General features: G+C 47.4%; 56 protein-coding genes and 2 pseudogenes (2 of these 58 only partly in view). 47 read left to right on the top strand and 11 right to left on the bottom strand.

The genetic code is table 11. The annotated features are described in order from the left end of the window. Both NSU01_RS21345 and NSU01_RS21340 read left to right on the top strand, forming a co-directional pair. Positions 1-867, top strand: the 3' portion of a protein-coding gene (locus tag NSU01_RS21345) for a hypothetical protein (protein WP_042138275.1). The gene continues 51 nt to the left of window position 1, outside the view; the window shows 867 of its 918 coding nt (coding positions 52-918); its start codon lies beyond the left edge, outside the window; it ends in the stop codon at positions 865-867. A gap of 229 nt (positions 868-1,096) precedes the next feature. Continuing rightward, entirely contained in the window at positions 1,097-1,456 is a 360-nt protein-coding gene (locus NSU01_RS21340; RefSeq protein WP_042138272.1) for a hypothetical protein, read from the top strand. Positions 1,457-1,543: 87 nt separating this feature from the next. On the opposite strand, the gene NSU01_RS21335 is transcribed toward NSU01_RS21340, so the two are convergent. Next, complete coding sequence (locus tag NSU01_RS21335; protein WP_042138270.1) at positions 1,544-1,930, bottom strand: helix-turn-helix domain-containing protein; 387 nt, start codon at positions 1,928-1,930, stop codon at positions 1,544-1,546. 128 nt (positions 1,931-2,058) lie between these two features. Here NSU01_RS21335 and NSU01_RS21330 point away from each other — a divergent pair, with 128 nt between their 5' ends. The 7 genes from NSU01_RS21330 to NSU01_RS21300 all read left to right on the top strand — a co-directional run bounded on the left by NSU01_RS21330 (position 2,059) and on the right by NSU01_RS21300 (position 11,928). Beyond that, a complete protein-coding gene (locus NSU01_RS21330; protein ID WP_052421924.1) occupies positions 2,059-3,168 on the top strand; it encodes a Gfo/Idh/MocA family oxidoreductase in 1,110 nt (369 codons plus the stop codon). A 127-nt stretch (positions 3,169-3,295) separates the two neighbouring features. Next, the gene (locus tag NSU01_RS21325; protein ID WP_042138268.1) at positions 3,296-4,453 is read left to right on the top strand and encodes a copper amine oxidase N-terminal domain-containing protein; all 1,158 of its coding nucleotides are present in this window, start codon (positions 3,296-3,298) and stop codon (positions 4,451-4,453) included. A gap of 374 nt (positions 4,454-4,827) precedes the next feature. After that, complete coding sequence (murQ, locus tag NSU01_RS21320; RefSeq protein ID WP_042138263.1) at positions 4,828-5,715, top strand: N-acetylmuramic acid 6-phosphate etherase; 888 nt, start codon at positions 4,828-4,830, stop codon at positions 5,713-5,715. Between the two features lie 26 nt (positions 5,716-5,741). After that, complete coding sequence (locus NSU01_RS21315) at positions 5,742-7,160, top strand: PTS transporter subunit EIIC (RefSeq protein ID WP_042138260.1); 1,419 nt, start codon at positions 5,742-5,744, stop codon at positions 7,158-7,160. A 28-nt stretch (positions 7,161-7,188) separates the two neighbouring features. Continuing rightward, on the top strand, positions 7,189-8,241 hold the full coding sequence (locus NSU01_RS21310) for a MupG family TIM beta-alpha barrel fold protein (RefSeq protein WP_076243219.1): 1,053 nt from the start codon (positions 7,189-7,191) through the stop codon (positions 8,239-8,241). 61 nt (positions 8,242-8,302) lie between these two features. Beyond that, the gene (locus NSU01_RS21305) at positions 8,303-9,154 is read left to right on the top strand and encodes a MurR/RpiR family transcriptional regulator (RefSeq protein ID WP_083705411.1); all 852 of its coding nucleotides are present in this window, start codon (positions 8,303-8,305) and stop codon (positions 9,152-9,154) included. Between the two features lie 197 nt (positions 9,155-9,351). Continuing rightward, the gene (locus tag NSU01_RS21300) at positions 9,352-11,928 is read left to right on the top strand and encodes a glycosyl hydrolase (protein WP_076243218.1); all 2,577 of its coding nucleotides are present in this window, start codon (positions 9,352-9,354) and stop codon (positions 11,926-11,928) included. A 1,175-nt stretch (positions 11,929-13,103) separates the two neighbouring features. Here NSU01_RS21300 and NSU01_RS21295 read toward each other — a convergent pair. Beyond that, a complete protein-coding gene (locus tag NSU01_RS21295; RefSeq protein WP_144026024.1) occupies positions 13,104-14,372 on the bottom strand; it encodes a hypothetical protein in 1,269 nt (422 codons plus the stop codon). Between the two features lie 488 nt (positions 14,373-14,860). Between NSU01_RS21295 and NSU01_RS21290 the strand changes: the two genes are divergently transcribed. From NSU01_RS21290 to NSU01_RS21170, 25 genes and pseudogenes are all read left to right on the top strand, one after another. Further along, on the top strand, positions 14,861-15,097 hold the full coding sequence (locus tag NSU01_RS21290) for a hypothetical protein (protein WP_144026023.1): 237 nt from the start codon (positions 14,861-14,863) through the stop codon (positions 15,095-15,097). A gap of 240 nt (positions 15,098-15,337) precedes the next feature. After that, positions 15,338-16,387: a MerR family transcriptional regulator gene (locus NSU01_RS21285; RefSeq protein WP_339302335.1), complete on the top strand. Its 1,050-nt coding sequence runs from the start codon at positions 15,338-15,340 to the stop codon at positions 16,385-16,387. A 279-nt stretch (positions 16,388-16,666) separates the two neighbouring features. Further along, positions 16,667-17,194, top strand: a complete 528-nt coding sequence (locus NSU01_RS21280) for a hypothetical protein (protein ID WP_076243214.1) — start codon at positions 16,667-16,669, stop codon at positions 17,192-17,194. A gap of 68 nt (positions 17,195-17,262) precedes the next feature. Further along, complete coding sequence (locus tag NSU01_RS21275) at positions 17,263-17,622, top strand: NUDIX hydrolase (RefSeq protein WP_083705408.1); 360 nt, start codon at positions 17,263-17,265, stop codon at positions 17,620-17,622. Then, positions 17,604-17,820, top strand: a pseudogene (locus NSU01_RS21270) (IS5/IS1182 family transposase); the annotation flags it as partial. The gene NSU01_RS21275 and the pseudogene NSU01_RS21270, both read left to right, overlap by 19 nt. A gap of 799 nt (positions 17,821-18,619) precedes the next feature. Continuing rightward, on the top strand, positions 18,620-19,111 hold the full coding sequence (locus tag NSU01_RS21265) for a hypothetical protein (RefSeq protein WP_144026022.1): 492 nt from the start codon (positions 18,620-18,622) through the stop codon (positions 19,109-19,111). 972 nt (positions 19,112-20,083) lie between these two features. Next, positions 20,084-20,428 carry a serine hydrolase domain-containing protein gene (locus NSU01_RS21260; RefSeq protein WP_042138245.1) on the top strand — a complete coding sequence of 115 codons (345 nt, stop codon included), beginning with the start codon at positions 20,084-20,086 and terminating at the stop codon, positions 20,426-20,428. Then, positions 20,362-20,916 (top strand): serine hydrolase domain-containing protein, encoded by a 555-nt coding sequence (locus NSU01_RS21255; RefSeq protein ID WP_083705405.1) that lies wholly within the window; start codon positions 20,362-20,364, stop codon positions 20,914-20,916. The genes NSU01_RS21260 and NSU01_RS21255 overlap by 67 nt, the downstream gene beginning before the upstream one ends. Before the next feature lie 557 nt (positions 20,917-21,473). Further along, the gene (locus NSU01_RS21250; RefSeq protein ID WP_042138241.1) at positions 21,474-22,211 is read left to right on the top strand and encodes a metallophosphoesterase family protein; all 738 of its coding nucleotides are present in this window, start codon (positions 21,474-21,476) and stop codon (positions 22,209-22,211) included. A 443-nt stretch (positions 22,212-22,654) separates the two neighbouring features. Then, on the top strand, positions 22,655-22,936 hold the full coding sequence (locus NSU01_RS21245; RefSeq protein WP_076243210.1) for a hypothetical protein: 282 nt from the start codon (positions 22,655-22,657) through the stop codon (positions 22,934-22,936). A gap of 13 nt (positions 22,937-22,949) precedes the next feature. Further along, positions 22,950-23,210 (top strand): helix-turn-helix domain-containing protein, encoded by a 261-nt coding sequence (locus NSU01_RS21240; protein ID WP_042138238.1) that lies wholly within the window; start codon positions 22,950-22,952, stop codon positions 23,208-23,210. A 29-nt stretch (positions 23,211-23,239) separates the two neighbouring features. After that, on the top strand, positions 23,240-23,929 hold the full coding sequence (locus NSU01_RS21235; protein ID WP_144026021.1) for a hypothetical protein: 690 nt from the start codon (positions 23,240-23,242) through the stop codon (positions 23,927-23,929). Positions 23,930-23,955: 26 nt separating this feature from the next. After that, complete coding sequence (locus NSU01_RS21230) at positions 23,956-25,017, top strand: DUF5808 domain-containing protein (protein ID WP_076243209.1); 1,062 nt, start codon at positions 23,956-23,958, stop codon at positions 25,015-25,017. Between the two features lie 399 nt (positions 25,018-25,416). Then, a complete protein-coding gene (locus NSU01_RS21225) occupies positions 25,417-27,225 on the top strand; it encodes a sensor histidine kinase (protein ID WP_042138233.1) in 1,809 nt (602 codons plus the stop codon). Then, positions 27,226-28,860, top strand: a complete 1,635-nt coding sequence (locus NSU01_RS21220; protein ID WP_231575160.1) for a response regulator — start codon at positions 27,226-27,228, stop codon at positions 28,858-28,860. It begins immediately after the preceding gene. Between the two features lie 201 nt (positions 28,861-29,061). Next, positions 29,062-30,450 carry a sugar ABC transporter substrate-binding protein gene (locus tag NSU01_RS21215; protein ID WP_042138230.1) on the top strand — a complete coding sequence of 463 codons (1,389 nt, stop codon included), beginning with the start codon at positions 29,062-29,064 and terminating at the stop codon, positions 30,448-30,450. Positions 30,451-30,555: 105 nt separating this feature from the next. Next, the gene (locus NSU01_RS21210; protein WP_042138227.1) at positions 30,556-31,458 is read left to right on the top strand and encodes a sugar ABC transporter permease; all 903 of its coding nucleotides are present in this window, start codon (positions 30,556-30,558) and stop codon (positions 31,456-31,458) included. Between the two features lie 13 nt (positions 31,459-31,471). Beyond that, positions 31,472-32,308, top strand: coding sequence for a carbohydrate ABC transporter permease (locus NSU01_RS21205; protein ID WP_052421923.1), 837 nt, complete (start codon positions 31,472-31,474; stop codon positions 32,306-32,308). Between the two features lie 56 nt (positions 32,309-32,364). Next, entirely contained in the window at positions 32,365-33,375 is a 1,011-nt protein-coding gene (locus NSU01_RS21200; protein WP_144026020.1) for a glycoside hydrolase family 130 protein, read from the top strand. 37 nt (positions 33,376-33,412) lie between these two features. Next, positions 33,413-35,371, top strand: coding sequence for a carbohydrate-binding protein (locus tag NSU01_RS21195; RefSeq protein WP_083705402.1), 1,959 nt, complete (start codon positions 33,413-33,415; stop codon positions 35,369-35,371). Positions 35,372-35,917: 546 nt separating this feature from the next. Further along, the gene (locus tag NSU01_RS21190) at positions 35,918-36,208 is read left to right on the top strand and encodes a DUF255 domain-containing protein (RefSeq protein ID WP_083705400.1); all 291 of its coding nucleotides are present in this window, start codon (positions 35,918-35,920) and stop codon (positions 36,206-36,208) included. Between the two features lie 897 nt (positions 36,209-37,105). Further along, positions 37,106-37,285, top strand: a pseudogene (locus tag NSU01_RS21185) (DUF255 domain-containing protein); the annotation flags it as partial. Positions 37,286-37,869: 584 nt separating this feature from the next. Beyond that, entirely contained in the window at positions 37,870-38,277 is a 408-nt protein-coding gene (locus NSU01_RS21180) for a hypothetical protein (protein WP_042138223.1), read from the top strand. A 58-nt stretch (positions 38,278-38,335) separates the two neighbouring features. Next, the gene (locus NSU01_RS21175) at positions 38,336-38,749 is read left to right on the top strand and encodes a hypothetical protein (protein ID WP_042138221.1); all 414 of its coding nucleotides are present in this window, start codon (positions 38,336-38,338) and stop codon (positions 38,747-38,749) included. A gap of 200 nt (positions 38,750-38,949) precedes the next feature. Continuing rightward, positions 38,950-41,055: a thioredoxin domain-containing protein gene (locus tag NSU01_RS21170; protein ID WP_076243205.1), complete on the top strand. Its 2,106-nt coding sequence runs from the start codon at positions 38,950-38,952 to the stop codon at positions 41,053-41,055. A 67-nt stretch (positions 41,056-41,122) separates the two neighbouring features. On the opposite strand, the gene NSU01_RS21165 is transcribed toward NSU01_RS21170, so the two are convergent. Then, positions 41,123-41,911, bottom strand: a complete 789-nt coding sequence (locus tag NSU01_RS21165; RefSeq protein ID WP_042138217.1) for a PaaX family transcriptional regulator C-terminal domain-containing protein — start codon at positions 41,909-41,911, stop codon at positions 41,123-41,125. A 206-nt stretch (positions 41,912-42,117) separates the two neighbouring features. On the opposite strand from NSU01_RS21165, the gene NSU01_RS21160 reads away from it, so the two are divergent. Continuing rightward, complete coding sequence (locus tag NSU01_RS21160) at positions 42,118-42,804, top strand: metal-dependent hydrolase (RefSeq protein WP_076243204.1); 687 nt, start codon at positions 42,118-42,120, stop codon at positions 42,802-42,804. A 118-nt stretch (positions 42,805-42,922) separates the two neighbouring features. On the opposite strand, the gene NSU01_RS21155 is transcribed toward NSU01_RS21160, so the two are convergent. Then, the gene (locus tag NSU01_RS21155; protein ID WP_076243203.1) at positions 42,923-43,732 is read right to left on the bottom strand and encodes an alpha/beta hydrolase; all 810 of its coding nucleotides are present in this window, start codon (positions 43,730-43,732) and stop codon (positions 42,923-42,925) included. 153 nt (positions 43,733-43,885) lie between these two features. Between NSU01_RS21155 and NSU01_RS21150 the strand changes: the two genes are divergently transcribed. Continuing rightward, the gene (locus tag NSU01_RS21150) at positions 43,886-44,746 is read left to right on the top strand and encodes an aminoglycoside phosphotransferase family protein (protein WP_083705397.1); all 861 of its coding nucleotides are present in this window, start codon (positions 43,886-43,888) and stop codon (positions 44,744-44,746) included. 86 nt (positions 44,747-44,832) lie between these two features. Continuing rightward, positions 44,833-45,816, top strand: a complete 984-nt coding sequence (locus tag NSU01_RS21145) for an aldo/keto reductase (RefSeq protein ID WP_076243201.1) — start codon at positions 44,833-44,835, stop codon at positions 45,814-45,816. Between the two features lie 121 nt (positions 45,817-45,937). Here the strand turns inward: NSU01_RS21145 and NSU01_RS21140 are convergent, their stop codons facing one another. After that, complete coding sequence (locus NSU01_RS21140; RefSeq protein WP_042138207.1) at positions 45,938-46,168, bottom strand: hypothetical protein; 231 nt, start codon at positions 46,166-46,168, stop codon at positions 45,938-45,940. A 240-nt stretch (positions 46,169-46,408) separates the two neighbouring features. On the opposite strand from NSU01_RS21140, the gene NSU01_RS21135 reads away from it, so the two are divergent. Further along, positions 46,409-47,248: a DegV family protein gene (locus NSU01_RS21135; RefSeq protein WP_042138205.1), complete on the top strand. Its 840-nt coding sequence runs from the start codon at positions 46,409-46,411 to the stop codon at positions 47,246-47,248. Between the two features lie 200 nt (positions 47,249-47,448). After that, positions 47,449-47,802, top strand: coding sequence for a hypothetical protein (locus tag NSU01_RS21130; protein ID WP_042138203.1), 354 nt, complete (start codon positions 47,449-47,451; stop codon positions 47,800-47,802). Between the two features lie 278 nt (positions 47,803-48,080). Here the strand turns inward: NSU01_RS21130 and NSU01_RS21125 are convergent, their stop codons facing one another. From NSU01_RS21125 to NSU01_RS21100, 6 genes are all read right to left on the bottom strand, one after another. Beyond that, positions 48,081-48,383, bottom strand: coding sequence for a hypothetical protein (locus tag NSU01_RS21125; RefSeq protein WP_042138202.1), 303 nt, complete (start codon positions 48,381-48,383; stop codon positions 48,081-48,083). Further along, complete coding sequence (locus tag NSU01_RS21120) at positions 48,373-49,014, bottom strand: hypothetical protein (protein ID WP_076243200.1); 642 nt, start codon at positions 49,012-49,014, stop codon at positions 48,373-48,375. Before NSU01_RS21120 ends, NSU01_RS21125 begins: the two co-directional genes overlap by 11 nt. Positions 49,015-49,233: 219 nt before the next feature. Continuing rightward, positions 49,234-49,452 carry a hypothetical protein gene (locus tag NSU01_RS21115; protein ID WP_042138200.1) on the bottom strand — a complete coding sequence of 73 codons (219 nt, stop codon included), beginning with the start codon at positions 49,450-49,452 and terminating at the stop codon, positions 49,234-49,236. A gap of 660 nt (positions 49,453-50,112) precedes the next feature. Next, positions 50,113-50,400 carry a YxcD family protein gene (locus NSU01_RS21110; RefSeq protein ID WP_042138197.1) on the bottom strand — a complete coding sequence of 96 codons (288 nt, stop codon included), beginning with the start codon at positions 50,398-50,400 and terminating at the stop codon, positions 50,113-50,115. Then, complete coding sequence (locus NSU01_RS21105) at positions 50,400-50,825, bottom strand: membrane protein (RefSeq protein WP_039309423.1); 426 nt, start codon at positions 50,823-50,825, stop codon at positions 50,400-50,402. Before NSU01_RS21105 ends, NSU01_RS21110 begins: the two co-directional genes overlap by 1 nt. Positions 50,826-51,082: 257 nt before the next feature. Further along, entirely contained in the window at positions 51,083-51,661 is a 579-nt protein-coding gene (locus NSU01_RS21100; RefSeq protein ID WP_039309384.1) for a carbonic anhydrase, read from the bottom strand. 276 nt (positions 51,662-51,937) lie between these two features. On the opposite strand from NSU01_RS21100, the gene NSU01_RS21095 reads away from it, so the two are divergent. The 8 genes from NSU01_RS21095 to trmD all read left to right on the top strand — a co-directional run. After that, positions 51,938-53,455: a carboxypeptidase M32 gene (locus NSU01_RS21095; RefSeq protein ID WP_076246974.1), complete on the top strand. Its 1,518-nt coding sequence runs from the start codon at positions 51,938-51,940 to the stop codon at positions 53,453-53,455. Positions 53,456-53,548: 93 nt separating this feature from the next. Continuing rightward, a complete protein-coding gene (locus NSU01_RS21090; protein ID WP_039309379.1) occupies positions 53,549-54,196 on the top strand; it encodes a hemolysin III family protein in 648 nt (215 codons plus the stop codon). A gap of 148 nt (positions 54,197-54,344) precedes the next feature. Next, positions 54,345-54,701: a putative DNA-binding protein gene (locus NSU01_RS21085; protein WP_039309377.1), complete on the top strand. Its 357-nt coding sequence runs from the start codon at positions 54,345-54,347 to the stop codon at positions 54,699-54,701. Positions 54,702-54,722: 21 nt separating this feature from the next. Beyond that, the gene (gene ffh, locus NSU01_RS21080; protein WP_042138192.1) at positions 54,723-56,111 is read left to right on the top strand and encodes a signal recognition particle protein; all 1,389 of its coding nucleotides are present in this window, start codon (positions 54,723-54,725) and stop codon (positions 56,109-56,111) included. Positions 56,112-56,511: 400 nt separating this feature from the next. Continuing rightward, on the top strand, positions 56,512-56,784 hold the full coding sequence (gene rpsP, locus NSU01_RS21075) for a 30S ribosomal protein S16 (protein WP_039309374.1): 273 nt from the start codon (positions 56,512-56,514) through the stop codon (positions 56,782-56,784). Between the two features lie 22 nt (positions 56,785-56,806). Beyond that, positions 56,807-57,037: a KH domain-containing protein gene (locus NSU01_RS21070; protein WP_019910364.1), complete on the top strand. Its 231-nt coding sequence runs from the start codon at positions 56,807-56,809 to the stop codon at positions 57,035-57,037. A 93-nt stretch (positions 57,038-57,130) separates the two neighbouring features. Continuing rightward, entirely contained in the window at positions 57,131-57,655 is a 525-nt protein-coding gene (rimM, locus tag NSU01_RS21065; protein ID WP_076246971.1) for a ribosome maturation factor RimM, read from the top strand. Then, positions 57,655-57,671 carry the 5' portion of a tRNA (guanosine(37)-N1)-methyltransferase TrmD gene (gene trmD / locus NSU01_RS21060; protein ID WP_076246989.1) on the top strand. 772 nt of this gene lie beyond the right edge of the window, so 17 of the gene's 789 nt are visible here — the first part of the coding sequence; it begins with the start codon at positions 57,655-57,657; its stop codon lies off the right edge, out of view. The genes rimM and trmD overlap by 1 nt, the downstream gene beginning before the upstream one ends.

Below are 57,671 nucleotides of genomic sequence, written 5' to 3'. Positions count from 1 at the left end.
ATGCTATTGACGGGTGCCGGTATTACCGTCTTTGGTGCCTTCCCTCAATATACAGAGGCAGCGGCGGTGAAGCCTACGGAAGCCTTCAGCTTATTTGAGCAAAGAGTGAAGAATCCTTCCACGCTCAGTCTGGCCCAGGCGACCTTAGTTAACCGTATTAGTCAAATGACGCAGGCAGAGGCCAATCTGGCCGTTTTGTATCTGGAAAATGCTTTGAAAGCTTATCTGCCCACAGCCACCAAACGCATGAATACACCTGCCATTCAAAAAGATATCAAAAGCATATACACCTACGGCATGACCATGGTGCTGGCGCGCTCCAAGGTGAAGCAGTACGATTCCCGCGTGGTACTGCAGGACTTGACGGCCATGGACTATAAGCTGGGAACGGACGGCGGCCGGTTTATTCCGCTCATTCAGTACAAGAGCTTCAAAGTATTCAAGCCGTACATCAGCAAAGATCTGCAGGCTTACATTGATCTGATGGCAGCAGAGTCGGAGCAGCCGTCTGTGATTAACGGGACTTTACAGGTGGACTGGTACCAAGTCGTGGAACGGGCAGTGCAATATGAAGCCTTTGTACAGACTTACAAGAACTCTAACCGTAATGCGGCGATGAAAAAAGCTTTTGAAGTATCCAAAAGGTATGTGTTCTACGGAACCCCCAATACCCCGTTGTTCGACCAGAAGACACAGGTCATCAAGGAAGAAGCAGTTATCGCTTATGAGAATACACTTTCCGAAGCCGGTCCAGAGCAGACCGATGGCAGCAGGCTGCTGACACAGCTTGGTGATTTCCTGTTGCTACTTGAGAAGAACGGCGATAAGAAAACGCAGGCGGTGATTGATTTTCTGGAAGCTATGTGAAGTGAGCGGTAAAATAATCATGATCAATTTACGGATTTATAGAAAAACCGGGCTGTTACCGTCGCAGCTCCGGTTTTTTTGTATGTATTTTTGGCTGATAAGACCCACAATGCATAGTATCCAATAGGCCGGAAGCGTCATTAATCACAGAAAAGGAAAACGATTACAATTATAATGTAAGCGTTATCTAAATGCTGTTTACATTATTACGCAAAGGGAGGAAGAAGACTTGAGTTTGCACAAGGTTTCCTTTAACATGCTTGTAATTATGGGTTTTAGCATTCAGTACGCATTAATGCATCTTTTTTCTGCAGGCGAGGTCATTGCGATATCATCGGCTGAGCTTATTATTTATATGGTGTTCACTTTTGCCGGGCTGGGCCGGTTCTTTCAACGCAGAAGACAGGTGCTGAACGAGCATGGCTGCGGGTCTGCCGGACTTTTTTTCAGCGTGTTATGGACCGTTTCGCTCTGTTCTCAGTTCCGGAAAGAGAACTACCCGGACGCACTGACAATCATTAATTCACTGGGCGTGTCTGCTGCCGGGCTAATTCTGATTACCGAAATTGTTATCTTATTTAAGGCTTGAGATACATAAAGTTATTTGTACTGGAGCAGTGCGGTCTGCCGGATGAAGGAGCTTCTGTCATTTTAGATGACAGAGGCTTTTTTTGATTTATTCAATCCCCGTGCGGGTGTCCCGGTTTACTGTATTAACAAACCGTTTGCCCCATTCACAAAGCGGATCAAGAACCATCCTAATTGACCGTCCGCTATCCGTCAGCTCATACACCACTTTAGGAGGCACTTCCGAGAATACGGTCCGGAGAATAAGCCCGTCTGCTTCAAGCTCCTTTAACTGCTGGGTAAGCATTTTTTGGGTGACGGGTGACAGCGTGCGAAGCATCTCTCCATTGCGCATGCTTCCTTGCTCGGCCAGCAGGCAGAGAATCGCTGTCTTCCACTTGCCGCCGATCCGCTCCAGGGTGGCTTCGGTAGGGTTCTGGTACTTTGTATTGCCGGGTATAGCGTTAGCATTCCCCTCGTTCGGCTCATATGTCATAATCATCGATCTCCTTCAACGTACCCGATTGGTAACTATATTACGAATAAGTGCGTACTTTTTTGTTTTGATTATAACGGTTATATTCAATCGTGTCAGTACAACGCTAAATGTGGAGGTAACAATATATGGCTATGGGGACAAGAGAATCATGGGGAGCAGGAATCGTCGGAGCAGGCGGATGGGGTGGATTGGCTCACATTCCCGCACTTGCAGCGCTTGAGAATTATGAGGTGAAGGCAGTGACCGGCACGCGTGCAGAAAGCGCACAGGCGGCAGCTGAGCTCCACGGCATTGGCTCTTATTATACAAGTACATCAGAGATGGCAGGGCAGCCTGGAATTGATGTTGTAGTGGTAGCTGTGAAAGTGCCCGAACATGATTTGCTGCTCCGCGAAGCCTTGGATGCCGGTAAGCATGTATACAGTGAGTGGCCGCTGGCCCGGACTACTGCGGAGGCGGAAGCGCTGCTGGAACTTGCGGAAGAACGGGGAGTGAAGCATGTGACGGGCCTACAGGCCCGGGCCAATCCAACTGTCTGCTATATCAGGGACTTGCTCGCTGAAGGTGCTGTTGGCCGAATATTGGCTGTGAATACAATAGTTACCCTGCCTGTATTTCCAACCTCGAACGGAACAGTGGACCAGGCGCATGTCTATCTGCTGGATGAAGCTAACGGGGCAGATCAACTGACGATCGGGGCAGCGCATGTGCTTGATGCGATTGAATATATGGTCGCACCGTTTGTAGAGGTGTCCGGTAGGCTGGATACGCAATACCCTGAAGTTCACGTAGTGGAGACTGGTGCATCAGTGGCCGCAACTGCACCGGATCACGTGCTTGTTAACGGCAAGCTGGCACAGAATGCACTAATTTCGGCCCAAGTCGTTAATGGCGGTGCCCCCGGATTTACGCTGCGGATCATCGGAACCGGGGGTGAACTGGTCATCACCCCACGGGATCAGCTGATGTTTCAGATGGACCGGCTGAAGCTTCAGCTCGTCCGAACTTCCGGTGAGACAGAGATACTGGAAACACCAGAAATGTATACCTCACTGGTACGGCATCTGCCTCCCGGTCCCGGGTACAATGTGGCTCATCTCTATGCCCGACTGGCGCAGCGGCTTGACGGGGAAGAGGTGGAATTGCCCGATTTCACCCAGGCGGTCCGCGTGCATCGTCTGATGGATGCGATCCGTAAGGCAAGCGCTTCGGGTGTCCGTCAAGAAGTGAGATAACTAATACTTACTGCCCGTCCCGCTTTCCTGACTTTTCTCAATTCACCATTTAATTTTTGTATTCTATCCGCTATATGCTATGATTTGAGATATGGTATTTTCTGAGAAAGGAAGGGGCGGGCTCTTTATGATTACTTTCAAAAAAATTCTGCAGATCATTGGTCTTAGTGTTCTTGTAACAGGTGTTGTTCATCCCCCCGTTATGGAAGCAGCAGCTACTAGTACAGCACAGACCGCGAAATTACCGGCTATCCGTATCTATTTGAACAACTCGCAGATCACCTCTTCAGCAGGAGGAGCCACCCTAATGAATGGAACGGTAATGCTCTCGCTGGACATGCTCTATGTCAGGGGGGCAACGGTCAGTTATGATGAACATTCCAAAATGATCACCATCGGGAATCTGTTCACGAAGGGCAGTATGAAGATCGGGAGCCGTATTGCAACGGTGAACGGGAAGCAAAACACGTATTCCGCAGCCTTCCAGCAGGTGAATAAGCAGCTCTACATCCCTCTGCGGTTCGTGAATGATGCTATTGGCGGCTCGCTGAAATGGAATGCGGACAGCCGTGAAGCGCTCATTAGCTATCCTGAATTTGTCGGCGACGGCCAGGCCAGTAAAGACGCGTATTTCTTAAACGGGGTGGACGGCACTTTATATAAGCGGGATGCAGCCGGAGTGGTTCACTCTATGGGCGCCTCTACAGCCAAGCTTGAACCTTATTATATTGCGGGAACACAGCTGACATCGGTGAAGATTTCAGAAGATGCGGATTTGGTGACCATTCAGAATTCCAGCGGTGAACCTTCGGTCAACCTGACGGTATACAATCTGTTTGTCAAAAAAGGGGCCATCCTGCGCCAGTCTACAGCGCATTATTGGCAGTTCTCTCCTGAGGACTTGAAGACGTATGCCGGGAACGCCGTTATGAATGACGGTCATATTGTCCGGTTAATTGCCCCGGATGCAACGGTCCTGCAAACCTGGAACGTTTCGAAGCTGGCAGGTACCCCGGATCAAACCTACGCCATTGAAGCCATAGGCGAGAATTATCTGGTTGCCCGCTCTTCACAAGAAGGCCTGCTGACGTTAATTGATACCGGAGCTAACCGGGCGATCCTTCTCTACAAAGAGTTCGGAATTAACCCTATGGATATGCCGGGATTCAAATATGATGGGATTAAATTCATTGACAGTGGCGATGATAAATCAGAATTGCGATTTGAATTTACGAGCAGCAAGAAAGACAGCAAGACTTATACGTACCGGTTGGGTGGTTTGTAATTGGGTTGGTCCATGGTTTGTTGAATGTATAAAAGTAAGAAACTTCTCCTTTGATTTGAAATGGTTGGGTAGTGCCTCCATTTTACACAGGAGCGGTTTCTTTTTTTGTGCTTTTAAAAGATTGAAGATTCGCTTTCCGCTTAAACAGTCCGTTCGCGGAGCGTCCACTCAAGTGCACACGTTGATCTTACTCAAAAAATGAAGGCCTCCCTGATGCCAATAGTAGCTTTTGGGGCAGGCTCTTTTTTGCGTACCCAATCTCTTTTTGATATTTAATTTCAATTAAACAAAATTAATGTTGAAATAATATTTCAGTAATGCTATTCTTCACTTAGAGAGCGATTTCATAAACAGAAAAGGATGATGAGGAAATCATGTTAGAGCATTTGACAACAGAGACCCGCAATAAGAAAACAATGAACCTGGATGAATTAACTCCTCTTGAACTTCTGGAAGTGATGAATGAAGAAGATCACAAGGTCGCACAAGCGGTTAAACAAGAGATTCCGCAAATTGCCAAAGCAGTAGAAGTGATTACCATGGCGATCAAACAAGGCGGACGCTTAATTTATATGGGGGCTGGAACAAGCGGACGTATCGGCTTACTGGATGCTGTTGAATGTCCGCCAACCTTTGGAACAACGCCAGAGGAGGTCATCGGGCTAATTGCCGGGGGAGAGAGGGCGTTTATCAAGGCGGTCGAAGGTGCAGAGGACAACGAACAATTAGGGGTGCAGGATTTACAGGATATTAAGCTGACAGCCAAAGATGTTGTCGTCGGAATTGCCGCCAGCGGACGCACTCCATATGTTATCGGCGGATTAGAATATGCCAATTCTATAGGTACACCAACTGTAGCCGTAAGCTGCAACAAGGATTCAGCGATTGGTAAAATAGCCAGGATTGCGATAGAAGTCGTAAACGGGCCGGAAGTTTTGACCGGGTCAACACGTTTAAAGGCCGGTAGTTCGCAGAAATTAATCTGCAATATGCTGTCTACAGCTTCGATGATCGGTACGGGCAAAGTGTATGGAAATCTTATGGTGGATGTACAGCTAACCAATGAAAAGCTTGTAGAACGTGCTAAACGGATTGTTATGGATGCGACAGATTGTGATGCTGAAACAGCAGAGAGTTATTTGAAGCAGGCAGATCAGAAACCGAAAATTGCTATTGTGATGATTCTTGCGGGGCTAACTAAAGAGGAAGCTGTGCAACGGCTCGAAGAATCACAAGGCTTCGTCCGTCAGGCGATTCAATAATACGATAAGAAGAAAGGGGCACAAACATGAGTAAATATCATGATTTAGCGGTCAAAATACTAGGGGCGATCGGTGGCCGTTCCAATGTATCCTCATATACCCATTGCATGACCCGTCTTCGTGTAACTGTTGTGGACCGCAGCCGGATCGCTGAAGCAGAGTTGAAGCAAATCGACGGGGTTCTGGGTGTAGTGGATGATGATACGTATCAAGTCATTCTCGGACCTGGGGTCGTGACCAAGGTAGCAGAAGAGTTCGGTATCGTGCTTGAAGAAAGTGCTTCAGCGGGCGAAAGTACAATTTCGGCTGAACAATTACAGGCCAAAGGCGCACAAATGAAGGCGCAGCTTAAAAAGAAGAATGATACTCCATTCAAAAACTTTTTACGGAAGATCGGGAATATTTTCATTCCGCTTATCCCTGCGTTCGTTGGAGCCGGATTAATTGCGGGTATTGGCTCAATTCTAGCTAACAATATTACAGCGGGCAACTTAGACACTGCAACCTGGCAGCAGTATGTAACGATCTTAAATGTTATCAAAAACGCAATTTTCAGTTACCTGGTGATTTATGTCGGTATTAATGCAGCTAAAGAATTTGGAGCTACTCCTGCGCTTGGTGGCGTGATCGGCGGGGTGACGCTCTTAACAGGGGTTACAGCTGACCTGCCCATTTTTAATATATTTACGGGTGCACCCTTAACGGCAGGGCAAGGTGGGGTTATCGGCGTTCTAATCGCCGTATGGATTCTATCCATCGTGGAGAAATATTTGCGTAAAGTGATTCCGGATGCCGTTGATATTATTGTTACGCCTACAATAGCTTTACTAGTCGTGGGTCTGATTACGATATTTTTCATTATGCCATTCGCCGGATTTATTTCCACCAATTTAATCGGAGCTATCAACTGGACGCTAGAGGTTGGCGGTGCATTCTCAGGCTTCGTATTAGGAGCAGCGTTCCTTCCGCTTGTTATGTTAGGACTGCATCAGGTATTGACGCCGATTCACATTGAGATGATCAATGATTCAGGGATGACGCTGTTGCTTCCGATGCTGGCTATGGCTGGTGCGGGTCAGGTTGGGGCTTCCATTGCATTATGGATTCGCTGCAAGAAGAATAAATCATTAACGAACATGATTAAAGGCGCACTTCCGGTAGGTATTCTGGGAATCGGCGAGCCCTTAATTTACGGGGTTACCTTACCACTGGGCCGGCCGTTTATTACAGCTTGTATTGGCGGAGGGATTGGCGGTGCGGTCATTGGCTTATTCGGCAACGTTGGAGCGATTGCCATTGGGCCTTCCGGGGTTGCGTTAATTCCCTTGATTGCCAATGGATTATGGCTGAAATACGTCATAGGCTTAATTGCAGCTTACGCTGGCGGATTTATTGCCACTTATCTCTTCGGCACACCCAAAGAGGCTATGGCAGAACAGGATTAACTTGAACTGAAATAATGAGGTGATTCCAGTGCTCGGAATTTCAATTTTTGTGGCGGACCGCACGTTAGAAGATAATGTCAAGTATATGGAACAAATGAAGGCTGCAGGCTGTACGGAAATATTCACATCCCTTCATATGCCGGAGGATGACATCGGACAATTGAAGGAGAAATTGCTGGAGATCGCCAACGCTGCCCGGCGGTTAGGAATGGACCTGATGGCGGATATTTCCGGAAAAGCATTGGAGAAATTTTCATTTCCCTTTCTATTAGAAGCTGGTGTTACAGGTTTGCGGATGGATTTTGGTTTTAGCGCCGATGAAATTGCAGCCTACTCACAACATCTGAAAATCGCCTTAAACGCCAGCACCTTAACACCAGAATTTTTAACTGCCTTACAAGAGCATCGTATTTGTCTTGAGAATACCCAGGCCTGGCATAATTATTATCCCCGCCCGGAGACAGGTCTGGATAAAGAAGCATTTATAGCGAAGAACAGATGGCTGCAGGCGGAAGGCATTACGACAATGGCCTTTATTCCGGGAGACGGGCTGAAGCGAAAACCGTTATTTCAAAGCTTGCCTACCTTAGAGAAGCACAGGAATCAATCTTCTTTTCTAGCTTATCTGGAATTAGAGAAGGATTGTGCGGTGGACAAAATTTTCGTTGGCGATTTAACCCTTTCAGAAGGGTCTCAGGTTCAATTTCAGCGGTATGAAGAAGGGATTATTCCTTTGCGGGTAATCAAAGAATTGCCTTATGCCCTATGGGATACGGTTCACCGGAACCGCCTTGACGCTGCCCGTGATGTAGTTCGCTCAGAAACTGCACGGACAGATCAGGAACGTTTTGTAATGACCCGCAGTATTGCGCCTATGCATACGAACAAGCGGCCTAGAGGAACGGTTACCGTCGATAATTATTTGTATGGCCGCTATGAACATGAGCTGCAGATTACATTAACGGACCTGCCGGCACATGAAGGCGTGAATGTGATTGGTCATGTGATAGAAGAGGATCTTCCTCTACTAGATTACGTCAGACAAGGTGGAAGGCGCTTTAGCTTCACAGCTGCTACTTAATGATTAATCCCCTCTATTTTGTTACAATAAGGAGAATAGCCTGAGGAGAGGAGTTTAGAACTTGGCAGCAGGAAGCATGATTTCCCAAATTGAACTGGTATTGAATGAACTGCCGGAATCAGAAAAAAAAGTAGCTGAGTTCATTCTTGCCAATGCAAAAGAAGTGATGCATATGACCATACATGAGTTAGCAGCCAAAGCGGAGGCAAGCAGTGCGGCGGTTGTCCGTTTTTGCCGGTCAGTGGGTATCGAGGGTTTCCCCGCTCTGAAGATCCGTTTATCCGCTGAAGTAGAGAACACGAATTATGTGGGCTACTTTGATGTTGAATCGAATGAAACCGTGCATTCTATCATTGATAAAATGCTGTCAAATACCATATTGACCTTTCAGAATACGGCCAGCCAGCTGGACGCGCAATCCATTGAGCAGGCTGTGCGCCTGTTACAACAGGCAGAGGTTATTTATGTGTATGGGATTGGCGCCTCTTTTATCATTGCAGAGGATGCAGCACAGAAATGGCTTAGGCTCGGCAAAAATGTATATGCGATTTCAGACCGTCATTTATTGGCAGCAGCCATGGCTACGAAATCAGAAAACGCCGTCTTCTGGGGGATTTCGTATAGCGGTGAGACGAGAGAGGTCATTCAATTAACGAAACGGGCCAAGGAGCAGGGGATCAAAACGATCAGTCTCACCCGCCCCGGAAATAACAAGCTTGCCCAGCTCGCGGATGTCTCTTTATTTACATCACGCGCGCCGGAAGCTAAGCTCCGCAGTGCGGCAACTAGCTCGAGATTCGCCCAGTTATTTGTACTCGATATTGTCTTTAGCGTATATGCCTCTGCCCAGCATGATTTAACGGTGGAGCAGCTGGCGAAGACAAGGCAGATGATTGAAGTCTTGTATGATTAATGTTGAACCTCTCTATAGAAACTCCTGCTAATCTATTAGCGGGAGTTTTTTAGTGCGCCTGCAGCAGGGTACATTATTTTCAATATTCAACGATTTACAAAATATGGAATGTATGTTATCTTTGCTATGAAAGCGCATCCAAGACTTGATAGATTGATCAAGTATTTACCATTTTATCATGGGGAGGAAAGGTGGAAATGAAAAATTTGCTCAAGAAGGCAAGCACAATGATCCTGGCATTTACTCTGATGCTTGGAGTGATGACAGCGCCGCCCGTTCATGCAGACAACGCACTTTTCACAATTGAAAGCGAAAATGCTCAGCTCACCTCCGATCTTCAAGTGACGACCCAAATTTACGGACAACCTAAGCCCGGCTACACCGGGAGCGGTTTTGTCTGGATGCAGAATTCAGGCACCATTACCTTCAATGTGACGGTCCCGGAAACAGGCATGTACACGATCTCCACCCGTTATATGCAGGAGCTTAGCGCAGACGGCCGGCTTCAATCGTTGAACGTTAACGGCGTTACGAAAGGTTCGTATATGCTGCCTTACACGACCACATGGTCGGATTTCGATTTTGGCTATCACAAGCTGAATCAGGGCAGTAACACCATCCAGCTGAAGGCGGGCTGGGGCTTCGCTTATTTTGACAGCTTCAGTGTGGATGTTGCCGATCTGGATCCCCTGGATGTGCAGCCTGTTCTCAGTGATGCTCAAGCTACACCGGAAACTCAGCTGCTGATGAATTATCTGACAGAGGTCTACGGCAACCATATGATCTCCGGCCAGCAGGAGATTTACGGGGGAGGCAATGACGGGAATTCCGAGCTGGAGTTCGACTGGATTCACAATTTAACCGGCAAGTATCCGGCCATCCGCGGGTTCGATCTGATGAACTATAATCCGCTATACGGCTGGGAGGACGGTACAACCGCGCGGATGATCGACTGGGTGAACAACCGGGGCGGGATTGCGACTAACAGCTGGCATCTCACTGTTCCCCGGGATTTCACCGCCTATCAGCTGGGGGAATTTGTGGATTGGAAGGAAGCTACCTACAAGCCGACGGAAACTAATTTTAATACAACCAATGCAGTCATTCCCGGGACGAAAGAGTACCAATACGTACAGCTGGCCATAGCCGATTTGGCGGAGCAGCTGCAGATTCTGCAGGATAACAACGTGCCGGTTATTTTCAGACCCTATCACGAGGCCGAAGGTAACGGCGGGTTGAACGGGCAAGGCGCGTGGTTCTGGTGGGCATCAGCAGGCGCAGAGGTATATAAGCAGCTGTGGGATCAGCTATATACCGAACTTACAGAAACCTATGACCTGCACAACCTGATCTGGACGTATAACAGCTATGTTTACAGTACTTCTCCCGCCTGGTATCCCGGTGACGATCAGGTGGATATTGTAGGCTACGATAAATACAATACCGTCTACAACCGCTATGACGGTTTGTCCGGCGTGCCCAATGAGGATGCGATTACCTCGATTTTCTATCAGCTGGTGGATCTAACCGGCGGCAAGAAAATGGTAGCCATGACCGAGAACGATACTGTCCCAAGCGTACAGAATCTGACCGAGGAGAAGTCGGGCTGGCTCTATTTCCTGCCGTGGTATGGCGAGCATCTCATGAGTTCTGCCTTTAATTATCCGGCTACACTGACCACGCTATATCAGAGCAATTATGTGATTACGCTGGATGAGCTGCCCGATTTAACAATTGATGATCCAACTCCAAGCGCGTCCATTACACCTGCAAGTATCGAATTTGACAAGTATGCAACGGGTCAAAGCGACAAAGCCGTAACCGTGAATGCTAACGGTAATACGTTAACTGCCCTCCGGACTGGGGGCAATGCCTTGACCGCGACGCAGGATTATACTGTAAGCGGAAATACGCTGCTGCTGAAAAAGTCATTCCTGGCAACGCTCCCGGTTGGCGAGCATTCGATTGTCTTTGATTTCAATCAGGGACAAGATCCCGTATTGAAAGTTACAATTGTCGATACCACACCGAGTGCATCTATTGCACCTGTGAGCGCGGCCTTTGATAAAGCAACGGCCCAAGCGCAGGATATTTCCGTAGCCCTTACCTTAAACGGACATCAGCTTGCAAACCTGACGAATGGAAGCAACACGCTTGTATCGGGCCAGGATTATACGGCATCAGGCGCAACAGTCGTCCTGAAGAAATCCTATCTCTCCACGCTGCCGCTCGGCCAGAATGCGATCACCTTCCATTTTAACGGAGGAAATAACGCGGTACTTACGGTAAATGTAGCGGATAGCAGTGTTCCGCTACCAACGGGCGGCTTGACGATCCAGGCTTTTAATGGCAACACCAGTGCCTCTACTAACGGAATTTCGGCCAAACTCAAAGTCGTCAATACCGGCAATTCGGCAGTTCAGCTCAGTGATGTAAAGCTCCGGTATTACTACACGATCGACGGCGAGAAAGATCAGAGCTTCTGGATCGACTGGTCCAGTGCCGGAAGCGCGAACGTAACCAGCAAGTTCGTGAAGCTGGCAACCCCGGTTACCGGTGCCGATTATGCGCTGGAAATTGGCTTCACCAGTTCGGCTGGAACGCTAAACCCCGGCCAGAGCGCGGAGATCCAGACCCGCTTCTCCAAAACCGACTGGTCCAATTACAACCAGGCTAACGATTATTCGTTCAAGGCCTCCGCCAGTCAATTTGTTAACAATGAGCAGGTCACCGGATATATGAATGGCCAACTGGTGTGGGGGATTGAGCCTTAACACAGGGTAGGATAAAGGGCTGGATTGGGGGATACCCTGGTCTGGCCCTTTTTGTGCACACGGATGCATATAATATAATCAGGCGGTGAAGTTATGAGACTCAAGCATGAACCGGATAAATGCAAGATACTGATTGAAGACAATATTGATATTGAATTTTTGAGAGCTATTTTCGACCCCGTCCGAAGTGAACTACAGATCTTCCTTGCGGGTAACGGCGAAATGAAGATTGGGGAGATTGCAGAGTATTTTCCTCAGAACCGTTCAGTGAATTCCTGTCATCTGGATTTCAAGAACAGGTTCAAAATTGTGCGGAGAAGGAAGTCGATACCTTCGAAGAGACAGCGAATAATATGAAAGCACTCATGAATTTGCTATAGCAGGGTGCTTTTCATTTTATTATATATGTGCATTTGTGTGCACAAGAACACGAAGGGGATTTTTATTTTGGAACAATCAATTAGAAAATGGTGGGTGATAGTCACAGTTAGTTTAGCCGTATTTGTGCCAAGCTGGATATTACAATTGTGAATGTAGCCTTGAAAAACCAAATGCTGCAAGTTTTCCGTAAAGCGGGAGCTGTTGCCGGCTCGCAGATCTTTGATAGCAAGCTGAAGGATTCAAATAGATGCCGGCTTTTGCAGACATTAAGCATATTGTTTTTGTTCTTGATGGTAAATCGCCAAGCGCGATAACAGCCTGTTTTCTTAACAATTTGTATATAGTTTTCAGATGTTAATTCACTCTTACTTTGGCGGGACGTTGACGGAATTTATTTTTGCTTAATGAGCGAGTAAAAATAAAGCAGTAGTGATATCAATGAGACACTTGCAAAAGTTTTAATTATCACTGAAACACTCGATATTTTAACATCGAATATTCCCAAGTATAAAAAACCTACTACACCGGAGTCATAGGTAGCTGAGATTAATAACAAAATTGCTAATATCAAAGGTAAAATAGTAGTTAACAAAGAAATATTTTTAATTATTTCCTTCCGTTCATCCTTGATAATGAAAATTATCGAAAATAAAAGAAAAATCAAGATGAATAAGAAAAACATTAAACCACCTCTTCAGGATATTGATTTTGAAAGTCTTTGGAAAAATGAGTAATCACTGTAATGAAACAGAGTGAAAAAGAAAAGCTCCACTCTGTTTCTATTTGTAAATATCTTACTTGGAAGTATATGAAAAGTACATGCTTTTAGTTTGTGCTCCAAACGCTAAATAATTTTGTGAATTAAATACATCATATGACCATCTTATGTTTAGATTCTTTGTTGTATTAGTATTATAATGTCCTACTGCAAAAATTGTATCAAAGGTGTTTCCAACATCTTTTAATTGCATACCAGTCGCGTATTCTACATCTGCTATTCTTGCTTTATTGGTACCACTGTTATCAAAGGTTTTTAAGGATTTGCTTGGAAAAGTTTCTGCATTTGTATAACCTGTACTAAATGAAACCCATGTTCCAGGAATCTTATAAGAAACTTTCACTGTGAAATTCAAACTACCACTTTGATAGTAACTTCCATCCCATTGAACATATCTAAAGTAATCTCCCGGTTCTGTATATGCTTCGATTTTGGTGGGTGTAGCAGATCCTATTGTGAAATTTGTTTGACTTGAGTTCGCACTAGGATAGTCTGTTGAATGTGTACTTTCTGATAAAACATAAAATTTTGTAGTGAAAGTTCCACCAGAATTATCAAGTGCAGTTGGACCCTCAATATATGCTCTTAAAGTGATGTCTTCATATATAATTAAACCACCAATATTATAGGAAAGTGTATGAGTGACATCTGAATGACCACTTGCTAAGGCAAGAGTTGAGAAACCTGTAGAGGTTTTTGCAGAAGCAGGTTTAAAAACCTTACCATACCAAAATTCATTTTCATGTTTAGCAAGTTCATAATTCTTGCTATCGTTGAATAAAGCCTCTACATCTATTCTTTGTGTTATGTCCGAATCTTCATATACTGTTAAGTTTTTTGTGCCTTTTTCAAGGAGGTATATTTTTAATGTTGTTTTCCCGTTACTATCATCAAAAAATCCAATATTTTCCTCAGGTCTTTTTTCTATTCCCAAATAAATAACTTCATAGTTATTATCTGTATCAATTAAATCTCCGACCAATTTCCCTGGGTATTCCGATCTTGTTAATTTTCCGGTTAAGTTAAAAGACGACTTAGTAACACCGTTTGAATAAACATCACCTACTACTGAAACGTTGGTTTGAGAAAGTTGAATATTGCTTAAGACGACTTCCGAATTTTTTAAGGTATCGTGGCTTGGATTTTCCCCCAGAACATCAGCAGTATAGGATTTGGCATTAAGATTGATTTCGTGATTAGTGCTATCAGAACCAAAAACTATTGAAGTATTCATTAGAGTAAATACTAGTAGAAAAATAGATAAAGATTTCATTAAGTATTTCAAGTTATCAGCTCCAAAATTTTTTTGGATGCGCATCCTCTTAATATCTTACAATAAATTACATAGAAAATAAAGGAATAAAAGTAAAAAAATAATATTACTGTATTATGAGGCGATAAATCTTTTTTACCTCAACTAAAATGTCATGAAGATATTACAAATGCTAAAAGCGAGGTTATCCGAAGAAGATTTTGACCTAGTCGAAATGCTATATGATTTACAGAGTGACTCAAGCTCGTTGCATTCAGCGTTATCTTTTATCCAAGGCTATAAAATAGGAGCTTTAATGATGATCGATGTCTTTAGTGACAAAGATTCTGTTTACGAAGGAATATAATACGTTAGTAATGGAAACCGGGGTGAAAATAAAGCTTCGGTTCTTTTATTGGAAAAAAATCACATGAGGGAAGTTCTTTTGGAAGGGCAGAAGGGGATATTGTCGAATATTAAAAAGATTATGAGAAGCAAGTCGGTCAGGGAGTGTGCCAATAGTGAACAAAAAGTTTATTGTGTCTAGTTTTCTTATCATGTTTTCAGTGGTATGTCTATCCATTACGGTCTATGCAGCCACTGCAGCATACTCTTTAAGGGTAAACGGGGCTGCCATTAAAGGGGAAGCTAAAGTCATTGATGGAGTGACCTATGTACCTTTGCGTACAGTTATTGAAGGGATGGGAGGGTCATATCATGTCATGCCTGAGTCGAATACAATGAGTCCAATCCATTAATTTTTGGTTCAAAAGCATATTTCGAAATGAATGAAAATTTTGATAAATTCATTGGTTCAGTCTCTATTGAAGAAGCGAATACGGGAAAGGATGTTTTGAAAAACCTTAATTCCTGAAGGTCATCCATCTGGGATGATGGTTTTATCAAGTCCAGATGACCGGCAGAATGCTCTATGGATGAAGGTAGAGTAACATCGTAATACTTAAGGATAATTACATAAGCTTCCGGTACCAGGTCTCTTGACTCTAACGTCGCGTAAACCTGTATATTTACTCTCAGAAGGAGGGATAGTCATCGAACTGCAAACCATCAGTCAGGTGTCAAAGCACTTTTCAGTCTCCACCCGTACCCTTAGGTATTACGAGCAAATCGGGTTGATTACGCCTGCGAAAAAGGAAGATTCCGCTTACCGCGCTTATGATGCCGAAGCCATCACACGTCTGCGTCAGATTATCGTTCTGCGTAAACTGCGGATTCCGCTCAGACAGATTGCCGAAATTCTGCAAAGCGCGGAAGCGCGTGTTGCAATCGAAGCTTTTGAGCGTAACCTTGCGGATATTGAGGACGAGATCACCGCGCTCTCCACCATTCGCAGTGTTATCAAAGCCTTTGTCGAATATCTGAATCTCAGAGGTGCGAAATTCGCACTGCCTGACGACGCAAGTTTACTGGAGGTTGTGGATTCCTTGACTGTCTCGAAAATCAACTTCAAGGAGGAAAAGTCAATGGAAGAATTAAACAAGGCAAATGAAAATTTAAACAAGCTGGCGGACAAAGATGTGCGGATTGTCTATCTGCCGCCCATGACTGTGGCTGCTGCTTATGCAACGGGAGAAGGCTGCGAAGGCAAAGCGCTGGATATGATCACGCAATTTGTAACAGAAAGCGGATTGCTAACAATTAAACCCGATGCCCGGAGTTTTGGTTTTGACTGCTCTAAAGGGGCAGCAGGAATCGGAGAACCCTCCCATGTATATGAGGTGTGGGTATCCATTCCGGGCGACACAGAGGTTCCCGCGCCTTTAGTCAAACGTACGTTTGACGGCGGGTTATATGCCGCACATGTGCTCAGGGCATGGGACTTCGAGGACTGGCGTTTATTAAAAGAATGGGTTAACGCAAGCAATAAATATGATAATGATTGGGATTCTCCGCGCTGGGCATCGCTTGAAACGGTTGCAGGGCAAGGATTTGAGGAAACATTGAATTTTTATAATTACGTACAAAATGGCGGTAAAATGGACGATTTACAGCTTGATTTATTGTTTCCGATTAAGGAGAAGGTATAAGAGTAAGATCGCCGGGTAAGGCAGATTAAAATCGGCGGTTATAATTGGGTGTCCCGACATACAAAATTACACAGCTGTGATTATAACCGCAGATATTATAGAACAATGCGCCAGTGAATTCCAATCGGTATTTCCTCTTACATACGATAATCCTCCCAAACCATGAACAACTACTCCATATATATCTGCGTACGTGTAACAAAAGCTGAATTCATTTCGTTATAGTCAATGAGTAATGGTTCCCAATAAGAGCGAGAAAACAATGGAGGAGGGGACGGTTTGGTCAGAATTGTCTTAACATTAATGACGCTTCTATTCAGTTTAACGGGCTGTTCCGCTTCGCATAATGCCACAACATTAGACCACAATGCTACTGCGGCAAAAGATTATTTGGAATCTAAGGGTTACAAGGTCTCTTCGTATGAAGGCTCCAGTGAAGTCTACACCTTAACAAAAGAAAAGTTAATGAATTTACCATATTCCAATTACTGGGGGCTGCAAACCGAAGATCCCAGTGTTTATCTGGACAAAGAGGTTAACGTACAGAAGTTCATAGTAACAAACCATCCATTGGATAACTGGAAATCCACAAGCGCCAAACCGGAGAATATTGTTAAATCTAAAGGGAAAACCGCAATTTGGATCTATGTCGTGGATAACCAGGCAGTAGGCGGACATTCTTATCCAGTAATCGATCAGGCCATGGATGGCGGCGTATGGTCATTAGATGGAAGAACATTAGAAGAAGTGCATTCTATGAGTTATAAAGCTTGGTTAGAGCAATGGGAAGCAAAGTTTGGCAGCTAATGAAATATTAAGAATCGCAAAGATTCGTTATGCCGTGGGTGTCACATATCTAAGAAAGGGTGGGTTCGATGTTCTACGTTAATTCAAGAGCATTCATTGAACGATTCAATGATGGAGAACCTGAGATCGTCATACAAAGAAGAATGAAAACAGATACCTCCTTTAAGTTCGAACTTCCCGGGGGGAGAATTGAACCCTTTGAGTCGTTGATCCAAGCCCTGATCAGAGAGGTTAAAGAAGAGACTGGATTAGATGTATACGAAATAGAAGGAAATGAGACAAGAATTGATACCCTAGGGATTAATCCAGAATTTGATGTGGAATGCCTTCAACCATTCGCAGCCTATCATACGGTTAAAGGTCCGGTCGATTCCATCGGGTATTATTTTAGATGTAAGGCAAAGGGTGAAAGAGCAACGAACATGTAAAGCAAGCTGCGTTTCAGGAAAGAGAAGCCTTTAAAGCCAAAATTAAAGAATGCTACAAAATTGGAGCCGAAAATAGCGAATCAATCACAGACACGGGTACGATGTTGCATCTCCTCGGGTTCAGTTGGCATGGGAATTCAGGGAGCTATGGCGATATTCACTGTTAGTTTAAAACGAATATTGAAACTTATGGGGTAGATAAAAGTCGAAGAATTAGGTGAGAAAAAACGACGACCATTCGGAGGGACCGAATAGGCGTCGTTTTTTTTGATACATTTTTCAGTGGCCTCAGATGGCGAGAGCAGTTTTTTCAAACTTAGTATTTCTGGATGTCCCCAATTGGCCCTGATCGTTCGTTGCACATGTATACACATCCCCGTCTTCGGCAAGTACTGCAGAAAAATCATATCCTGTTAAAATTCATTTACTTCTCGAAAGCCCTTGCACTTGTACAGGCGAAGAGCGAAACGTCGTCGCCTAGTTGTCCTATGTCATTCATCCCCCAAGGGTCCGAAGCTTTCGTCATCCTTTAATATAAGACCATGATTCGATAGAAACGATACTTTCACAAACTTTGGACTGGACGTGGATGCAAAGATAGGCGTCGGATCAAACTAGACATATCATAAATAATAATAGTACATACCTTTTCATGTTACTCATTCTCCTTACCTCCGTAATTTCTTCATTTAATATAATCCCAGATCAATAACACCGTATCACCATTAATGATAACTGGGGCAGATTTATGTGCAATTGCACATTTTATATTAATCAACCTAAAAATATTTTAATAGTTGATTTAATTTTCAATTACGCTTACTGGTTTAGTTTGGTCTAACTTAGTTTCAAAGCGGCTTTAAATCTTACTTACTGCATCAGTGAAGCTCCGTAAGAGGTTCGCTCACGAGCTCGCCATCATTGTTAAGTTCAGCTTATATAGTGACATTTTTCATGAATTATATTAGTAATTTATGGTAAAGTTCTTATATCAAAAATGAAGGGATTGGTATTAATAAAAAAATTATCCTTGTATGCATTTTCATTTGCATTAATTGTGAGTCTTTCTCTCTCTTCGGTAGTTTTGGCAGCTCCAATTGATAATAGTACATTGAGACAGGTGCAAACATCTGGGGCAGATAAGACTTGGGTCGGTGAATGGCAGGGAGAGGATACAATTATCGTTGACTCCCTTGGCAATGTTACTACCTCTGGTGAACTCAAAAAAACATCAAGTTTAGTATTTCCAACAGAATCCACAACTATCCGAGACGTATTAATTCAACCGGACTTACTAACTCCCACTTTTGAACTCCCAAACGAATCTTTTGCCACCTTGGCATCCGATTATGGTCATGCATGGCCCTATTCGGCTGTTAATAGTTCTGCAGTTAACTGCTATGGTTATGCTACCAAAGCCCCATGGAAAATGAATCCTGGCGATGGAGATGGCGTTTCAAAGCAGATTCACAATATTTTACGAATGTGAATTATGTTGCTAACCTGGTAGTCCAAGATGGAAATACAAATTCATTATATTTTATACCTGGCTGGCGAATACTAAGTAGCAGAACTGCGGCCGTTAACGCCGATGAACATCGAATAGCTTTAAGAATTGGTTGGATTGATACCAATGGTAATGGTAAAGTTGACTTCCTGACCAGTATGGTTTTGGTGGAGATAATGTTGATTATCATTTTATGCTTCAAAATAGCACAGGAACCTGGTCTGAAAAACACGGTCCAAATCCATCACAAAATACTGGAATTACTGATCCAAGTAATTTTATCTGGAGCAATGGTATCTACTATAATTTTTATAACAGTTCTACGGTTTATATTGCTGCCAAGGTTCACTAATATCTAACACACAAACAAGCGGTGGTTGTCATTTCTGCCGCTTGTTTATCATATTTTGATAAAAATATATTTCATTAAGAACTCAGACTTAATTAACGTTTATAAATGAACATCTTTAACAAAACTCCGCAATCCGCTACAGTCGTGATCATCTTTCTCTAGAATATCCTTTAATAGTGCTATTCCCTTATCGACTGGAGAGTCTTTATCTAAGAATTATCCGTCGAGTCATATGAATAATCATCCCCAGAGTTTCATTGTAGTTTTTGCACCTTCAAAGACATATACTTTTGTTGTTTCTTTAAATGTGCAAGACACGATGATAATTAAACAGCTACCTGATAATGGGCTATTAAGTGCAAGATTAACATGGAAACTTTGTCGAGAAGGAAGATAAAAAGGCAGTAACTTCTAGCCATTGATGAGATGTCCGTGTGAATCAATCTTTTAATGAAACTTCTGCTAATAATTTGGCAGGAGTTTTTTATTTGGAAGCAAGGTATATATTCGCAGGGAACGGGATGGAATGAACGTCTAAATTAAGAACAGCATAGTGACTTAGGGATTTTGAATTTGATATACGAATTCAAAGGAGAACGACAATGCAGAAGAGTACTAGGAGAAAGGAAACTATTGTAACAGTAAGTGCAGTCCTGCTGATCGTGCTCATCGCTACTACTGCATGTTGGCATTCGATTGGAAATTTATTTGGATCGGGAAATTATGCTATTGAGCAAAACATGGTGAAAACCATTATGAGCAAAACAGCGACTCCAGGCGTTGCCATCGTATCATCCAAACAGGGCGAGACAGAATTTAGGGTGTACGGCTACGCCGATGTGGAACAAGAAAAGCCGGTCACTGAGGAAACACTTTTCGAATTGGGCTCGACCACCAAAGCGTTTACGGCTCTAGCTGTTATTTTGCTACAAGAAGAGGGAGCTTAGCTTATTCCGATTATATTTCAGATTATCTTCTCTGGTTTGCTCCAGATTACAAGGGGGAGAAAACTGAGATTTCTATTAGACAACTATTGGCTCATACAAGCGGTATACCGTCATGGAGCATCAGGTTAATTCCTGAAGGTACAACGGAAGAAATGCTTGGAACAACCATACATAAGATTTCTAATATTGCGCTAGATACAAATCCGGGGACTGAATATCAGTATGCAACTGTTAATTATGATATTTTAGCAATGATTATCGAACAAGTTACAGGTATGAATTATCAGGATTATGTAACTGGGCACATACTGATTCCGCTGGGGATGACTGACAGTTATTTTTCAACAGGACAGGAAAAGAAGCTGGAGCAGCTTACTCAAGGTTATCGCGCGTTTTTCGGGAAAAGCTTAGCATACAACGCCCCCAGATATTATGGAGATATTGCAGCGGGATATCTGGTAACGAATTTCAAGGATTTGGAGCACTAGATCACTGCCCAGATGGAAATAGGCGATCTACCGGATAATCTGAAGAACGCAATTTATCAAACACATGAGGTTGACATCCGGGCAGCCGGATATGAGTCTGTAAACCAACTATTCCTTCCTCAACGGCACCCTCGTTGATTGCGCAGAACAGGTATGGGCAAATGAATTAGAGCCCTATGAACACCTATAAATATGACGATATCTACATCATAACTGATCTGGTATCATCGTTGTTAGTTCTGTTAGCCGCTATTGGCATCATTCTTAAGGTAATGATACTAGCCGTAGGGACACCCCGACACATAATAGATGAGCAAGATAGACGCAGGAAAAAGACCAGGGTTCGTATTACTCTACTCTTTAGAATGCTGCTGTTAGTTTTGACACTGATCTGGCCTTATCTGTTGAACTATAGTTACCCTATGCTTACCGTATGGATGTCCTATTCGGTATTGTTGTGGATGGGGCTTACTGCTATTAACTGCGTTGTTATCCATTTTATTGGCTGTCCGCTCTTTGAATCATTATAAAATAGACAAAGGAAGTGTCGATAGATTATGAAGATTGGAGTAATTGCTGATATCCACGGTAATGCTCCTGCCTTAAAGGCAGTTCTTAATGAGTTTGACCTGAGGCGGGACATTGAACATATTTATTGCTTAGGAGATATGATAGGGATTGGACCAGATACAAATGAAGTTCTGACAATCTTATTTGCCAGAAGTGATGTCTCAATGATTACCGGGAATCACGATGAAGCAGTTTTAGCACTTCAAAAAGGGGAAGATTATCCATTAAGCCACTCTCACGCTAAAGAGCATCACCAATGGATAGCAGATCTTATGGACAAAGGCTTCATCACCAGATTAGAACAGTTGCCTCGGACAATCACTTTAACAATCGAAGGCAAGTCTATATTGTTTATCCATTATCATATTGAGCAGACCCAATTAAATGAACATATAAGCAAAGATCCTTTTAGTGAAATTGTTGAGCCGAGTTTAGATAATTTACTCTCTCTATTCAAAGGAAGCGAAGACAAATTAATATGTTTTGGGCATCATCATCCAATTCATTTTTTTGAGGGTAAAGATACTATCTTTTTAAATCCCGGTTCTTTAGGATGCAATTCACAACCAACTGCCCGATATTCAGTAGTAGATATAGCAAAGGACAAAATTACAGTCAGTTTAGAGGAAGTCTCCTATGATAACACAAAATTTTTAGAGTCATATGAATTATTGCAGGTTCCAGAACGTGACTTTCTTATCAAAGTATTTCACAGCAATCAGTAAAAACAGAAATGAAGGAGTAAAAAAGCTAATGTTGAACCTGGTAAGCGAAATGAGAACAAGCTCCTGTGATTATCACACGAGCTTTTTTGCGCTGGCAATCGGAACATCCAAATTACCGCTCTCATAGCGGGAGTAGGTGGCTTGTTATGTAAAAGCTCAGCCATTTGTTGTGTTTAAATACTTTTTCGATTGAACGAAGCGTGGAATAACACCCTTGACAATATTTTGCAAATGGCGTACTGTATGCGGTAAGTGATAAGTAGTAAGTAGTAAGTAAAACGATTTCAAAAGGTTCTTCATACACACGAATCACGAACCGGCTTATCTAAATTATGGGTAGGGGTGGATGGCTATGATGGATTTGAAATTAGCACAAAGTTTTGCACTGATCGCCATGGAATGGAGTTAGGGGTAAACAGTTCCTGCAAATGAAGTCGTCGTTTATGAAGACAGATGCGGGCAGCAGTATCAATTTTTTCTTCCCTTTCCTTGAGCGGTCACAAGCTGTCTTTGTAGAGACAGAGGCTTGGTTCGATAATTCTAATAAAAGGCTAAACTCCGTCCTTACAAGGCTAAAATCCTATGGACATGAGGTTAAGGTGATTGAGAGAGGTTCATTTGCGACTGTCAAAATAGATAATTTGTTATACGATGCGATGCCGCATTATGTGATGATGAGAGTACCGATTCAAGGTGTGCGTCTTGTTCCGAAGCGCCCACTGTAAAGGAGTTGTATCCATGTCTAGGCAACGTTCCATGGAGGCGATTCTGGCCTCAGAGCATGTGTCAATAGGTGAATTGGTAAGAATCACAGGTTCCCGTTATAGCACGCTGAAACATTACACCGAAGAAGGTATGCTGCCCTTTGAACAGGCTGAAGAGAATTTAACACGCAGGTATAAAAGAGAGGAAACCGTCGCACGCATTATTTGGATAAAAGAGCTGAAAGCGAACGGTTTATCTATCCCGCAAATTAAAGAAGCTATAGATGCTTTATAATGATAAGAAAGTTGAAGGTGGCTTATATAATGAAGGTTAAGATTCTATTTGTATTATTGACAATTTCATTAGCAATAAATGCTGTGATATTTTATGGATTAACTAAATATGATTTAGTTGAGAAAGGAAGTACTCAATTACCTAAAACAAGTATGGCAGCAGATTCATTGAAATTAACAGAAAATAAAGTTGACATAGAAGAAAAAGTAAAATCTGGTTACGGATATATCTATAGTTTAACGGATGATCAAATCATGAAAGCGATCAATGAAGGAAAAAAAGATGGTGCATATTTTGGTGAAGACTTCAAATTACCTTTATTATCATCGACCAGCAACGATAGTACATTTGAATACAGGGACGTATTTATTAATACACCTTACAGATTTGTGGCAATACATTCAAGTAATCAATACGCAAAATATGATAGGACGTCATCTATAGAAGAAGTGTGGAAATTTATCAGCTATGATCATATTTCATTCTCTGCTTATGTGATGCGTGGATGGGCTAAGATGTTAGCCATTGAAATGATACAGGAAGGTAGAATAATACAACCATACAAGACTGAAAATAATGCGAATGGAGATATGAAGAGTGTCAATTTTTCAGTCAATGATATAGATTTTCGGGAACCTGCTTCTTTGAAAATATTTGAAAAAAGTAATCCTGAAAAATATGCAGAGTATAAGATCGCTTTCGAGGATTATGTGAAATAATATCCATGTAGAATGAGGTGAATGGTATGACGATACTGCCTGTTATAATATTTATCCTAGTATTTGTACCTTCCATTGTACTCATCGTGAGTATGCCGTATTTAACAAAAGAGACGATTAGTTTCGGAGTCACCGTCAGCGCTGTACAATTCCTCAGTGAGCCGCTGCGCCAGATGCGGAGGTCATATGCCAGGATTAGTGCTATTCTATATACCATCCTATTCATTGTTGGCATCCTATGCCTAATCTACAGTGATGAACATTCGAAGCAAGTCAGTTGGATTATTATTACCTATGCACTCGCCATGCTCGTAATCTCCCTTGTCATTAATATTAGCTATCATTTAAAAATGAAAAGTGTACTGCCCACGCTGACTATTGCTCCTGAACCATCGATCATGACCGTGGACACTGAATTGCCAAACAGAAACAGGGGCTTATCTAATTATTGGTTCTTCATTCATGTTGTCATTATGGTTGTTAATATTGTATTTGTGCTCTGCAACTACGATCTGATTCCTGATCAGCTTCCAATTCATTATAACAGCAGTTTGAGCATAGACCGCTATGCAGCTAAATCGTATACCTCTGTGTTTATGACTACGCTAATTCAAGGGCTCGTAATACTGTTGTTCCTATTTGAGAATTGGAGTATTCGCAGAGAGAAACAGCAGGTTAGAGAAGACGTAACTTACCGCCGGGCTTGGTCGTGTTTTATGATTACAGCCAGCTTCCTAATAGTGATCCTGTTAGCCGTCGGGCAGCTCAATATGATATCTCTGCTTAACATGAATTTCGCTATCCCCCTTATCCTAATCATAATAGCGTTTATCATCCTATACGCTCTCGCCTTATCGTTCTGGGCGGGTCAGGTCGAAAGCCGCTTGGAGCGATCTGCCGATAGCGCCAATGTCAGACCTGTCCATGATGAAGATAAATGGAAATTAGGTATGATTTATTTCAATCGCAAAGATCCAAACCTAATTGTCGAGAAAAGGTTTGGAGTCGGCTGGGGATTAAATTTCGGTCACCCGGTTGTCTGGCTGATTTTGCTCGGAGTTATTGTAGTGTTAGTTGTGGTGCGGTAAGAAAGCTTTAAGTGATGGGACTAGCGTAAAACAAGCTCATGTGGTTCGTCACCGGGCTTGTTTTTGTGCTGCTTAAGATCTTTGTCTCCGTCTAAACTGCGGATTTTTGTATGCAATGATCATTATTCTAATTTAACTTTTGGAGTAAGGTTTCTTTTGGTTCGTTCGGTTAAGTAAATAGTCAGTACTCGTCATATGAAAATCTGCCAGTTTAATCAGAATCGCGGTGGGAATATCGTCATCACCATGTTATGCGGAGGGCCCCCTGCCTATTGATAATAAGGGACGGAATCCGCTAAATAATCATGCCCTGTCTTGACGCCGGGCTGGAGCAGCCGTATGGTACAAGTGACAAGAACATACAAACATAGGGAGGTACATGCTCAAGAAGGGGGAACTATGAATACATTCACAGCCTATGCAAGGCAGATCCGGCGGCAGATCGCCAGCAGGTATTACCGGATATCCATCAAGCAGCGGATTCTGTTCTCGTTCATCATGCTGATCACGCTGTCCATCAGTGCGATGGGCAGCTTCTCGTATTGGATCGCCGCGCAGGAGATTGAGGATAATGCTTACGCCAGCAGCCAGGAAACGGTCAGCAAAACTACCCAGCTGCTGGATTCCCGCCTGAATGATGTGGCACTGTCCGTGCAGTCCCTGATGCTGAGCGATGCGTACCGGAAGATGATGATGGATGTGCTCAGCCATGATGTGTCGAATTATTATGTGCATCTGTCGGATCTGCAATATGTGCTCTCACAGGCGACGTTTAATCAACCAATTATCGAGAATGTGCTGATCGTCACGCCGATAGGCGACTTCTACTCCACCACGCAAATCCGCGCGCAGGATAACTCGTTTTACGGCTCGGAATTATATGATCTCAGCAAGGAGCAGCCGGGCGGCTACTGGGCCAAGGGGCATTATGACCGGCTGTTCACGGGCAGCCAGCGGGTCGTCTCCTTCGTGGTCCGGGGAATCTATGAATACCCGTATACTCCGGTCAGCAATGTGTTTATCGTCGTCAATATCCGGGAGAGCCGGATTGACGAACTGCTGAATCAGGGCGGGCAGCAGCCCGGCCGGAATTATTACCTGATGAGCGGGGAGGGGGATGCAGTGGTGGAGTCGCGCTGGCCGTTCCGCGGCAGATTTCCCTGGAAGCCGGTGCTTGCGGAAGGCGGCGTAGCAGCCGAACCGCAGGAGCATACCTACAGCTATGGCGGCAAGGAGTATCTGGTCAATTATAAAAGCTCTGCAGCATCTCCTGACTGGATCATCTCCGGCATGCAGTCGCGCGACCAGCTGCTGGGCAAGCTGGAGAGGGTGCAGCGCATCACCCTGTATGTAATCGGTGTCTTTCTGCTGACTACCTGGCTGATCTCCAATCAGCTGACGTCTGTGCTGCTGAGGCCGCTGTTCAAGCTGCGGCGGCTGATGCGCAGGGTCGAAGAGAACCAGCTTAGTGTAGTTTATGAGAGCCGCTATGAGGATGAGGTCGCCCAGGTCGGCTTTCAGTTCAACCGGATGATGTCGGAGATTAAGGCACTGATTGAGGATGTGAAGTCGAAGGAGGAGGACAAGCGGCATGCGGAGATCCGGGCCCTTACCGCGCAGATGGAGCCGCACTTCCTGTACAATACGCTGAATACGATTTATTGCAAATCGGTATTGGGCGTGAATGAGGATGTGAATGAGATGATCCTGTCATTATCGCAGATGTTCCAGATCGGGCTTAGCGGAGGGAAGGATCTGATTACCCTCGAGGATGAGCTGTCCCATGTGCGGCAGTATTTCTCCATTCAGCAGAAATGCTATGAAGGACTGTTTGAATACAGCATTACGGTTGAGGATGAAGAGCTGCTGTCCTGCCCGCTTCCCAAAATCATCCTGCAGCCGGTTGTGGAGAACAGCATCCAGCACGGGTTCAGTGACCGGTCCGGGGGAGGCCGGATTGACATCACGGTCAGCCGGGAGCTGGAGATGCTGCATATTACTATTACCGACAACGGGCGGGGGCTCGATGCCGGGAAGGTTAGGCAGGGAATGAGCAGCGCCCCGCAGTCCAAGAAGGGCTACGCCCTGTTCAACATCAGACATCGCCTGGCGCTCTACTACGGAGAGGAAGCCCTCATGGAAGTGGACGGAGAACCGGGCAAGGGGTCGCAGACGGAGCTGTGGATTCCGTTAAGAGAGGAGCGATAGATGATGGACCAGAAGCTGGAGCCGGGAAGGTTCAAGTTATGTATCATCGACGATATTAAAAGTGTGGTGGAGATGATCTCTCGCAAGCCGGCGTGGCAGGAGCACGGTATTGAGGTCGCCGGCACGGCGCTCGACGGTGAAGAGGGGCTGCGGATCATCCGCGAGACCCGGCCCGATATTGTGCTGACCGATATCCGGATGCCGAGAATGGACGGGCTGAAGATGACCCGGGCGATACTGGAAGATCTGCCGGACTGCAAGATTATTATCCTTAGCGCTTACTCGGAATTCGCTTACGCTCAGGAAGCCATCCGGCTGGGGGCGCTCGATTTCGTGAAGAAGCCTTTTTCGCTGGATGAGATTGTGAATGTGGTGCTGAAGGCCAAGGAGCTGTGCCGGGAAGAACGGCAGGAGACTGCCAGACTGGCGGTGATGGAGTCCAAAATCAGGGAGAGCCTGCCCATCCTCCGCCAGGAGTATCTGACCTTCCTGCTGCATCACCAGACGACAGAGGCGGATGCCCGGTCCAGGTGGGCATATCTCGATATCCCGCTTGCGCAACATGACTTCTTCGTGTTTGTCGCAGAGATCGATCATTTCGCCGAGAAGCTTCAGGGCCAGCCTGTGCAGGAGGTGGAGCTGCTGCGGTTCAGCCTGCACAATATTCTCGAAGAGACGATTTCCGCCTGGACCCGCGGTGTGATTATCCGTGAGGCTACAGACCGGTATGTCTGCATCATGAACGGCTCGGCCCCGGATACCGCTGCGCTGATTACGGAAGCCTGCTGCACGAATGTAAGCCAATTCTCCCGTAATACACTCTCTATTGGCGTGGGGCCTGGTGTATCAGCGATTCATGAGCTGGCTACCGCCTACAGGCAGGCGCTGAGCGCTCTGGGTTATCATTTCTATACCGGAGGCAACGGTGTATATCATTACGGCAATATCGAGAATAAGCCGCTCTCGCTTCACAGCTATTCCGCCGCCGCCGAGCAGGAGCTGCTGTTTGCCCTGCGTTCCGGCAATTCCGGCAAAAGCCTGCAGGTGCTGGACCAGCTGTTCTCGGAGCTGCTGGACAGCGAGCTTTTGCCTGAGCCAAGGTATGTCGAAAGCGTCGGCTATGAGCTGAGCTCCAAGATCTGCCGGGTTCTGCTTGAGCAGTTTCCCTATGAGCAGGTGGAGCCGCTGGAGCGCGGAATTGAGGCAATGAAGAACCGGGTGCATCCTTCCCTTCTGGATATCCGGAGCCTGCTGTCCGGGCTGTGCCGGGAGGCCTGCGCGCTGGTGGAGGAAGCCCGTTCCCTGGAATCCACGCGGATTATCCATCAGGCGATCGCTTATATCCGGAGTCATCTGGATACGGGGCTGTCACTGGAGCAGGTCGCGAAGCAGATTAACCTCAGCCCAGGATATTTCTCCAACCTGTTTAAGAAGGTGCAAGGGGGTTCCTTTCAGCAATACGTGATGCATGAGAAGATGGAGAAGGCCAAGGCGATGCTGATCGGCGGCCTGCAGGTACAGGAGATTGCCCAGGATCTCGGCTACGAGCACAGGCGCTATTTCAGCGAGGTGTTCAAGAAGTATACAGGAATGACCCCGTCGGAGTTTAAGCTGCATTACCTTGGAAAAGAATAAAGAAGGACAAGGGAGGGGCTTCCGCCAAGCGGAGAGTCACTCCCTTTTGTATGATGGGCAGCTTCCGCCCGGCAGTGTGCCGGCAACTCCCGCAGAAACCTGCCCTCAATGTGGGCTTACCCGCCTTATGTGAAAGCGTTACCCATTCTATAATCAGGTTGTAAGTTAAATTCAGCAGCGATAAATAAGGGGGCACTACCAATGATGAAGCGTACGCTAATGACATCAATGAGCCTGGTTCTGGCACTTGGCCTGGCAGCCTGCGGCAACGGTAACAGTGGCGGCGGCAATGCAGCAGAAGGCTCAGGAGATGCAGCGACAGGCGGTTCAGGGGAAAAAACCAAAATCAGCTACTGGACGGGCGACCGCCATGACGCCGATTTCGTGAAAGAGAAGGTGGCCGAGTTCAACAGGGCCAATACGGACGGTATTGAGGTGGAGCTGGTCGTCAAGGGCGATGACTTCGATACCGCACTGGATCTGTCCTTCCAGACCTCGGATGCCCCGGATGTGATCCGGGTGAAGGAGAACACCATCCAGACGTTCTACAAGAAGGGCTTTCTCGCGCCCATTGATGAATTCCTCACCGATGAGCTGAAGGCGAAGTTCCCGGCCATGCCGGATCTGAATGAATTTGACGGCAAACGTTACAGCCTGCCGAACTACGGAACGACGATGCGCCTGGTGTACAACAAGGACCTGTTCGCCAAAGCGGGCGTCGAGAATCCGCCAACCACGTTGCAGGAGCTGGTGGATACAGCCAAAAAGCTGACCGAAGCGGGTAAAGCTGACGGCGCTTACGGCTTTGCACTGAATTTCAAGAGTCCCTCCAGTGCATTCGCACGTTCGGCACGGGTCATTGCGGAAATGAGCGGTTATGGCGGCTTCGGGTATGACTTCAAGACTGCCCGCTACGATTTCAGCGGCCTCGAGCCGATTATTAATGCCTTCAAGCAGATCAAGGATGACGGCAGCATGCTTCCGGGTGTGGAATCGTTGGATATCGATCCGCTGCGGGCCCAATTTGCCGAAGGCAAGATCGGAATGTATATCTCCTACTCCTCTGAGCCTGGTGTGTATAAGAACCAGTTCCCGGCCAAGATCGACTGGGCTGCGGCTCCGGCACCTACAATTGACGGCATGGTGAAGGGCGCTTCCGGCTTCCTCGGCGGCCAATGGCTGAGTCTCAGCTCGAAATCGGAGAATAAGGAAGCGGCCTGGAAGTTCATGCAGTTCATGTACGGGGATCAGGTGCTGACGGATTATCAGGAGAAAGGCTTCGGCATCTCCATGGTTCCATCCATCAGTGCGGTTGCCGCAACACCGGATGTCAACGGCATCGAAGGCTTCCTTCCCAATAAAAATGACGGGGTATGGCCGATCTATCCGGCGGTTGCACCGGAGGGCATGAAGTCGGATGACGCCTTCTTCAAATATATGCTCAATGGCGGCGATCTGAAGGCGGTCATCGCGGATTTGAACAAGCGTTATAATGCTGCGCTGGACAGCGCTATTGCCAATGACGGAATCAAGGCTGAGCCGGATGCAGGCTTTGATCCGGCCGGCCTGGGCGGCAAGTTCGCCAAGTAACCGGAAGGCGAAACATAGAGAAACAGGTCAGATGACGGGGATGGGGAAGCTGCGTTCTCCACCCCTCTGCTCTGACCGTAAGGGAAAGGAGCCGGAAGAAATCAGATGAATAAAACAAAAAATTCCTTATTCTCATACAGCTTTATCTTTCCAAGTGCCCTTCTGACCATTGTGCTCGGAATCTACCCGATTGCCTGGGCGTTCCGCTACATGTTCTATGACTATAAGGGTTATGGAACGGCCCGGTTTACCGGTCTGGACAATTTCAGCCGCATTCTGAAGGATACCCAATTCTGGGATTCGGTGGTGAATACCTTTGTCTATGCAGGCGGCAAGCTGTTGATCACGATTCCGCTGGCTCTGCTGCTGGCCGCAATCCTGAACCGGGGGCTGCGGGGCAGACAGCTGCTGCGGGGGATTTTTTTCATGCCGACCGTCATCAGTACAGCCGTTATGGCTGTCGTTTTTTTTACCATTTTCAACTCGTATAACGGGATTCTCAATCAGTTCCTGATCAAACTCGGTCTAAGCAATTCCGGGATTGACTGGCTGGGTCCGAAGTATGCCATGCTCACCGTCATTCTGGTTGCGGCCTGGGGCGCGGTCGGGAACTATATGCTGCTCTTCCTCGCCGGTCTGCAGAATATTCCTGAGGATGTGTATGAAGCCTCTGCCCTGGACGGGGCAAGCAAAATCCAGCAGTTCCGCTACGTGACGCTGCCGATGCTCGGACCTGTCATGCAGATGGTTATTATGCTGGCGATCATTACAGCCCTGAAGGGCTACGAGAGCATTATGGTTCTGACCGAAGGCGGTCCGGTAGGCAAGACGGAAGTAATGTTCCTGTATTTATACAAATTATTCTTTCCTGTAGGCGGGGGGAGTGCCGGAGTTCAGGTACAGGAGTTCGGATATGGAAGTGCGGTCGCCTTTGTGTCCGCGATAATCGTCGGGATCATATCACTCATTTATTTCTACGCCTCCCGGCGGATGAATCAGACCGATTGAGGAGAGACGCGAGATGAGAATAAGAACCATACTGGGCAACACTGTACTGTGGATTTTTCTGCTGGCCTTTGCTTTTATCACCCTGATTCCGGTCGTCATCACCGTGCTGGGCTCCTTCAAAACGAATGCCGAGCTGACCACCGGAGCGACCTTCCTGCCAAGCAGCTGGCACTTCTCTAACTATGCTGAAGCCTGGACACAGGCGAATTTCTCCAAATATACGCTGAACAGCCTGATTATTTCACTGTCAGCGGTAGTAGGCACTTTACTGGTTTCTTCCATGGCAGCTTATGTGGTGGACCGGATGGACTTTTTCGGCAAAAAAATATATATCGGCCTGCAATCCTTCACCATGTTCGTGGCCGTGGGGGCGGTGGTGCTGCGTCCGCAATTCGATCTGATGGTTAAGCTTCATCTGCACAGCAGCCTCTGGGGCGTAATTCTGATCCTGATCTCCGCACACGCGTCGATATTCTTCATTCTGTTCAGCTTCATGAAGGGAATTCCCCGGGAGCTGGACGAGGCGGCGCTGATCGACGGCAGTTCGCTCGGCCGGACCTTCTGGCGGATTATTCTGCCGCTGCTCGGACCCGGACTCGGCGTAGGTGCGCTGTTCACCTTCCGCGGTGCGTGGAATGAATATCTGCTGCCGCTCGTGTTCACGATGACGAAGCCGGAGCTGCAGACGCTGACTGTCGGGCTGGCGAACCTGAAATACGGGATTTCGGCCGCTTCCCAGACCCACTATATGATGGCGGGCGCCTGCTTGTCCATTCTGCCGATTCTCGTGGCCTATCTGTTCGCCAACAAATCCTTCATGCAGATGACGGCCGGTTCACTCAAAGGGTAACGGTCCGGCCCTGCGCAACCCATATTCCATATTTAACATTCAAGGAGGTACACCCCATGACTCAACACGCTCCGGCAATTCTGCAATCTGCCCCGTTCATCCGGCGGTATCCGGGCAATCCTGTGCTGGATGCAACGAAGGTTCCTTACCCCACCGCACTGGTATTCAATGCCGGTGTAACGAAATTTAACGGTAAGTATGTGATGATCTTCCGTAATGATTACGGCTCACTGGTCGATCAGACGCTTGAGCCGCACCACACCACGGATCTCGGCATTGCTTACAGTGACGACGGACTGAGCTGGACCGCCGGCCCGAAGCCAGTGTTCAAAATGCATGACGAGGAAATTATCCGCGCCTACGACCCGCGCCTGACCGTGATCGGCGGCCGTTGTTATATGTGTTTTGCCGTGGATACGCACCATGGCATTCGCGGCGGAATTGCCGTTACCGATGATCTGGAACACTTCGAGGTGCTCAGCCTGTCTACACCGGACCTGCGCAATATGGTACTGTTTCCCGAGTTGATCGGCGGCAAGTATGTCCGGCTGGAGCGTCCCTTCACGGTATACAGCCGCGGCGGCCGGGACCGCTTCGATGCCTGGATCTCCGAGTCGCCGGACCTGAAGCATTGGGGCAACTCCAGCCTGCTGCTCGCCGTAGAGCAGGTGCCGTTTGCCAATGACAAGGTTGGCCCGGCCGCACCTCCGGTCCGGACGGATAAGGGCTGGCTGACCACCTTCCATGCGGTGGATGTGGACCCGGCCAGAGGCAAGCAAGGTTGGGAGGACACATGGAAGAAGCGCTATACCGCCGGAATTATGCTGCTGGATCTGGAGGACCCCCGCAAGGTGATCGGCATGAGCAAGCAGCCGCTGCTGGCACCGGAGACAGACTATGAGATTGGCGGGGGCTTCCGAAATCATGTGATTTTTCCGGGAGGAATGATTCTGGAGGAAGACGGCGAGGTCAAGATCTACTACGGCTCTGCGGATACGGTGGAATGTCTGGCAACGGCCCATGTGGACGATCTGCTCCGGCTCTGTCTGGAGCCGGAGCATAGATAAGAGTGTTTTCTAAAAAATATGAAAGGGGTGTTTATTTATGCTAAAAAAGTTAAACTTATTAAGTTTAATTGTTTGTATGCTCGCCAGTCTTTTAGCTGTCGTTCCTTTGACAGCAAGTGCAGCGGGTACAATTGTAAGTTATCCGTTACCGTCGATCTATACCACGACCAATCAATACACGGTAACAGCAAACTCTACCAATATACCGGTAATCGACACTTCGGAGGTATTTGTAAACTATAATTATTGTAATTTCTCTTTTTCAGGTACGACTACAATCACAATTACAGCAAGCGAGCCAATCAATACCTATAATATTTCTCCCAAAGCTTTGGGAATCACTGCAGCCAAGAGCGGAAATACACTTACCTTTACACTTTCATCACCAACCTATCTTATCGTTAAAATCAATAACCTGAAAGATCTGGTGATTGCGGCAGATGCTCTTGAAACCAATGTTCCGGCTTCATCCGGTACAGGGATATACAATGTTAAAACCGGGTACGGTGCCGACAGTACCGGTGCCACTTTGGCTACAACTGCCATACAAAACGCCATTAATGCGGCTAACGCAGCAGGCGGCGGTATAGTATACGTTCCAGCCGGCGTGTACAAGAGTGGTAACATTGTTCTAAAAAGCAACGTTTCGGTTTATCTGGAGGGTGGTTCTGTGATAAGGGGTTCAGGAAATCCAAGCGATTACACTACCCATTTCCATAAGAATTCTCTGAATAAGGATGGAACCTGGTTTATTTATACCGAAACCAATGCAAACAATATTAAGATATACGGCAGGGGGACGATTGACGGCAATGGCCATTATATGAGAAATACAAACAATTTTTTGAACAATATTCTTGTGCCCTTGCAGTGCAGCAACTTCACGGTTGACGGCATAACCATCAGAGACAGTGGTGGCTGGGCTACAATCGTTACAAGATCTAATAACGTAACCTTCCAGAATACCAAGCACTTCAACAACAATGAACTTGATTATGAGAATGATGCAATAGACATTCAAGAGAGCCAGAATGTACTCATTAAGCACACTGTAGCAGTATCGGAGGATGACACCTACTCATTTAAGACCTGGGATGTAGCCACTACGGATATCGCTGCAAACTGGCCTGGAACTCCTGAAAACCAGTCAAATGTAGTGGTGGATGATGCTTTGGCCTGGAGCAGATGTGGAGCATTCAAGGTCGGAGATGGAGTGAAACAGCTTCAGGATGGCATCGTTGTTAAAAACTCTTATGTATACCGGTGCTGGCGCGCTTTAGCGGTAGGTCATCTTTATGGGACTCCAGCAGCACAAAACATCATATTTGATAATATAGACGTAGAAGGCTTCTGGCCAAGATCCGGTGTTCACTCCAGATGGTTTGATCTTTCTGCAAAAACCGGTCCGATCAAAAATGTGGTTTATAATAATATCAATTTACGCGCTTTGGGTGAAGTTTCAATAATGAAGGGTTGGAGTGACACATCTACGGTCTCCGGAGTGACATTAAACAATGTTCGCGTCGGTGGAGTTGCGGTAAATAATTTGGCAGATTTGAAAATAACAGATACGAACAGCTATGCTGCAGAGCCCAAATTCAACACATTGAAATTTGAAGCGGAAGGCTATAACCTTAGTTCAGGTGTTATGTCCTATGAGTCAAGCACGGACGGCGGGCTGGATGTGGGTGGAGGCAGTAATGGCGACTATATAGCATTTAAAAATGTAGACTTTGGCAGTACAGCTAAAACAAGTATTGATATGAAGGTTGCATCCGCTAATTCCGGCGGAAGGATCGAATTCCACTTGGATAGCCCTACAGGCACTATGCTGGGATCTTGGACGGCCGAAAGCACAGGCGGATGGCAGACATGGTCCCTCAAGAATATCCCGCTTAATGCCGGGACAGCGGTAGGAACTCATACGGTATATGTTACTTTTGTGAAGTCAGATTCAACCACAGTTGCAAATTTAACTTGGTTCCAGTTCAAATAGACCAACTAACACAAAAAACAGCAAGTCTCCTAAGTGAAGTGAAATAGGGACTTGCTGTTTGAGGTTTCAATTAATTCTTAAAGCTATGAATTGGAGCTGGGATTCGTCCGCACGATTAACGAAGTTCGAGCAGTTGAAGCCGTTTACTGCAGAGAATAAATGGACAGCATAGTCGATATGCTTAGAGCCATACGTTCAAGATACCATTTAACAGTTCAGTTGGGACAGATAAATGTTTTTCGCAATTATGATTTGGCAAAGTGGTTTGATGAGATTAGAGATTTATTGCAATAGAAATGAAAAAATCTACAAATAGAAATTCCGAAAAGATAAAGGATAAGAACCGTTTAATTGCTCTAACTAAAGATACATTCGATATGGTTTGGTCATTTGATGGGACAAGTCTTCCTGAGCATGTGTGTAGATATAAATTAGGTATTTATTACGAAGTACCTTTTTTCCTTTACCTGCGCCTTCCCTCACTTTTTTGGGTAAACTAACCGTAGACAACACTTTACCCAAATTATCCGAAATGAGGGACGCCCCGTGACAACTCACAAATCTTCCAATAGATTAGCCAACGAAAAATCACCCTATCTCCTACAGCACGCCCACAATCCCGTGGACTGGTATCCATGGGGAGACGAGGCCTTTGCCAAGGCGCAGGGCGAGAAAAAGCCGATCTTCTTATCTGTCGGCTATTCGACCTGTCATTGGTGTCAGGTCGGTGAATTCCACTTGTTTAATCTCAACGTTTTTGTCACACCCCTGAGTCAGATTCCTGTTAAATTCCAAGTCTATCGAATTAACTTGCTGAATTCGCATTTCATTTGTTGATAAACTATGCTATAGGTTTTCTAAGCGTTTTTGATAGGAAAGCGTATAACAAAACGATGAAGGATATATTTTCATAGTGGCAAATGGGGCTTTAATATACTTCAAAATATGATAAATTCCATAGATATGGAGTATTTGAAGATGATGTTTATTTACATATCGGGATGATGAGAACACACTTGCTCGGCTGGTAGAACGTTTGCATGGCATGCATGAGGCCGTCGGTTCGATCCCGATTTAAAATTGTTTGAGTGTACGATGTATAAGAAGCTTGAAGTCTGTGCAAGATATTTTTGACGGTGTGAAGAGAGGTGTGGTTCCGTTGGACCATTCGGTGCTAGGGCTACAAGAGGAATTTAACTAATCACTAAGTCAACTGAAAGCGAGGGGTTGTGTCGCAGAGCATCTCTGAACACACACGCCTAGTAGCATTCCTTTAAAACGGAAAGTGAACAAGCGGTGCCCAAGTATTTCTAATGATGTGAAGTGTGCCTTTTAAAGATACTCGAACGATCAAACACCGTCGAAGGGAGCCTGTAAAAGGGCTCCTTTTTCTATTGCTTAAACGCAACAATCCATTCCGAAAATGTTATGGTTTTAAAGAGGCTGTCCCAAAGTAGGGAGCACGTTAATTTCTGTAACGGAACCTGATCGAGGTGGAGTAAACCTATCTCTTAATGCTAGAATTACAGCTAACGAATTAACCTCACTGAAAGATTATGTATTTTAAAGTCTATTCAAAGAGCAAGGGTTGTCATAGGTCCTGATTAAGTTTCGGTAGTTGAGTCAAGCAATACTTTATAAAAAAGACACTAACGAGGTTAGTGTCTTTTTGTTCACCAATGGGTAATAATGAAAATGGCAACATACGTGCTCAAGGAGGCTACATGAATAGAGATAAAAGAAGGCCAAAAGCCAAATCGACTAATAAACGAAAAATCACCCTATCTACTGCAACACGCCCACAACCCCGTGGACTGGTTCTCTTGGGGAGAAGAGGCTTTTGCTAAGGCGCAAGCCGAGAACAAGCCGATTTTCCTTTCAGTTGGATACAGCACATGTCATTGGTGTCATGTCGGTGAATTCCACTAGTTTAATCTCTACGTTTTCGTCCCACCCCGAAGTTGCTTCCTGTTTTGTTCTGATTAGGTCTGTTTTCACTAATCTCTTGCTGTACTTGAATTCATATAGTTTTAAACTAGATATGCACCACTATAAATTATCTCTCAGTCTATCAAGTTGACTTGCTGAATTCGTATTTCAGTTGTTTGAATGGTGAAACTCCTATAGCACTTATATCGCTCGATAAAGTGAAATTTGAAGCGATACGAATAAAGAAGTTTGTCCCAGTATATGGTATTATTTAGTTTGATGAAACCGACCCTGTTCAATTTGTCGAAGAAGATACACCATTTCGTTAGAACTTCACAGAGGGACTTATTGCAACTTCATATGGGTAGAACTTCTGTAGACTTGGGATGGTATCAAGAGTGTAGAATCGAAGAGAACTACTTGTTGGTACTTATTAAAGATGATATTTGGGTATGCCCAATTTTTAGTCTTGAATCAAGGGATAACAGTTATCATTCATGAAATCGTAAAACTTTACTAAACATTATTACATAAATGAAAGCAAGATCTCATTGAATGGAGGACATATAATGAATGGCGACTTCATTTTCAATATGGATTATGAAAGGAGGGACAGGTTACTAGGAATCACTGGAGAGTGGATTGCAAAAAGGGGCACAGGAAGTGTCCGACGCTTTGAGTTTATTGACGTAAGAGTCTTAAAGCAACTAATTGAAAACAACTATATTGACCCACTTGAAGCCCATAATAGTTCTCCTAGTGTAGAAAAAATGTTTAACTTCATGGCTACATACCCCAATGTATTGACTAAAGGCTATGCCACCAGCCCATTGCGTAAAGATTATAGAGTGACATTAGATACGCTTTTTGTACCCAAAGAACATGTAACAAGGACATTGAAACACGATTTTGTTGCGTTCTGTACTAAAACTGATGAGTGTGAAATGGAAGGGGATTTATATGCTTGGTGGGACTAAGCCAAAGAACAGATAAGAGAGCAATTTCATTCACCGATTGAAAAATGGAGCATGAACAATGACCGTAGATAGAACTGATGAATTATTGCGTATACACGGATTAATCCCAAAGCAAAGTGATATAGATGATATTCGCAAGTTGTTGCTTATTGAACTGGACAATCAGGAGTCCGAAGACAATGAGTATATAAAGACGTTATGTATTCAATTGTTTATTCTTGGTCAAGTAGAGGATAGTTTGTTAATTTGGAAGGCGAAAAAGAAAAACTTCGATTCATTTATTTATATTGATGTTCAATTGCTTTGTGGGGCAGGACTAGAGCAAACCAAAATCTTTCTGGAAAATACAATAACTATTGATGCCCTGGATGAAATTGCATATTTGAAAAAGGCAGAACTAACAAGGGATTTTGTTGAATTCAGTAGAGATAACCTAATAAATTTTTACAAAGGATACTATGGAATAAGTTGAAAAATCATAAAGAGTGTTAAGTCGCTGAATTAATCAATCACCACTTGAGAACAACGCCTTCTGTTCAAACCAATTTAAAGAACCCTCTTCTTAAGAAGTTACATTTTTTCTCTCCCTTGCGACTTTCCCCACCCATTTGGGTAAAATACCCCTAAGCTTTATTTTACAAACAATCCTACAACGAAACGAGGTGATGTCCCATGACTACTCATAAAGTACCCAATAGATTAGCCAATGAAAAATCCCCATATCTACTCCAACACGCCCACAACCCCGTGGACTGGTATCCATGGGGAGAGGAGGCTTTCGCCAAAGCGCAAGCCGAGAACAAGCCGATTTTCCTTTCAGTCGGCTATTCGACCTGTCATTGGTGTCACGTAATGGAACGCGAATCCTTCGAGGATTCAGAAGTCGCGCAGCTCCTTAACGATAACTACGTAGCCATCAAAGTCGACCGCGAGGAGCGGCCGGATATTGATGCGCTGTATATGTCGGTGTGTCAGGCGCTGACGGGGAGCGGGGGATGGCCGCTGACGGTGCTGCTGACGCCGGAAAAGAAGCCGTTCTATGCCGGGACGTATTTCCCGAAGCGGCAGATGTTTGGCCGGATCGGATTGATGGATGTGCTGGAGCAGATCCACACGAAGTGGGAGCAGGACGGGGAGGCGCTCAATAAGCTGGGCGATGACCTGCTTGAAGAGCTGCATACACTTGACCGTAAGAATGCATATAACTCGGCTGATGTAGACGGCGGTATCCCGGGCGATGAGCTGCTGCATGAGGCGTATGAGCTGTACCGGCGCCAGTTCGACGAGGAATATGGCGGGTTCGGCAATGCGCCGAAGTTCCCTTCGCCGCATAATTTGTCCTTCCTGCTGGCGTACAGCCAGCTGCACAATCAGCCGGAAGCGCTCCGCATGGTGGAGAAGACGCTGGAGTCGATGTACCGGGGCGGCATGTACGACCATGTGGGCTTCGGGTTCTCGCGGTATTCTACGGACCGGGAATGGCTGGTTCCGCATTTTGAGAAAATGCTCTATGATAACGCACTTCTGGCGAACGTCTATCTGGAGGCCTTCCAGATTACCGGGAAACCGCTGTATGCGGAGATTGCCGAGCAGATATTCACCTATGTCCTGCGCGATATGACTTCTCCCGAAGGCGCTTTCTACTCTGCGGAGGATGCGGATTCGGAAGGCGTGGAGGGGAAGTTCTACGTCTTCTCCCGTGATGAGATCGAGGAAGCCCTGGGACTGGAAGACATGCATTCATATTGCCATGTCTACGGGATTACCCCGGAAGGCAACTTCGAGGGTGCCAATATTCCGAATCTGCTTCAGGGACTGCCGGAAGAAATGGCGGAACGCCTGGGCATGAACCCGCTGGGCCTGCGGACCCGGATGGAGGAATGGCGCGGGAAGCTGTATGAGTACCGGGAGCAGCGCATTCATCCGCTCAAGGATGACAAGGTGCTTACTTCGTGGAACGGGCTGATGATCGCGGCGCTGGCTCAAGGAGCCAAAGCGCTGCAAAAGCCTGAATATGCCAAGGCCGCCGAAGCGGCAGCAAACTTCATCTGGGACAAGCTGCGGCGCGAGGATGGCAGGCTGCTGGCACGTTACCGTGACGGGGAGTCAGCGATTCCCGCTTATGTGGATGATTATGCCTTCCTGATCTGGGGACTCAGCGAACTATATGAAGCTACGGGTCAGGCGGTCTATCTGGAACGCGCTCTGATTCTTAAGGATGGACTGCTGGAGCTGTTCTACGATTCCGAAGGCGGCGGCTTCTTCTTCACCGGCCATGACGGGGAAGAACTGCCTATCCGCTCGAAGGAATTGTATGACGGGGCTATTCCATCCGGGAATTCGGTAGCGGCGAAGCTGCTCTGGAAGCTGTCGGTGATTGCCCAGGACGTGGAGCTCAAAGGCATCGCCGAGCGTACCGCTGCGGTGCTCTCCTCTGCAGCAGCGGAGTATCCGCCGGGTTATGCGATGTATTTGCAGGCCCATCTGGCGATGACCTCGGGCGGCAGGGAATGGGTGCTCTCCGGCAAAAAAGAGGACCCGGCGCTGCACGGCATGCTGGCTCAGGTTCAGCAGGCCTATCTGCCTGACGCTGCGCTGATCGTCAACTGGGAAGGGGATAGCGAAGGCATTCTCCGCCTCCTGCCGCATCTGGCGGACAAACCGGCGGTCCGCGGCGATGCGACGGCCTATGTGTGCCGGAATTTTGCCTGCCGTGCGCCGGTTACGAATATGGAGGCGGTCCGGGAGCTTTTGGCCTCCGGCAATCGCGAGGGTTAGTATATAACACAAAGAGCAGCCTGCGGTTTGGGCTGCTCTTTGTGTTAAGTATCCTTCCAAGATCATCTTATCTGACGAAAGGGGCATAGAAAGAATCCGCAGGAATTGCCTGTGCGGCTCTACGCATATGCTTGTTCATTGCGGCGATAATCACTTTACCCGGCCAATGGTCCGGCAGCAGCTCATCCGGGAGATACGGGTCGGCCATAAACAGCCCGCTTAATTCCTCACCCATCTGCAAATATAGCAGGAATAGCTGTAGAGGCTGCCCCGCCTGAAGTGCCTCGTGCAAAGATGGAACGAATTCTTCCTGCAGCCAGTCCGATTTCTTCTGATATAAGGCTTCGATTTCATCCAGCTGCCAGATCGCTTGTGCTTTCTGTGGCGTAATGGAGCCTTCCTGGAATTGGCCTTGCAGGATGGACACCTTGCCTTCCAGCTCCAGCTTTTGGATATATGCTGCGACTTCATCGCGATAGTTCCATGGTGAAATGTACACACTGTTATATAGAAGACCATAGCCCAGCTGGCCGAGCGCCGTACGGAACTGGTCGCGCTTCTTGCGTTCAGACTCAGGAACCTCCAGCATGACCACATCCCAGGTGTGATCCCACTTTTCCTGATACCGGGCGGGCTTGCTGTTAATCGCCTTAATGTAGGCGAGGCCCTCGGCGGTGACGCTGTACCAGGAGCGTGACGGGGAAGCGATATAGCCCTCTTTTTTCAGACGGGACAGGGCATTGCGGATATAGGTGGAGGTGTACCCCCTTTGCTCGTAAATCTCAACAAACTGCTGGGCGCCCATCTGCTCCACCTTGGACAACAGGAACAGCATGGTTTTCTCAACGGACAGCAATGTTCTTCACACCTCTCTTGACAGCTGGCAGAAATGAATATATCATAAAAACTAACGAACGTATTATAATTTGTTATATTGTAAAAATTCAGTAGCATGTCTGGCTTCAGAGCAGCTTGGTGTCATTGTAACGTAAACTTTGGGTTTTTGCACGATTCAATCCCTGAAGACCCATTGAAATTAACAGCGAAGAGGAGAGAAAATCAATGAAAATTATCTACCATGGCCATTCCTGTGTTCAAATCGAGGTAAACGGCAAATCGCTGATTATCGATCCTTTCATTAGCGGCAATGCTGCAGCAGTGACAAAGGTTGAAGATATTAAGACGGATGCGGTGCTGCTGACTCATGCCCATATGGATCACATTCTGGATGCCGCGCCGATTGCCAAAAGTAATAATGTTCCGATTGTAGCTAATGTGGAGTTAGCCTCTTACCTGGAGGGGAAGGGCGCCCAGACGATTGGCATGAACATCGGGGGGACGGTGGATCTTGGTTTTGCCAAAGCGACGATGATCCATGCCTTCCACACCTCCAGCATTACACTCGAAGATGGACAGAGGATCTACGGGGGGACGCCTGCGGGCTTCATTATTGAAGCTGAGGGCCGCACCATTCTGCATGCAGGGGACACCGGGCTGTTCGGAGACCTGAAGATGTTCGGGGAGCTGTACGAGATTGATCTGGCCATTCTGCCGATCGGCGGACATTTCACGATGGGGCCTGAGCATGCACTCATCGCCGCTAAGTGGCTGGGAGCGAGACATGTACTTCCGGTACACTACAATACCTTCCCGCCGATCCGTCAGGATGCGGGTGCATTCGTTCAGGCGCTGGAAGAAGCGGGAATCAGAGGCTCGGCGCTTGCCTATGGTGAGACGCTGGAGCTGTAAGTTTGTATACAGAAGGATTAAGGATGAACTAACTGATACGTGATTTAAAATGTAAAATGACTAAACAGCCGTTTTTTTGCTTCCGCAAAGAAACGGCTGTGGTTATATGGCGGATGATTTACTTGGCGAACCGGGACAGCTCCAGGTTGAATTTGTCGCGTTCGTCATAGAATAATCCGTGTCCGCTATTCTCGAAGGGGATCAGTACCGAATTACGGATTCCTTGATGCTGTGCCTCGGCCAGCGGGAAGAAGCACACCTGATCATGAACACCGTGCAGAATCAGCGTAGGCACCTGTATCCGGGGGAAGTCATTAAACAACTCTTCCTCCAGCCAAGCCTTGGAGACAGCGATGGTCGACCAGCTTGCGGCCTCAAGCCCTAACTGGAAGAACCAGTCTGAGAACGGCTGGGATACTTTTTGATAGAAGAAGATTTCGCCGAAATCATACAGCATCTTGGGCCGGTCATCGTAGGTAGACTGAATGATCTGCTCGATAGCTTCTCTGGTCGTTCCGTAAGGGAAGCCCGGCCGCTGAATCAGACTGGGGGCTGCCGAAGCGAATAGCGCAAGCTTGGAGACACCATATCCCTGGTGCCGGGCCATATACCGGATGGCTACGGCTCCGCCGGTTGAATGTCCGCCGAGTGTAATATCCTGCAGTCCGAGTGCCCCGATCACGCAGCGGATATCATCAGCTAAGCGGTTATAATCGTACCGGCCCAGCGGTTTATCCGAATTGCCGAATCCCCGCATGTCCATCCCGATGCAACGGTAGCCCATAGGCACCAGCTGGTTGTACTGATATTCGAACATCTGGTGGTTAGCAGGCCAGCCATGGACGAAGAGAATCGTTCTGCTGCCCAGCGGGTTGATATCATTAACATAAATCTTCACGTTCGGTTCGACTCTGATCCAATGTTCCATATAGCTTCCCTCATTTATCCGTTGTATGGTTTAATTGGTTTATATTATTCAGGTATCTGAGGAAAGTGCCTAGAATACAAGCAATTGGATTGACAGCAGCTGCATAATGACAAGCGAACAAGAATCAGTCAACGGAAAGGAAGATTCATAACCATGAATAATGTTCTAAGCAATATCCGCTGGAAAGAGCAAAGTGCGGAATATGAGGCGATTCTGCAAAGGGCAGATGAGGCGGTCATAACCCCGCTAGAGGGCGGGCTGGAAGCCGAGGTATACAGAGTTACACTGCCGGATACAGAGCTTGTGTTCAAAATATGGAACCGGGATTCACGGCCGGATATCTCTATCCAATATAAAGTGCTGGAGCAGATGTACCGGCAGGGCCGTGCGGTGTCACAGCCGTATGCCTGGGGTTTGGACCCCGGGGACAATCAGGTGCTGTTAACCAGCTTTGACGGTGTGCCTCTCACGGAAGCGAATACCACCGTTCTTACAGCAATAGCAGAAAATCTGCTGGATATACATAGGCTTCCACTCGATTCCTTAAGCGGTATAGAAGTACCCGCATATGATTTCGCAGATTACTTCTTCCCGGAGTGGGGAGGTCAGCCGGAGATCAGAATGCTGGCGCTGGGGCTGGCGGACAAGGCGGGAATAACCTCGCATCATCTGATCCATGGAGACTATCATGCGGGCAATATCCTGGAGGCAGCCGAAGCCTACACCATTATAGACTGGACGAATGTCCAGCTGGGCGATCCGAGATATGATATAGCGTGGTCTATTCTAATTATCCGGGTCTATGCCGGGGAGCAATACGCTGAAGTCTACCGTTCAGCATTTCTTGCAAAGAGCAGTTACACTGCAGCAGAGCTTGAACTATTCGAGGCGCTGGCTTGTCTGCGCTGGCTCCAGCTATATAGAACTACAGGTATTCCGCTGCAGCCGGATACGCTTGCGATGATGCAGGCTATTCTGGAGCGCAACGGGTATTTGCCGGAAGGTCTGCTCTAAGGTGCCGTAAATGATATTGGAATTTGACTGTGGTATGATCAGGGCAGACAAGGTATCAATTTCAAATCGGGAGGCGGAAGCAGGGAATGAATACTAGAATGCTAGGCGGTAAGCTGCAGGTGTCTGCACTTGGACTCGGCTGCATGGGGATGTCCGATTTCTACAGCGGCCGGGATGAAGCGGAGTCCATCCGCACGATTCACCGGGCCATTGATCTGGGAGTTACTTTTCTGGATACGGCAGATATGTATGGTGTGGGAAGGAATGAGGATCTGGTCGGCAAAGCCGTTAAAGGCAAACGGAACGATGTTGTGCTGGCGACCAAATTCGGCAATGTGCGCAGTCCGGAAGGGCAGATGCTCGGCATAAATGGCCGTCCGGACTATGTGAAGTCAGCTTGCGATGCCAGTCTCCTGCGGCTTGGCGTAGATCATATTGATCTATACTATCAGCACAGGGTAGATCCGAACACGCCAATTGAAGAAACCGTTGGTGCGATGGCCGATCTCGTTGCAGCAGGCAAAATCCGCTACATAGGGCTGTCTGAGGCAGGGACGGCTACCATCCGCCGCGCTCATGCCATTCATCCGGTAACGGCGCTGCAGACCGAATATTCCCTGTGGAGCCGTGAGGTGGAGGACGAAATTCTGCCGCTTGTCCGCGAGCTGGCTATTGGCTTCGTTCCGTACAGTCCGCTGGGGCGCGGTTTCCTGACCGGGCAGATTCAGAGCTTCGAGGATCTGGCCGAGGATGATTACCGCCGCAACTCCCCCCGTTTCCAGGGGGATAATTTCAAGAAGAATCTGGATCTGGTGGAACGCATCAAGCAGATTGCTGCCGGGAAGGGCTGCGAGCCCTCTCAGCTTGCGCTGGCCTGGCTGCTGAAGCAAGGGGAGGACATCGTGCCGATCCCGGGAACGAAACGGACGAAGTATCTGGAAGAGAACGTAGGTGCACTGGACATAGAGCTGACCGCTGAGGAGCTGCAGCAGATTGATGAGGCTGCGCCTCAAGGGGCTGCCTCCGGCATGCGTTATCCGGAGCAGAGTATGCGAAGCTTGAATCTGTAGCAGCTGCACTTAGGGAACCAGCTAAGAGTGTGCGTTGTATGATAAAAGAGGAGCCGCGTAAGGTATGCGGCTCCTCTTTTTTGGATGCGGTAATGTTCAGCTGCTCCCTATAAAGGGCAAGCTACTTATTCCGTTCAGGGTTCTGCGGCTTCACGCGGGCGGGTCTGGATACCCAATTGCTGCGGTTCATCGGCTTCACTGTATCAATCCGCGGATTCGGAGTTTCCTCAGCGCTGATGTTCTCTGCCGCAGCCGTCTCTGCTGTACCTTCGGATTCTACGTTAGCGGGGGTCTTTTTGGACAGGCCGGCACCATTATGTTTGCCTCTGTTCCACACTTTGTTCTTGCTCATCGTTACACTCCATTTCTATTCACTTATGCATAAACCATATCATAAGACGGGAAGTTAAGAAAGAACCTGATGCAGCTAATAATAGTCGCAGAGAGTAACAATCCTTCAGGCAGAATAGTCTGCTGAGCTGTGAAAAATAGCACTAAGCACAAAAAAACGCTTTTGACAAGTTATAAATTGTACTATTGGTTTACATAAAAGGTGACTATACTAGTATAGAATTGAAAGGAGAGCACCCTGATGCCCATCAAGATTATAACGGATAGCGGTTCCGATTTACCCCCAGATTACGTAGAGCAGTACGACATTTCTATTGTCCATTTGCCGGTTCATTTCGGACATGAACTCATGCCTTATGATACGGACGCGAAGACTTTTTATGCGAAGATGCATGAAGCGAAGGAATTGCCGACTACGGCGAGCCCAAGTCCACAGGTATTCCTGGACAATTTCAAACAAGTGGAAGCAGGCACTGATATTATGGTCATCTGCATGTCCTCCAATATCAGCAGTACTTATCAGACCGCAATGATCGCCAAGGAGATGTACGAGGAAGAAGGACATCCGAATGCGATTGAAATTATAGATTCCAAACTTTTTTCAGGCGGACTGACACTGATTGTGGCTATGGCAGCGAAATGGTCGCTGACGGCAGCAAGTCTGGCTGAATTGAAAGATAAAGTGATGCACAAGGTTGAAGAGACCACCGCTTATTTCACACTGGATACTCTGGAGAATGTGATCAAAGGCGGGCGGCTGAGCCGGATCTCCGGTGCCGTGGCTTCTGTACTGAACATTAAGCTGCTGCTGAAGATCAGCGAAGAGGGAACCGTTGAAGTGGTCGAGAAGACCCGTGGACTTCCTAAGGCGCTGAGTCATCTGCTGGCCAAGCTTGATCAGAAGCAGCATGATTATGAACAGGCGGTAATCGCCATAGTCCATAGCAATTGCGAGATGCTGGCGCTGGAAATCAAGGAGCGTATTCTGGAGAAGCATCCCTTCAAAGAAATTTTGCTGTCCACCATGGGACCTGTGATGGGTACATATGCAGGACAGGGCGGAATCGGCGTTGCTTTTTAGGCTGCTGCAGATTTAATGGAGAATAAGTGAATAGCTAAGCCGTATACAAGGACTTTCTGGTGTACGGCTTTTTAGTTTGCTTTGGTATAGAGGCGGAGGAATTACAGCAAGCGGGGGGAGGGACGGCAGCGGGCTAGGCACCCTGGGCTGGGCATGTGCATAGAATGTAGCAAATCCATTTATACGGAGGTTAAACATTCATGTCGACATATCATAGTGGCCCGCAAACAGCGGTTATCTATCAGGCTGACCCTGCGGTGGTCCAGCATCTGCACGGTGTCCGCGATTCTCTGCACCAGTCCTGCAAGCCTTATTTGAACCATAATGTGAAGGTACAGACCATCGATGGACAGATGCATGAAGGCACCATTGCCGGCATGGACAGCAAACATCTGTACCTCACGGTGACTATAACTACAGAAACGGGACGCGGATACTACAACCCGTATTACAAGCCTTATCCAGGGCCAGGTTATCCGTATCCGGGGCCGGTGAATAATAACGTCATCCTGCCGCTGGTATTATTCGAACTGCTGGCTATTTCGCTAATCTGAAGCGGGTACGGGCCGGCGAGTTGCCCGGATGCGCGCTTGACCGCTGCGGCTATTGTAATAAGTACAGTGAGTAGAGGGGATAACCTGCTCATGCAAAAATAACCGGATCAGCATCTTGCCGATCCGGTTATTGTGATGCGGTTTCTGCATGTAACAAGCTGCCGGATGAATCATCTGGCAGTTGAATTGATGCTGATCGGCTTCTGTGCAGAATCTGATGTGAGGGTGTACTAGAACCCGCAGGATGAAATGCGGTCAAGTTCCAGTGACTGTGCTTCTTATTTGCCGCCTGAATCACCGCTGCTGAGGCTGATGCTATCGGCTTGAGCTGTGCCTGATTTCAGTGTGTACTGGATGATGTCGCCTGCCTTTAGTGTGGACAAGGCGATCGTAGCCTCTGTACGCTTGCCATCGGTAAAAGTAATAGAGATAAGCTTCGTATCCGATGTCACCGTAACAACGGTGGTCTCTTCAGAGAAGCTCATCTGCGCACCGCCCTGTCCCTGCGGTCTGCCGCCTTGGCCGCCACCGTACTGGCCACTGCCCTGGCCGCCGCCTCCGGCTCCCGGCTCACCGCTCACTGCCCTGGCTGCCCGAAGGCTCCGCGCCTTGCGGGGCTCCCGCTGGTGCTGCTCCATCCTGCGGAGCAGCGGATGGCGCTTCGGCTGTATACAGAGTAATCTTGCTGCCGCTGATACTCTTGATCTTGCCGAAGCTCATGGCGGCGCCGGGAGTCTTCCCGCCGCTGCCGCCACCATCTGCGGCAGCTGGCTTCGCGCCCGCGGCCGGGGTTGCTGCCGGCTTCGCGCCAGCGGCAGCCCCTGGCTTGTCCGGCGCGCCTGAGGGAGCGCCGCCAGTACTGCCCGGAGCAGCGCCGCCCGCTGCTCCGCCTCCGGCACCCGCAGGCGCGTCGCCCCCGGGTGCTCCGCCTGCAGGCCCGCCGTCTTGGCTTCCGGCGGGCCGTTCGCCCGCCTTGCCGTCCTGCGGCGGGGCAGCCTGACCGTCCGGCTGGGCACCCGGAGTCTGCTGCGGCTTCACGTCCTCTCCCGGGCCGGGCAGCGGGAGAGGGCTGGCGCTGGCCTCCGGTGCCGCCGTCAGCCCGCCCCCACCTGCAACAAGTCCGCTCTTCAGCTCAATCCTTGACGCAGTTAGCGTACCTTCGGTCAGCGTAACTGTAAGGATATCGCCTGTCTGCAGATCTGCCAGAGTCAAAGCACCGGCGGCTCCATCAGAAGAGGAGCCGGTTTCTGTGGTGACGGATGGAATTACAAACTTCGTATTCTCATCAACGGTAATGACTACTGTCTCGTCTGTAAACTGAAGAGCGGATGTGGAGGGGGCGCCACTGGCGTTGCTTCCTGTCGCGCCATCGCCCGCTGCAATACCAGAAGTACCCGCTGCATCATCCCCGGCCAGATCAAATTCAGCAACTCAGGGCTCTTGGATACCGCCTGATTGAGCCTTATAGAGCGTAATTTCGTTTCCGCTGATGCTGATGATTTTTCCGGTGAAGCTCTGGGCAGCAGTGGCTTCTGTGCTATCTGGACTGGCTACCGGAATAGTCTCTTCCTGTGCCTTGTTGCCGCAGCCTGACAAGAGCAGTGCAGACAGCAGCGTGCCTGTGCACAGGCATTTTGTTAATCTCGACATGATCTCTGGTCCTCCTAGACATAATGTGAGCCCAAGCCTGAACATATGTATTCGTACAAAGTTGCATCAGGGCTATAGACTCTCAGTTTGTGAGCTTCTGCAGTGCCGTCAAGCTTCGCTCATACCCCGTATCATCAGCTGTGACTTCCCCGGCAAGCAAATGTTCTGAGATAATATACCAGCTGTTCCTGAAAGAAAAATGAAAGGTGCATGCTCGTTGATTCGCTGATAACAGAGGTCTCGGGATTTCTCTCCAGAGCAATGATAGTTGGAAATAAGGCACTTATTACTCACGTCTTATGCTTTTTGCAGACTGTAGATGGAAATAAGGCACTTAATTCAACACATATTCCGATAATTACGATTTTGCATATCATTAAGTGTTGTTTCTCCAACTATTCCGGCGATAATAAAGACTTCTCCAGTAATAGATGCTGTTTTTCCACTTAGCCCCAGCTCAAGCTTCAGCGCGAACCCCAACCCCAACCCCAACCCCAACCCCAACCCCAACCCCAACCCCAACCCCAACCCCAACCCCAACCCCAACCCCAACCCCAACCCCAACCCCAACCCCAACCCCAACCCCAACCCCAACCCCAACCCCAACCCCAACCCAAAAAAAACCGCCCGCTTAATGCATCAGCGGACGGCGTATGAGTTTTACAAAGTGACAACAGCGGTGATTTCTTCGTCCAGCTCCAGGCGTACATTTTCACGGTAAGCGCGGATGCCGTATTCGCTGTGCAGATAACGCAGAATCGATTCAATCAGATTGGATTCGACCAGGAACTGGCTGCGGCCCTGGACCCAGACCTCTGCGGTATAGCCGGTGTCTTCGTCCCAGCTAAGCTCCACCCGGACTTCCTCCACCCGTACAGCTTTGCGTTCAGCCATATGCAGGCAGATTGCATTGATAATCTCGTCCATACTGAGTACGGTAACACTCATTAGTAGCGCCCGTCTCTTTCCTGCATTCTGCGCCGTTCCTGTCTGCGCCGGAAGAAGGACATGATCATCATAACGACCAGATAAATGGCCAGCATGTTAATGAAGAGGCCGATGATATTGCCGAAAGCGCCCATGCCGGAGAACATTCCGCCGAAGAGGAAGCCGGCGATCCCGCCGATCATCAGGCCTTTCATCAGACTGCCGCCGCTGAAGAATCCGCGGTTTGCATTCGTTGTGCTTCCGGCTGTGGTGCCTTTGGTGCTATCACTTTGTTTCACATTATTTGTTGTTGATTTCTTCGGGGTAGTGGTGAATCCCCGGCTTCCCGATTTGAAGCCGCCGCCACGGCGGGCATCTGCAAAGTCAGGAGCAGTTACGGCAAAGAATAGAGTGAAGGCCATGACGATCATCATTACACGTTTCATTGATTTCATTTAGTACGAGAACCTCCCAGAAGTGTGGTAAATACAGACATTCCAGAATCTGCAGCGGACAAAACCATTCTTTTAACGATTAGCATCCGTCTTGTTCACATTAGTTTCTGTGTGTCTGCCCGGTAATACGCAGGTTACCCTCAGGAGGTTTCAATTTTTAATAATCACAAATAGAAATGTTAACTGGCTTCAAGGTTCCGGCAGGCCAAAAAAAGTGCGTGGATCCAGGATCCACGCAAACAGCAGTTTCAGAGAGTTGCCTTATGCTCCGCGTATCCATCCGAGACAAGCTCAAGCGCTCCGGTTGCCGGATCGATGATCATGCCGTGAATAGGTACGTTTGGGGGGAGTAAGGGATGGCGCTTGATCAGCTCCACAGTCTGAATTACCCCTTCCTCCACATTGTCAAACCCGCGCAGCCATTTGGTCAGCTTAATTCCCGAATTCTCCAAAGTATCGAGCACCTGCTCCGAAACACCGCGTTCCTTAATAGAATTGATCATCCGGTCCGCATTCAGGGAGGCCATGCCGCATTCATAATGCCCGACGACGATAACTTCATCCGCATCCAGCTCATACAGCGCAACCATTACGCTGCGCATTACGCTTCCGAACGGCTGGGAGATGACGGCTCCGGCATTTTTGATGATTTTGACATCGCCGTTCTTGAAATTCATCGCTTTGGGCAGAAGCTCAACTAACCGGGTATCCATGCAGGTGATGATCAGCATTTTTTTATCCGGAAAGCGGCTGGTCAGATAGGCTTCGTATTCTTTTTCCTCAACAAAATGCTTGTTAAATTTCATAATTTCTGTGACCTGACTCATGAGCATGCTGCCTCCTCAAAGTTAAATGATAATAGACTTCTTCTGAAATCCCTTCGTACAGCCCCCCCTTGGGAAGCTTACGCAATAAGTTGTTATTCATTCTACATCTTCTTGCCGCGAACTTAAAGTCAGTAATCAGAATTCCCCGGGTTCACGGTATTCATTAGAATATAAGTATTTCAAATTGAAGATGTCTATTCTGAATTTGATTATAGCCATTAATAAAAGTATCATCAAGAGGAGTGGATAAATTAGACAAGGGCAGGTGCTCAACCAATGGAACAATTGGTCAAAGAAGAGTGGGATAAATTTAAAGAGCTATTATCCAAAATCAGAGGCTATTATGAAGCTATTGGGCTCCTGGGCTGGGATTTGCGTACAGGTGCGCCGCGTAAAGGTGTGGAGATGCGATCAGCCACGCTTGGCATGCTGAGTGCAGAAGCATTCAAACTGCAGGTATCGGAGGAGATCGGTGCTTTTACCGAATTCTTCAGCCGTCCGGAAGTGATGAGCCAGTTAAGCGATAATGAGAACAAGATCGTGAAGGATACCCGCAAAGAGTACAGCCGCAGCAAGAGCATTCCTTCCAAAAAATTCGAGGAGTACTCTGTCCTGACCGCCCATGCCCAGACCATCTGGGAAGAAGCCAAGGATAACAATGATTTTGCCTCCTTCGAGCCTTACCTGACCAAGATTGTTGAGTTCAAACAGGAGTTTATCGATTATTGGGGAGTAGAAGGATCCCGTTATGATACGCTGCTGGATATGTATGAACCGGATCTGACGGTGGCCAAAGTGGACGACATCTTCAGCCGTCTGCGCAGCCGTCTTGTTCCTCTTGCCGAAGCGATCAGCGCGTCGCCGAACAAGCCGGATACGGAATTCCTGAGTCAAATTTTCCCCAAAGAGCAGCAGGAGAAGTTCGGCCTCTTCCTGCTTGAGCAGATGGGCTACGACTTTGAGGCAGGACGTCTGGATGAAAGTGTGCATCCGTTCGCTACGGGCCTGAATCCCGGCGATGTGCGCATCACAACAAACTATCTGCTGGATAATGTGACCAGTTCGATCTTCAGCTCATTGCATGAAGGCGGACATGCCCTGTACGAGCAGAATTTCGGTGAAGAGATTATTGGTACACCGCTGGCTCAAGGCGCATCCATGGGGATTCACGAGTCCCAGTCCAGACTATGGGAGAATATGATCGGCCGCAGCCGGGCCTTCTGGCAGCGTTACTACGGCGATCTGCAGCAGCATTTCCCGGAACAGCTTGCAAATGTGGAAATGGAGGATTTCTACCGCGCCATCAACAGTGTAGGCAATTCCTTCATCCGCATCGAAGCCGATGAGCTGACTTACAACCTGCATATTATTGTACGCTACGAAATCGAGAAGCTTATTTTCAATGAAGGGCTTGAAGTGAAGGATCTGCCGAAGACCTGGAACGCGAAGTATCAGGAATATCTCGGTATAACCCCTCCTACGGATGTGCTTGGCGTGCTGCAGGATGTTCACTGGTCGGGAGGAGACTTCGGATATTTCGCTTCTTATTCACTGGGCAACATGTACGCAGCCCAAATGCTCAATACGCTGCGCAAGGAGCTTCCGGAGTTCGAGGAGCTGATTGCTGCCGGAAACCTGCTGCCGATCAAAGAATGGCTCACCGACAAAATCTACCACTACGGTCAGAGCCTGACACCCTCGCAGATTATCGAGCAGGTAACAGGGGAACCGCTGAACCCGGATTATCTGGCGGATTATCTGGAAGCAAAGTACACTGACCTGTACAAGCTGTAAACGGAGAAGTATTCCCTGCGGCTGCCGTAAGCTGGAAGGACCTCAGGGAAAGAGCTATAATAGAAGGAAACCGCAAATGGAAGGAATAGTGGGATGGCTAATACTCACACTTACAGCCGCAAGGAAGAGGTTGCGAACGCGATTACACACGGGATTGGTGCAGTATTAAGTATTGCTGCGCTGGTTCTGCTGGTCGTATATGCTGTCCAGAATGGTACGGCCTGGCATGTTGTCAGTTTCTCCATATATGGGGTAACTATGCTGCTGCTGTATTTTAATTCAACAATGGTGCATAGTCTCAGGGACGGCAAGGCGAAGGACTTCTTTGAATTCCTCGACCACTCTTCAATTTATTTATTTATCGCTGGAACGTATACACCCTTTATGCTGGTGGCGATCCGGGGGCCGCTGGGCTGGACTTTATTCGGAATCGCCTGGGGAGTAGCGGTATTCGGCGTCTTTTTCAAAGCGTTTTTCGTCAAAAAGTTCCTGTTCATGTCGACCATATTCTACATCGCCATGGGCTGGATGATCGTGATCGCCTGGAGCCCTCTGTCTGAGGTTGTGGCCAGCGGCGGCATGACTCTGTTGATGGTAGGCGGTCTGCTGTACACGCTTGGCACAGTTTTTTATGTGTGGCGCGGCTTCCCGTACCATCATGCCATCTGGCATTTGTTCGTGCTTGCAGGGACGATTCTTCACTTCTTCGTTGTATTCTTATACATCCTGCCGATTCACTAAGCAGGCCGGAATTTACCTCCGAAATGCCGGTTTCAGGCAAAGAAAAAGATGACAAGCAAAAAGGCTTGACATCTTTCTTTGTTTTCGGTATCATAAGGGACGTTGTGAAGCTGTAAAGTGTTTTTCCTTGACGAAGGGAGTGCCCTTAATGAGTCAGGAGAATAGGCTCGAGAAAACCAACCGGATCAACCTGCTATTTGCTTTCTATGAACGGCTGCTTACTGACAAGCAGCAAACGTTTCTCAAATATTATTTCCACGATGATTTCTCCCTGGGAGAGATTGCTGCGGAATTTGAAATCAGCCGTCAAGCTGTGTATGAGCATATTAAGCGGGCGGAGCAAGTTCTTGAGAATTATGAAGAGAAGCTTGGACTGCTGTCCAAACATGAAGACCGCAACAGATATTTAGAAGAACTGCGCAGACTGCCGGACAATGGGATGCTGCCTGAGCAATATAAACTGCGGTTCACGGACATCGTGGATCGTTTGCAGAGGTTAGAGTAGCATGAAGGGAGCAAGCCGCATATGGCATTTGAAGGTTTAACCGGAAGATTGCAGAATGTGTTCAGCAAACTGCGCGGCAAAGGGAAAGTATCCGAAGAAGACGTTAACGAAGCCATGCGCGAAGTGCGGCTGGCCCTTCTGGAAGCCGATGTTAACTTCAAAGTCGTCAAGGACTTCGTGTCCAAGGTGAAAGAGAAGTCCGTCGGCAAGGAAGTGATGGACAGCTTCACGCCAGGCATGGTCATTATCGACATCGTTAACAAGGAACTGACTGAGCTGATGGGCGGAAGCCAGGCGAAGCTGGCGAAGTCGAACAAGCCGCCGACTGTCATTATGATGACGGGTCTGCAAGGTGCGGGTAAGACAACCACTTCGGGCAAGCTGGCGAAGCTGCTGCAGAAGGGCAATCACCGCCCGTTGCTCGTAGCGGCTGACATCTACCGTCCTGCGGCGATCAAGCAGCTGCAGGTGCTGGGAGAGCAAATCAAGGTTCCGGTCTTCTCGCTGGGTGATCAGACAAGTCCGGTGGAAATCGCCAGACAAGGTGTTCAGCATGCGAAGGACAATAACCTAGATTATGTCATTATCGATACTGCAGGCCGCCTGCATATTGATGAAGAGCTGATGGAAGAGCTGAAGCAGATCCATAACGTCGTAACTCCGGACGAAGTGCTGCTTGTAGTCGATGCCATGACCGGTCAGGATGCCGTGAATGTGGCGGACAGCTTCAACAAACAGCTGGAGCTTACCGGCGTAGTACTGACGAAGCTTGATGGTGATACCCGTGGTGGTGCTGCGTTGTCCGTCAAGGCCGTAACCGGCTGCCCGATTAAGTTCGCTGCTCTTGGCGAGAAGATCGATGCGCTGGAGCCGTTCCATCCGGAACGTATGGCATCACGGATACTCGGCATGGGCGACATGCTGTCGCTGATCGAGAAGGCTCAGGCCAATATCGATACCGAGAAAGCGAAGGAAATGGAACGTAAGATGCGTAATGCGGAATTTACGTTCGACGATTTCCTGGAGCAGATGGATCAGGTCAAGAAGCTTGGCCCGATCGACCAGATTCTTGATATGCTGCCTGGCATGAACAAAGCCAAAGGCATGAAGGATCTGAAAGTTGACGATAAGCAGATGGGACGCGTCGAAGCCATTGTTCATTCCATGACCAAGGCCGAGAAGGCCCAGCCTGAGATCATCAACCACAACCGCCGCAAGCGTATTGCTGCCGGCAGCGGTACCAACGTCGCCGAGGTTAACCGGCTCATCAAGCAGTTCGATGAAATGCGCAAGATGATGAAGCAGTTCTCCGGCATGATGGGCGGCGGAGGCAAGGGCGGCAAGAAGAACGCCATGAAGCAGCTTAAAGGCCTTGGCGGCAAGGGCGGTATGAAGTTCCCTTTCCGTTGATCTCTATAAGGTTTACCATAGATCAGATATAGTACAACATCAGATGATTGCAAGAGTTTTGATCTTTATAGATCAGACATAGTACAACATCAGATGATCGAGAGTGGTTTTGATCCTAGTCTCTTGATCTCAGTCTCTTGATCTTTTAATCTTTTAATCTCTACCCTGTATTAAGGTAACGCCGCAGTCAAGCGTATCCCGCAGGGAGGAAAAGCGATCTTACCCCGAACAACTCCAGGTCCCGCCAGTCTGAACGCCTACGCTAGTTGCACTTAGCCGGGTGTCCAGAGGGCAGAGCCCTTGGGGCCCTCCCTTGGAAGGGAGGGTTTGGGAGGGATCGAAAAAGGTTTGTCCCAAAGGTTAATAATAATTCCGATATTCTTATAAGGAGGTGAATTTCGTGGCAGTACGTATTCGTTTGAAAAGAATGGGAGCACATAAAGCGCCTTTCTACCGTGTAGTGGTTTCCGATTCCCGGTCCCCTCGTGACGGTCGTTTTATCGAGGAAATCGGTTATTATAATCCGATTGAAGTACCGGCAATCGTTAAGATTGATGAGGAAAAAGCTCTTAAATGGCTTCAAACAGGTGCACAAGCATCTGATACCGTCCGCAACCTGCTTTCTAAGGCTGGCGTGATGAAGAAGTTCCATGAGCTGAAGCAACAGAAATAATGACTGATTGCGAGGGTCCTCTATGGAAGAATTAGTTGGTGTTATTGCTAAGGCTTTAGTGGATCATCCAGAGGATGTGACCGTACGGACCGTGGAGAAGGATCACCTGATTGTCTATGAGCTCTCCGTACATCCTGATGATGTCGGTAAGGTCATCGGCAAGCAGGGGCGGATCGCCAAAGCGCTTCGTACCGTAGTTACATCTGCAGCAGTCAAGAGCGATAAACGCGTTACCGTAGATATTTTATCTTAAGTGTGCGTACAATGAGGGGCTAGGGATAGTATATCCCGGCTCCTTTTTGTTGAAATATATAGATAGTCGAAACTTGTCAAAGGAGAGGATCACATGACGGAAGAGTTAACAGTAGGCAGACTGGTGAATACCCACGGTATCCGCGGAGAGGTCAAAATCCTGTCGCATACCGATTTCCCGGAAGTGCGCTTTGCACCCGGCAAAAAGCTGCTGCTGATTCCGGCGGACGGAAGCCCGAAATTCGAGGTGACGGTAGAATCCGCGAAAGAACACAAAGGTATGTTTATAGCCAAGCTGAAGGGCTATACCAATATTAATGAGGTGGAGAAATATAAAGGCAGTATGCTTAAAGTGCCTAGCGATGACCTGGTGGAACTGCCGGAGAACGAATATTATTTCCACCAAATCGTTGGCTGTGAAGTGTACACCGATGAAGACGCCAGCCAGCCGCTGGGTACAATCACTGAGATTCTGCAGCCTGGTGCCAATGATGTCTGGGTGGTGAAGCCGGCCAAAGGCCAGGATATTCTGATTCCGGTCATCAATGATGTAGTGCTTGACGTGGATATCGAGGCCAAAAAAATTACGGTGCACATTATGGAAGGGTTGCTTCCATGATCCGGATTGATGTGCT

It is taken from the genome of Paenibacillus sp. FSL H8-0259, from assembly GCF_037963255.1.
Lineage (GTDB): Bacteria > Bacillota > Bacilli > Paenibacillales > Paenibacillaceae > Paenibacillus_AQ > Paenibacillus_AQ phytohabitans.
Note: the sequence above shows the minus strand (reverse complement) of the source record. Positions and strands in the feature narration are given on the sequence as shown.

Bases quoted from the DNA above. Each gene is read 5' to 3' on its own strand.
- NSU01_RS21335 (WP_042138270.1), bottom strand. From the start codon at position 1,930: ATGACATATGAGCCGAACGAGGGGAATGCTAACGCTATACCCGGCAAT.
- NSU01_RS21330 (WP_052421924.1), top strand. From the start codon at position 2,059: ATGGCTATGGGGACAAGAGAATCATGGGGAGCAGGAATCGTCGGAGCA.
- NSU01_RS21325 (WP_042138268.1), top strand. From the start codon at position 3,296: ATGATTACTTTCAAAAAAATTCTGCAGATCATTGGTCTTAGTGTTCTT.
- murQ (WP_042138263.1), top strand. From the start codon at position 4,828: ATGTTAGAGCATTTGACAACAGAGACCCGCAATAAGAAAACAATGAAC.
- NSU01_RS21315 (WP_042138260.1), top strand. From the start codon at position 5,742: ATGAGTAAATATCATGATTTAGCGGTCAAAATACTAGGGGCGATCGGT.
- NSU01_RS21300 (WP_076243218.1), top strand. From the start codon at position 9,352: ATGAAAAATTTGCTCAAGAAGGCAAGCACAATGATCCTGGCATTTACT.
- NSU01_RS21275 (WP_083705408.1), top strand. From the start codon at position 17,263: ATGTTCTACGTTAATTCAAGAGCATTCATTGAACGATTCAATGATGGA.
- NSU01_RS21265 (WP_144026022.1), top strand. From the start codon at position 18,620: ATGAAGGGATTGGTATTAATAAAAAAATTATCCTTGTATGCATTTTCA.
- NSU01_RS21260 (WP_042138245.1), top strand. From the start codon at position 20,084: ATGCAGAAGAGTACTAGGAGAAAGGAAACTATTGTAACAGTAAGTGCA.
- NSU01_RS21250 (WP_042138241.1), top strand. From the start codon at position 21,474: ATGAAGATTGGAGTAATTGCTGATATCCACGGTAATGCTCCTGCCTTA.
- NSU01_RS21245 (WP_076243210.1), top strand. From the start codon at position 22,655: ATGAAGACAGATGCGGGCAGCAGTATCAATTTTTTCTTCCCTTTCCTT.
- NSU01_RS21240 (WP_042138238.1), top strand. From the start codon at position 22,950: ATGTCTAGGCAACGTTCCATGGAGGCGATTCTGGCCTCAGAGCATGTG.
- NSU01_RS21235 (WP_144026021.1), top strand. From the start codon at position 23,240: ATGAAGGTTAAGATTCTATTTGTATTATTGACAATTTCATTAGCAATA.
- NSU01_RS21230 (WP_076243209.1), top strand. From the start codon at position 23,956: ATGACGATACTGCCTGTTATAATATTTATCCTAGTATTTGTACCTTCC.
- NSU01_RS21225 (WP_042138233.1), top strand. From the start codon at position 25,417: ATGAATACATTCACAGCCTATGCAAGGCAGATCCGGCGGCAGATCGCC.
- NSU01_RS21220 (WP_231575160.1), top strand. From the start codon at position 27,226: ATGATGGACCAGAAGCTGGAGCCGGGAAGGTTCAAGTTATGTATCATC.
- NSU01_RS21215 (WP_042138230.1), top strand. From the start codon at position 29,062: ATGATGAAGCGTACGCTAATGACATCAATGAGCCTGGTTCTGGCACTT.
- NSU01_RS21210 (WP_042138227.1), top strand. From the start codon at position 30,556: ATGAATAAAACAAAAAATTCCTTATTCTCATACAGCTTTATCTTTCCA.
- NSU01_RS21205 (WP_052421923.1), top strand. From the start codon at position 31,472: ATGAGAATAAGAACCATACTGGGCAACACTGTACTGTGGATTTTTCTG.
- NSU01_RS21200 (WP_144026020.1), top strand. From the start codon at position 32,365: ATGACTCAACACGCTCCGGCAATTCTGCAATCTGCCCCGTTCATCCGG.
- NSU01_RS21195 (WP_083705402.1), top strand. From the start codon at position 33,413: ATGCTAAAAAAGTTAAACTTATTAAGTTTAATTGTTTGTATGCTCGCC.
- NSU01_RS21180 (WP_042138223.1), top strand. From the start codon at position 37,870: ATGAATGGCGACTTCATTTTCAATATGGATTATGAAAGGAGGGACAGG.
- NSU01_RS21175 (WP_042138221.1), top strand. From the start codon at position 38,336: ATGACCGTAGATAGAACTGATGAATTATTGCGTATACACGGATTAATC.
- NSU01_RS21170 (WP_076243205.1), top strand. From the start codon at position 38,950: ATGACTACTCATAAAGTACCCAATAGATTAGCCAATGAAAAATCCCCA.
- NSU01_RS21160 (WP_076243204.1), top strand. From the start codon at position 42,118: ATGAAAATTATCTACCATGGCCATTCCTGTGTTCAAATCGAGGTAAAC.
- NSU01_RS21155 (WP_076243203.1), bottom strand. From the start codon at position 43,732: ATGGAACATTGGATCAGAGTCGAACCGAACGTGAAGATTTATGTTAAT.
- NSU01_RS21150 (WP_083705397.1), top strand. From the start codon at position 43,886: ATGAATAATGTTCTAAGCAATATCCGCTGGAAAGAGCAAAGTGCGGAA.
- NSU01_RS21145 (WP_076243201.1), top strand. From the start codon at position 44,833: ATGAATACTAGAATGCTAGGCGGTAAGCTGCAGGTGTCTGCACTTGGA.
- NSU01_RS21140 (WP_042138207.1), bottom strand. From the start codon at position 46,168: ATGAGCAAGAACAAAGTGTGGAACAGAGGCAAACATAATGGTGCCGGC.
- NSU01_RS21135 (WP_042138205.1), top strand. From the start codon at position 46,409: ATGCCCATCAAGATTATAACGGATAGCGGTTCCGATTTACCCCCAGAT.
- NSU01_RS21130 (WP_042138203.1), top strand. From the start codon at position 47,449: ATGTCGACATATCATAGTGGCCCGCAAACAGCGGTTATCTATCAGGCT.
- NSU01_RS21115 (WP_042138200.1), bottom strand. From the start codon at position 49,452: ATGTCGAGATTAACAAAATGCCTGTGCACAGGCACGCTGCTGTCTGCA.
- NSU01_RS21110 (WP_042138197.1), bottom strand. From the start codon at position 50,400: ATGAGTGTTACCGTACTCAGTATGGACGAGATTATCAATGCAATCTGC.
- NSU01_RS21105 (WP_039309423.1), bottom strand. From the start codon at position 50,825: ATGAAACGTGTAATGATGATCGTCATGGCCTTCACTCTATTCTTTGCC.
- NSU01_RS21100 (WP_039309384.1), bottom strand. From the start codon at position 51,661: ATGAGTCAGGTCACAGAAATTATGAAATTTAACAAGCATTTTGTTGAG.
- NSU01_RS21095 (WP_076246974.1), top strand. From the start codon at position 51,938: ATGGAACAATTGGTCAAAGAAGAGTGGGATAAATTTAAAGAGCTATTA.
- NSU01_RS21090 (WP_039309379.1), top strand. From the start codon at position 53,549: ATGGCTAATACTCACACTTACAGCCGCAAGGAAGAGGTTGCGAACGCG.
- NSU01_RS21085 (WP_039309377.1), top strand. From the start codon at position 54,345: ATGAGTCAGGAGAATAGGCTCGAGAAAACCAACCGGATCAACCTGCTA.
- ffh (WP_042138192.1), top strand. From the start codon at position 54,723: ATGGCATTTGAAGGTTTAACCGGAAGATTGCAGAATGTGTTCAGCAAA.
- NSU01_RS21070 (WP_019910364.1), top strand. From the start codon at position 56,807: ATGGAAGAATTAGTTGGTGTTATTGCTAAGGCTTTAGTGGATCATCCA.
- rimM (WP_076246971.1), top strand. From the start codon at position 57,131: ATGACGGAAGAGTTAACAGTAGGCAGACTGGTGAATACCCACGGTATC.